General features: G+C 37.1%; 54 protein-coding genes (2 of these 54 running past the window's edge). 23 read left to right on the top strand and 31 right to left on the bottom strand.

The genetic code is table 11. The features are described 5' to 3' along the window. The 7 genes from OQ267_RS08210 to OQ267_RS08180 form a co-directional block, all read right to left on the bottom strand. Positions 1 to 461 carry the 5' portion of a hypothetical protein gene (locus OQ267_RS08210; RefSeq protein ID WP_265835512.1) on the bottom strand. 76 nt of this gene lie to the left of the window's left edge, so the window shows 461 of its 537 coding nt (coding positions 1-461); it begins with the start codon at positions 459 to 461; its stop codon lies beyond the left edge, outside the window. A 768-nt stretch (positions 462 to 1229) separates the two neighbouring features. Then, entirely contained in the window at positions 1230 to 1778 is a 549-nt protein-coding gene (locus OQ267_RS08205; protein ID WP_265835511.1) for a 3'-5' exonuclease, read from the bottom strand. A gap of 3 nt (positions 1779 to 1781) precedes the next feature. After that, positions 1782 to 2465, bottom strand: a complete 684-nt coding sequence (locus OQ267_RS08200) for a hypothetical protein (protein WP_265835510.1) — start codon at positions 2463 to 2465, stop codon at positions 1782 to 1784. 298 nt (positions 2466 to 2763) lie between these two features. Then, positions 2764 to 3867 (bottom strand): hypothetical protein, encoded by a 1104-nt coding sequence (locus OQ267_RS08195; RefSeq protein WP_265835509.1) that lies wholly within the window; start codon positions 3865 to 3867, stop codon positions 2764 to 2766. 452 nt (positions 3868 to 4319) lie between these two features. Continuing rightward, entirely contained in the window at positions 4320 to 4634 is a 315-nt protein-coding gene (locus OQ267_RS08190; protein WP_265835508.1) for a hypothetical protein, read from the bottom strand. 445 nt (positions 4635 to 5079) lie between these two features. Further along, positions 5080 to 5745: a hypothetical protein gene (locus OQ267_RS08185; protein ID WP_265835507.1), complete on the bottom strand. Its 666-nt coding sequence runs from the start codon at positions 5743 to 5745 to the stop codon at positions 5080 to 5082. Between the two features lie 3 nt (positions 5746 to 5748). Further along, complete coding sequence (locus OQ267_RS08180) at positions 5749 to 6195, bottom strand: deaminase domain-containing protein (RefSeq protein ID WP_265835506.1); 447 nt, start codon at positions 6193 to 6195, stop codon at positions 5749 to 5751. Positions 6196 to 6616: 421 nt separating this feature from the next. Here OQ267_RS08180 and OQ267_RS08175 point away from each other — a divergent pair, with 421 nt between their 5' ends. Both OQ267_RS08175 and OQ267_RS08170 read left to right on the top strand, forming a co-directional pair. After that, positions 6617 to 8917 (top strand): ATP-dependent helicase, encoded by a 2301-nt coding sequence (locus tag OQ267_RS08175; protein ID WP_265835757.1) that lies wholly within the window; start codon positions 6617 to 6619, stop codon positions 8915 to 8917. A 103-nt stretch (positions 8918 to 9020) separates the two neighbouring features. Further along, complete coding sequence (locus OQ267_RS08170; protein WP_265835505.1) at positions 9021 to 9851, top strand: hypothetical protein; 831 nt, start codon at positions 9021 to 9023, stop codon at positions 9849 to 9851. 91 nt (positions 9852 to 9942) lie between these two features. On the opposite strand, the gene OQ267_RS08165 is transcribed toward OQ267_RS08170, so the two are convergent. Then, positions 9943 to 10926 carry an aldo/keto reductase gene (locus OQ267_RS08165; RefSeq protein ID WP_265835504.1) on the bottom strand — a complete coding sequence of 328 codons (984 nt, stop codon included), beginning with the start codon at positions 10924 to 10926 and terminating at the stop codon, positions 9943 to 9945. Between the two features lie 224 nt (positions 10927 to 11150). Between OQ267_RS08165 and smc the strand changes: the two genes are divergently transcribed. From smc to OQ267_RS08145, 4 genes are all read left to right on the top strand, one after another. After that, positions 11151 to 14690 (top strand): chromosome segregation protein SMC, encoded by a 3540-nt coding sequence (gene smc, locus OQ267_RS08160; RefSeq protein ID WP_265835503.1) that lies wholly within the window; start codon positions 11151 to 11153, stop codon positions 14688 to 14690. Between the two features lie 130 nt (positions 14691 to 14820). Further along, positions 14821 to 15030, top strand: coding sequence for a DUF2281 domain-containing protein (locus tag OQ267_RS08155; protein ID WP_088300783.1), 210 nt, complete (start codon positions 14821 to 14823; stop codon positions 15028 to 15030). Further along, complete coding sequence (locus OQ267_RS08150) at positions 15030 to 15440, top strand: type II toxin-antitoxin system VapC family toxin (protein WP_088300784.1); 411 nt, start codon at positions 15030 to 15032, stop codon at positions 15438 to 15440. Before OQ267_RS08155 ends, OQ267_RS08150 begins: the two co-directional genes overlap by 1 nt. A 16-nt stretch (positions 15441 to 15456) precedes the next feature. Then, on the top strand, positions 15457 to 16431 hold the full coding sequence (locus tag OQ267_RS08145; RefSeq protein ID WP_265835502.1) for a M28 family peptidase: 975 nt from the start codon (positions 15457 to 15459) through the stop codon (positions 16429 to 16431). Positions 16432 to 16434: 3 nt separating this feature from the next. Here the strand turns inward: OQ267_RS08145 and rsmG are convergent, their stop codons facing one another. Together rsmG and OQ267_RS08135 are read right to left on the bottom strand one after the other, a co-directional pair. After that, a complete protein-coding gene (gene rsmG, locus OQ267_RS08140; protein ID WP_265817163.1) occupies positions 16435 to 17070 on the bottom strand; it encodes a 16S rRNA (guanine(527)-N(7))-methyltransferase RsmG in 636 nt (211 codons plus the stop codon). A 23-nt stretch (positions 17071 to 17093) separates the two neighbouring features. Beyond that, a complete protein-coding gene (locus OQ267_RS08135; protein WP_265835501.1) occupies positions 17094 to 18221 on the bottom strand; it encodes a glycosyltransferase in 1128 nt (375 codons plus the stop codon). A 226-nt stretch (positions 18222 to 18447) separates the two neighbouring features. Between OQ267_RS08135 and tgt the strand changes: the two genes are divergently transcribed. The 5 genes from tgt (at position 18448) to OQ267_RS08110 (ending at position 26028) form a co-directional block, all read left to right on the top strand. Then, positions 18448 to 19578, top strand: coding sequence for a tRNA guanosine(34) transglycosylase Tgt (tgt, locus tag OQ267_RS08130; RefSeq protein ID WP_088300786.1), 1131 nt, complete (start codon positions 18448 to 18450; stop codon positions 19576 to 19578). A gap of 2 nt (positions 19579 to 19580) precedes the next feature. After that, positions 19581 to 20684: an LptF/LptG family permease gene (locus tag OQ267_RS08125; RefSeq protein WP_265835500.1), complete on the top strand. Its 1104-nt coding sequence runs from the start codon at positions 19581 to 19583 to the stop codon at positions 20682 to 20684. Positions 20685 to 20686: 2 nt separating this feature from the next. Then, a complete protein-coding gene (locus OQ267_RS08120; protein WP_265835499.1) occupies positions 20687 to 21565 on the top strand; it encodes a DMT family transporter in 879 nt (292 codons plus the stop codon). 1373 nt (positions 21566 to 22938) lie between these two features. After that, positions 22939 to 25743, top strand: a complete 2805-nt coding sequence (locus OQ267_RS08115; RefSeq protein WP_265835498.1) for a TolB family protein — start codon at positions 22939 to 22941, stop codon at positions 25741 to 25743. Positions 25744 to 25746: 3 nt separating this feature from the next. Then, entirely contained in the window at positions 25747 to 26028 is a 282-nt protein-coding gene (locus OQ267_RS08110; protein WP_088300790.1) for a hypothetical protein, read from the top strand. A 134-nt stretch (positions 26029 to 26162) separates the two neighbouring features. Here the strand turns inward: OQ267_RS08110 and OQ267_RS08105 are convergent, their stop codons facing one another. The 5 genes from OQ267_RS08105 to ispE all read right to left on the bottom strand — a co-directional run bounded on the left by OQ267_RS08105 (position 26163) and on the right by ispE (position 30060). Continuing rightward, on the bottom strand, positions 26163 to 26456 hold the full coding sequence (locus tag OQ267_RS08105; RefSeq protein ID WP_265835497.1) for a hypothetical protein: 294 nt from the start codon (positions 26454 to 26456) through the stop codon (positions 26163 to 26165). A 78-nt stretch (positions 26457 to 26534) separates the two neighbouring features. Next, complete coding sequence (locus OQ267_RS08100; RefSeq protein WP_265835496.1) at positions 26535 to 27254, bottom strand: pirin family protein; 720 nt, start codon at positions 27252 to 27254, stop codon at positions 26535 to 26537. Between the two features lie 169 nt (positions 27255 to 27423). After that, a complete protein-coding gene (locus tag OQ267_RS08095; RefSeq protein ID WP_088300793.1) occupies positions 27424 to 28593 on the bottom strand; it encodes an O-succinylhomoserine sulfhydrylase in 1170 nt (389 codons plus the stop codon). 89 nt (positions 28594 to 28682) lie between these two features. Then, positions 28683 to 29102 (bottom strand): OsmC family protein, encoded by a 420-nt coding sequence (locus tag OQ267_RS08090; RefSeq protein WP_088300794.1) that lies wholly within the window; start codon positions 29100 to 29102, stop codon positions 28683 to 28685. 154 nt (positions 29103 to 29256) lie between these two features. Further along, entirely contained in the window at positions 29257 to 30060 is an 804-nt protein-coding gene (gene ispE / locus OQ267_RS08085) for a 4-(cytidine 5'-diphospho)-2-C-methyl-D-erythritol kinase (protein ID WP_265817154.1), read from the bottom strand. 194 nt (positions 30061 to 30254) lie between these two features. Between ispE and OQ267_RS08080 the strand changes: the two genes are divergently transcribed. The 6 genes from OQ267_RS08080 to OQ267_RS08055 all read left to right on the top strand — a co-directional run bounded on the left by OQ267_RS08080 (position 30255) and on the right by OQ267_RS08055 (position 38013). Further along, positions 30255 to 31049, top strand: coding sequence for a thymidylate synthase (locus tag OQ267_RS08080; RefSeq protein WP_265835495.1), 795 nt, complete (start codon positions 30255 to 30257; stop codon positions 31047 to 31049). 99 nt (positions 31050 to 31148) lie between these two features. Further along, positions 31149 to 31514, top strand: coding sequence for a four helix bundle protein (locus OQ267_RS08075; protein WP_265835494.1), 366 nt, complete (start codon positions 31149 to 31151; stop codon positions 31512 to 31514). A gap of 86 nt (positions 31515 to 31600) precedes the next feature. Further along, positions 31601 to 32110, top strand: a complete 510-nt coding sequence (locus tag OQ267_RS08070) for a dihydrofolate reductase (protein ID WP_265835493.1) — start codon at positions 31601 to 31603, stop codon at positions 32108 to 32110. 429 nt (positions 32111 to 32539) lie between these two features. Continuing rightward, on the top strand, positions 32540 to 35521 hold the full coding sequence (gene secDF / locus OQ267_RS08065) for a protein translocase subunit SecDF (protein WP_265835492.1): 2982 nt from the start codon (positions 32540 to 32542) through the stop codon (positions 35519 to 35521). Between the two features lie 160 nt (positions 35522 to 35681). Further along, complete coding sequence (locus OQ267_RS08060; RefSeq protein ID WP_265817150.1) at positions 35682 to 37013, top strand: NAD(P)/FAD-dependent oxidoreductase; 1332 nt, start codon at positions 35682 to 35684, stop codon at positions 37011 to 37013. A gap of 139 nt (positions 37014 to 37152) precedes the next feature. Next, positions 37153 to 38013: a hydroxymethylglutaryl-CoA lyase gene (locus tag OQ267_RS08055; RefSeq protein ID WP_265835491.1), complete on the top strand. Its 861-nt coding sequence runs from the start codon at positions 37153 to 37155 to the stop codon at positions 38011 to 38013. Between the two features lie 127 nt (positions 38014 to 38140). Here the strand turns inward: OQ267_RS08055 and OQ267_RS08050 are convergent, their stop codons facing one another. From OQ267_RS08050 to fbaA, 3 genes are all read right to left on the bottom strand, one after another. Further along, a complete protein-coding gene (locus OQ267_RS08050) occupies positions 38141 to 38563 on the bottom strand; it encodes a GNAT family N-acetyltransferase (protein WP_088300804.1) in 423 nt (140 codons plus the stop codon). Continuing rightward, the gene (locus OQ267_RS08045) at positions 38563 to 39045 is read right to left on the bottom strand and encodes a low affinity iron permease family protein (protein ID WP_265835490.1); all 483 of its coding nucleotides are present in this window, start codon (positions 39043 to 39045) and stop codon (positions 38563 to 38565) included. Before OQ267_RS08045 ends, OQ267_RS08050 begins: the two co-directional genes overlap by 1 nt. Before the next feature lie 141 nt (positions 39046 to 39186). Then, positions 39187 to 40266: a class II fructose-bisphosphate aldolase gene (gene fbaA, locus OQ267_RS08040; RefSeq protein WP_088300806.1), complete on the bottom strand. Its 1080-nt coding sequence runs from the start codon at positions 40264 to 40266 to the stop codon at positions 39187 to 39189. Positions 40267 to 40472: 206 nt separating this feature from the next. Here fbaA and accD point away from each other — a divergent pair, with 206 nt between their 5' ends. Together accD and OQ267_RS08030 are read left to right on the top strand one after the other, a co-directional pair. Continuing rightward, positions 40473 to 41318, top strand: coding sequence for an acetyl-CoA carboxylase, carboxyltransferase subunit beta (gene accD / locus OQ267_RS08035; RefSeq protein ID WP_088300807.1), 846 nt, complete (start codon positions 40473 to 40475; stop codon positions 41316 to 41318). 364 nt (positions 41319 to 41682) lie between these two features. After that, complete coding sequence (locus OQ267_RS08030) at positions 41683 to 43230, top strand: M20/M25/M40 family metallo-hydrolase (RefSeq protein WP_265835489.1); 1548 nt, start codon at positions 41683 to 41685, stop codon at positions 43228 to 43230. Positions 43231 to 43520: 290 nt separating this feature from the next. Here the strand turns inward: OQ267_RS08030 and OQ267_RS08025 are convergent, their stop codons facing one another. The 6 genes from OQ267_RS08025 to glmM form a co-directional block, all read right to left on the bottom strand. After that, the gene (locus OQ267_RS08025) at positions 43521 to 44525 is read right to left on the bottom strand and encodes a cytochrome d ubiquinol oxidase subunit II (protein ID WP_088300809.1); all 1005 of its coding nucleotides are present in this window, start codon (positions 44523 to 44525) and stop codon (positions 43521 to 43523) included. A 3-nt stretch (positions 44526 to 44528) separates the two neighbouring features. Next, positions 44529 to 45860 carry a cytochrome ubiquinol oxidase subunit I gene (locus OQ267_RS08020; RefSeq protein WP_265835488.1) on the bottom strand — a complete coding sequence of 444 codons (1332 nt, stop codon included), beginning with the start codon at positions 45858 to 45860 and terminating at the stop codon, positions 44529 to 44531. Between the two features lie 163 nt (positions 45861 to 46023). Then, positions 46024 to 46920, bottom strand: coding sequence for an MBL fold metallo-hydrolase (locus OQ267_RS08015; protein WP_265835487.1), 897 nt, complete (start codon positions 46918 to 46920; stop codon positions 46024 to 46026). A gap of 73 nt (positions 46921 to 46993) precedes the next feature. Next, positions 46994 to 47197: a hypothetical protein gene (locus OQ267_RS08010; protein WP_088300812.1), complete on the bottom strand. Its 204-nt coding sequence runs from the start codon at positions 47195 to 47197 to the stop codon at positions 46994 to 46996. Positions 47198 to 47391: 194 nt separating this feature from the next. Then, positions 47392 to 48540, bottom strand: coding sequence for a cysteine desulfurase family protein (locus OQ267_RS08005; protein WP_088300813.1), 1149 nt, complete (start codon positions 48538 to 48540; stop codon positions 47392 to 47394). Between the two features lie 89 nt (positions 48541 to 48629). Continuing rightward, complete coding sequence (gene glmM, locus OQ267_RS08000; RefSeq protein ID WP_265835486.1) at positions 48630 to 50015, bottom strand: phosphoglucosamine mutase; 1386 nt, start codon at positions 50013 to 50015, stop codon at positions 48630 to 48632. Between the two features lie 391 nt (positions 50016 to 50406). On the opposite strand from glmM, the gene OQ267_RS07995 reads away from it, so the two are divergent. From OQ267_RS07995 to OQ267_RS07980, 4 genes are all read left to right on the top strand, one after another. After that, entirely contained in the window at positions 50407 to 51138 is a 732-nt protein-coding gene (locus OQ267_RS07995) for a class I SAM-dependent methyltransferase (protein ID WP_265835485.1), read from the top strand. Then, positions 51135 to 51698: a phosphatase PAP2 family protein gene (locus OQ267_RS07990; RefSeq protein WP_265835484.1), complete on the top strand. Its 564-nt coding sequence runs from the start codon at positions 51135 to 51137 to the stop codon at positions 51696 to 51698. The genes OQ267_RS07995 and OQ267_RS07990 overlap by 4 nt, the downstream gene beginning before the upstream one ends. 3 nt (positions 51699 to 51701) lie before the next feature. Further along, complete coding sequence (locus OQ267_RS07985) at positions 51702 to 52421, top strand: ZIP family metal transporter (RefSeq protein ID WP_265835483.1); 720 nt, start codon at positions 51702 to 51704, stop codon at positions 52419 to 52421. 392 nt (positions 52422 to 52813) lie between these two features. Further along, a complete protein-coding gene (locus tag OQ267_RS07980) occupies positions 52814 to 53113 on the top strand; it encodes a Uma2 family endonuclease (RefSeq protein ID WP_265835756.1) in 300 nt (99 codons plus the stop codon). Between the two features lie 35 nt (positions 53114 to 53148). Here OQ267_RS07980 and OQ267_RS07975 read toward each other — a convergent pair whose 3' ends face one another. The 7 genes from OQ267_RS07975 to nusB all read right to left on the bottom strand — a co-directional run. Further along, complete coding sequence (locus tag OQ267_RS07975; RefSeq protein WP_265835482.1) at positions 53149 to 53292, bottom strand: DUF5522 domain-containing protein; 144 nt, start codon at positions 53290 to 53292, stop codon at positions 53149 to 53151. A 116-nt stretch (positions 53293 to 53408) separates the two neighbouring features. Then, positions 53409 to 54362: an exonuclease gene (locus OQ267_RS07970; protein ID WP_265835481.1), complete on the bottom strand. Its 954-nt coding sequence runs from the start codon at positions 54360 to 54362 to the stop codon at positions 53409 to 53411. 79 nt (positions 54363 to 54441) lie between these two features. Beyond that, the gene (coaE, locus tag OQ267_RS07965) at positions 54442 to 55056 is read right to left on the bottom strand and encodes a dephospho-CoA kinase (protein WP_265835480.1); all 615 of its coding nucleotides are present in this window, start codon (positions 55054 to 55056) and stop codon (positions 54442 to 54444) included. Then, positions 55056 to 56003, bottom strand: a complete 948-nt coding sequence (locus OQ267_RS07960; RefSeq protein ID WP_265817137.1) for a CdaR family protein — start codon at positions 56001 to 56003, stop codon at positions 55056 to 55058. Before OQ267_RS07960 ends, coaE begins: the two co-directional genes overlap by 1 nt. Before the next feature lie 192 nt (positions 56004 to 56195). Then, positions 56196 to 56516, bottom strand: coding sequence for a preprotein translocase subunit YajC (yajC, locus tag OQ267_RS07955; protein ID WP_088300820.1), 321 nt, complete (start codon positions 56514 to 56516; stop codon positions 56196 to 56198). A 57-nt stretch (positions 56517 to 56573) separates the two neighbouring features. Continuing rightward, on the bottom strand, positions 56574 to 57020 hold the full coding sequence (locus OQ267_RS07950) for a DUF1573 domain-containing protein (protein ID WP_265835479.1): 447 nt from the start codon (positions 57018 to 57020) through the stop codon (positions 56574 to 56576). A 2-nt stretch (positions 57021 to 57022) separates the two neighbouring features. After that, positions 57023 to 57671 carry the 3' portion of a transcription antitermination factor NusB gene (gene nusB / locus OQ267_RS07945; RefSeq protein WP_088300822.1) on the bottom strand. The gene runs 302 nt beyond the window's last position, so only the last 649 of its 951 coding nucleotides appear in the window; its start codon lies beyond the right edge, outside the window — the gene reads right to left on this strand; it ends in the stop codon at positions 57023 to 57025.

Genomic DNA, 57671 nt, shown 5'->3' with positions numbered 1-57671 from the left:
GACAACCAATCATAAATCATTTTATATGCGGCAGTAATTTCGGCAGAAAATTTTAAGGTTGCGCCTTCAAAATCATCTTCCTGAAAGATGTAGGCATTTAATCCAACATATAATAGTTCTGAAAGATGCGCTACATCAAATTGGCCAACAGCCTGTAGGTGATAATCCAGGTTTATGGCATAACGCCGAAAGCTTTCTTCATTGGCCAAAAGTTTTGTTTTGGTAAGCAGGCTGATGATATTGTTTACATCATAAAGGGCATTGCCAATGGTAATGGGTTTGTGTTTGCCAGAGCGCGGATCGGGCCCGATAGCTGCGCTAAGCATTTCAGTAAGGAACTGATTCACATCCGATAAACTAATCATATCGAAATAGGCTTCCATCAGTTTCCGGAATTCTGTTACAGCTGCTACCTGATTTGGGAGCTGTGTGTTTGGGTTTTTACAATTGTCGGTTTGCATAACATTGTTAAAAAAGTATACTTAGGGGCTGCAAACCGACAATCAACTCCATACAGAGATCAATTGAAAATGCGTTTCTAAAACGCTCCCCTAAGTAATATTGTTAAAAAAATGATTTGCTTATACCGTCTCTGTTATGTTAGAACTTTGTTGATTATCGATTTGCATAAGCAAGATAAATAGAATAAATCAATCTACAAAATGTTTTTGCTTAGATAACGCCTAAATGAAGTTGGTTGCATATTGCAGTCGATAGTTCAGAAATTCCAGTAGTTAGTTCAGACGTTGCGGTCGGTAATTCAGACGTTGCGGTCGATAGTTCAGACGTTGCAATCGACAGTTCAGACGTTGCGGTCCATAGTTCGGACGTTGCAATCGACAGTTCAGACGTTGCGGTCGGCAGTTCAGACGTTGCGGTCGATAGTTCAAACGTTGCGGTCGATAGTTCAAACGTTGCAGTCGACAGTTCAAACGTTGTAGTCGATAGTTCAGACTGACCCTTCCTAAAATAGCTTTGCAATTGATAGTTTATAGTTTGGCTTAAACGTATTGTTAATTATTTTTGGATTGATAAAGTAGAGACAATTGAAGATTGCACAAGAATCTCTTAATTCTCCTAATATCCATTGATTTAAGTATTGTTCTTACCTGCGCTTTGGCAGTATATTTAAGATCAATAATGAAAGCACAAGTCATCCAGCCCCGTTAACCTAGGCACTAAGACTTGCGCTAGTAGTGGCCGAAGTTGAACCTAATGAAAATGAAAAATTAATTATTCAAAATTCGATGGAGGATTTTTGCAATATTATATGCATCATCCACTCCACGGTGGTGGGTACCTTTTAATGGGATATCCAACATTTTAAGTGCACCTGCCATTCCTTCCTCATGACCCAATTTATTTTTTAAGGCAAATAAAGTTTTAACATTAATATGCGATGGACCAAAAGGAAAGCCAACACCCATAGCAGCACATTGACGTTGGAATTGCTTTAAATCGTAAGCACCAAAACTTGCCCAAACTCTTTTTTGAGATACATATTCTTTTCTTAATATAGAACAGGCCTCTTTAAATGATATTCCATCCTGAGCGACCATTTCTGGGGTAATGGTGGTGAGTTCAGTACAGAAAGGGCTTACAACGGACCGATCTGGTTTGACCAGAATTCCTCTGTTGTCTGTTATTTCTCCAGTTTGTATATCCAGTAAACAGATACCAATTTCGATGATATCGCTTTCCATACAGGCAGGGGGTGCTCCTTCCCAACAGGTGGCTTCTACATCAATGATGATTATTTTATCTAATAGGTTTGGCATGGTTTAAACAATTGTAATATTCGGTATTAATGGTGATGCGCTATGATAATAAGGATGATCTTCCCAAGTAAATACTGAAGCTAATTCTGGGCTTTCAAAAAAAATATTCTCTTCAGCTCCTATGTTGAAACCTCCGCCACCAACATCCATATATAACATTAAATTAATGACCACAAATATTTCTCCTGGCTCCAAATCTGGTTCATCATAACTAAAATCGAATCTACCATTATCTGGAATTGGGGGAGCTTCTGAGAAAAAAGAACCAAGCCCATCCAAATAAAAATATTTTTTGGTGTTGATGATCTCGTTTGTATGGATATCTATTTTCTGGTATGCAATGGTTCTTCCTGTAGCATCACAAATTTTTTTCGCTTTGTCAACCTTTGTCATATTTTCATATGATTCAATATCCCAAGATGTATAACCATTTATTATTTGTTTATTAAAATAAAAGCCTCCCCCACCATATTGATTTGACGAGTAAATAATAGCATTGTTAAGATCTTCATCATTTTTCAAATAATGGATCACATGGAAGATTTCTCCCTGATCATAACTTATCCTTTTTCTTAGATCTAAATTTCCATCATACTCTTCCTTAAAATAATAATCTTTAATATTCTGCGCCTGCTGGCGCGTTATCTGCTCGCCAGATAGATTTTTATATTTTATAATTATACTCATAAAAATTTAATTATTTAATCTACTATAAGTTAAACTTTCCAATGATAGGTCTTTGTAAACTGTACGCGTAAACACATCAATCCAGCCCACAACTGCAAAAGAAACAAAGTATATTACTGTTGAATCATGAAACTTATATTTTATGCTCATGATTAAAGATAAATGATTACAAGAGATAAATAAAGCATTTAAAAGCACAAGTCATACAGCGCACCTCCCTTGCCCCCTAAGACTTGCGCTAGTGAGGATACATTTGAAACTAAAGGATAAAATTGATTTGCCATTTGGTACTTGAAACTTATTTATACAAATTTGAACCGTTGAACATAATGTAATCGCCTAAAAACTGTATTCCGTAATTATCCTGAACTTTCCTTAGAATTTTATTCTTTACCTTTCCTGTAACCTTATCAATGATGAGAATGTTTTTGTCACTTTTGTCAATAGCAATAACATAATTTTTATGTGATCGCATTATTTTAGCATACTTTAAAACCCACTTTATGTTAAAATTCTTATCCAAATAAACTGCACTACTATCTATCATCCCCATGTATCCCTCATCACCATCGGTTTCAAGATGATTGATTTTACTATCGCTAAATAAAACTTTTCCTGTTTTTGAATCTATTATTCGTTTAGTATTGTCGATAAACCGATCTCTGCTTTTTGAAACTGGTGTTCCATAATATGTATCATGGTAATCTTCTTTCACTTTTGTATTAGAAGTAATCGTATTGTCTTTAGATGCAACTTCCATATTAGTTTTTCTCTTATCAATTTCCCAAACTAATGATAGTTTTTCTAAATCAACACAACCCAGATACACACCACCATAAAAGACAAAAGTATCATCACGTATAAATCCTACAGCACCACGATAATGCCGAAGTATTTTTTGCGTTTTAATATCTAATATATAGATCCCTCTTATGCTGCTAACAATAACCTTATTTTTATAAAGTACTAATGAACTAACATATATTATATTCAATGCCTTGAAGTATTCTTTAGTAGTACCATCCATACAAACACTGGTCATAACGTGTGGTCCACCAAAGTATAAGCAGCCATCTTTAAGTTCACTAATGTACCATGGGGTTATACTCAAATTTGGCTTAAACAACTTCCTGTATTTAAGATCCTTAAGACTTTGTAAAAAATAGTAATCTTTTTCATTTTCTCCATAACTATGCCATTTATAGCCCACGATTGTATCATTAATAACACTAGTAAAAGGAGTTCTGTAAAGAGTGTCAGAATTGACAAACTTTAGGTTTAATGCTTTTACCATTTCCTTTTCAAAATTTGGATTTAGTACCTTAGGACTCTCAGAACAAGCGGTAACTAACATAACATAAAAAAAGAAATATAAATTGATTACATTTTTCTTGTGTTTCATTTAATAGATTTTAATTAGTCATTGAAACTTTCAATTAATTTAAATAAAAACACTCACAAAAGTATTATTATCACCCATTCTGACGCAAGTCTAAGCGCTCAGGGCTTAAGCAGTAGCCCGACTTGTGCCCTTGTCAAACCAATAGATCAATGCCGATCAATCCTTTCCCTTCTTCGTAATATATAGCACTACTATATAAATGATCTGAGGTATTTTCTTTTCTGCAATAAGTTAAACTTTCCATTAGGAAGTCTCTGTAAACCGTACGTGTAAGAACATCAATCCAGCTTATAACTGAAAAAGAAACAAAGTATATTGCTGTTGAATCATGAAACTTATATTTTATGCTCATGACTAAAGATAAATGGATTATAACAGATAATAAAGCTTTAAAAGCACAAGTCATACGGCGCACCGCCTTGCCCGCTAAGACTTGCGCTAGTGAGGAAAAATCAATTTCCTTCTAAAAATTCTTTCCAAGAGCTTAATAATTCTCTCAGATCATAGAGTGGTAACATCTCATCATCATCAAAGTACAACCCATCAGGATACAATTTAGCATAAATAAAATCTGTACTTTTAGTTGTATCCTCTACTAAGTCAAATTGGCCAGATAGACACAGATCAACATCATCGATATACTCTTGAATAAGTTCAGGCGCACTATATTCTGATATATAACTTGTGGATGTATTTGATATTAGCTTTGTTCCATCGGTCTTTTTAATGAAATTAAATCCGTATTCGTTCAAAACTTGTGTATTCATTTTTTTATTTTAGAAGTTAGCTGGATAAATTGATTTTAATGTTCCTGATCTTATATTCCCATCATAATATTGAAAATGGATTACATGTCCATCACTTGCTTTACCAGAATATAAATTAGATATTATACCCTTGCTAGCGCACGCGTGCCGCGTGTGCACTTTATATCATCTTTGCAATATTCATCTAAATCTTTCACTCATTTGTCTCCGCTGTAATTTATTGCGCTATCGTATTGTTAAAACCAAACTTTATTTCAAAGCTTACAACAATAAAATTATGACTCAAACAACATGAAAAAAGCATTGGTCTTTTAACTAAAAAAGGTCGTAATTAAAGGCTACGACCTAATAATAAATGGCTGGCTTTATATTTCACACGCGGCACGCGTGCGCCAGCGAGGGGGGATTGAGCACGCTGTATGCCAGTGAATCGAGAGCTTATTATTTATATAATTATTTGTCTAATAGTTTTATTTATAATTTCATCTGCTAGACAAAGCTCAAATCCTAAATTGAATATATCAATTAAATTTCCTTCTGTAAAGCCAATTGTAGCAAAATATAACTGATCATCTTCTTCTATATTTAAAACATTAAAATTTTTATTAAATTTTTCATTAAAAGAATTGACAACCCCACCTATATTATTAAAATTTAGATCTGTACGAAATGTCTTAACCCCAAGTAGATCTTGCATATCAAACATTTGTTTATTTTTTTTCAAGAAATCAGAACTGAAATTTTCGAAATATCCTTTCTTAAAGTCAATCAATCTCGCCTTATCCTTGTTGTTCAATTCATGTTTCTCCTCGTCAGAACCAGTAAATATTTTTCTCCCTAAAAAATCGAGTTCATCACGCTTCCTAATTCTCTCACTAATATCTCTATTCCAATTGTAGCTAGTATAACATATACCATAGCCTAATGAGAATATTAGTTTAAAACTCAGTTGATTCTTTGGTATTTTAATTTCTATTTGATTATCAACTGTGGGATATTCAACCTCAATATTTGTTCTATATAAGTTATTTTTTAATTCGATTCTAAATCTAACCGGCTCGTGAATTGATTTCTCTAAAAAAAACTTAACTATATCTGTATTTGCGTTCATATATTACATTTTTATTGCATCAATCAAAATTAATTTTATATTTGGAAACACGCTATTAAATTGCTTTATAGCTCCCTGACAAGACGTACAATAGGCTCTTTCTGACACTACTTTAATAGTTCCAATATAATTATTAAAAACAGCTCCTAATTGGGCATTCGGCTCTAAATTTAAAGCAAGTTTATTTAGCATTCTATATTCTGAGTCTGTAATTCTTGACCAAGATACTTCCAAAGCGGTAAAAATTTTTGGTTCTTGTTCTGCGACCTCTGTAGCAACCGATCTAAAAATTTTAACTCCAGTTTGCGAATCTACAATATTAGACACATCAAACGAATTCACATTACCTTCCAAGTATCCAAAATTTCTCTGAGTAGAAACTCCTATATTAACTCGATAGTTTTCAATAGTCCCCTCGCTGGCGCACGCGTGCCACGTGTGCATTTTCATTTCATCTCTACAGTTTATTAATCTATTAGTCCTTTGTTCCAGTAATAATATATTGCACTATGACGTTGCTAAAACCAATCTTTATTTACAAAGCATGCATCATCAAATTTATGACTTAAACAATATAGGAAAAGTAATGATCTTAAATAAAAAAAGTAGTAACTAAAGCCAATGACTAAAATTTTAATGACTTGACAACATTTTTAACTATATGAGCTTGAATCTCCATATGGTTGGAATTTCTTGATAGTAGCAGGCTAAATAATTAAGAAAATCATTAGTAAAATTTATTTAACGGTTTAGATTTCATATTCAATATGAGCTTACATTACTGATGTGGAAACTTTTTAATAATTACCAACACCTATCCAAAAAAGAAATGAAATTGTTATTTTTGAACCTTAAAAATACAGGAGCCGATTTGGATTATTTAGAAGGATTAAACCAACAGCAAAGAGCAGCAGTAGAGAACACTAAAGGACCGGTAATGATTGTTGCTGGTGCCGGATCGGGCAAAACCAGGGTAATTACCTTTAGGGTTGCTCACCTCATTCAAACCGGAACTGATCCTTTTAACATCCTGGTGCTAACCTTTACCAATAAAGCCAGTAAGGATATGCGTGAGCGTATTTCGAAAGTGGTTGGCGCAGAGGCGAAAAACATTTGGATGGGAACCTTTCACTCTGTTTTCGCCAAGATTTTACGTGTGGAGGCTGAAAAAATAGGCTATCCCAATAACTTCACCATTTACGATACCGACGATAGTAAAAGCGTTATCCGTGCCATTTTGAAAGAAATGCAGCTGGATGATAAATTATATGCTGCCAACTTTGTTTTCGGCAGAATTTCCTCTGCAAAAAACAACCTCATCTCCTGGGGCGAATACCAGGCCAATGATCAGATTCAGGCAGAAGACATTCAAAATAAACGTCCGCTGATTGGTCAGATTTATGAGCAGTATGCCAAACGTTGCTTCCGTGCCGGTGCCATGGATTTTGACGATTTACTCTTCAAGACCAATATTCTATTGAAAGAACATCCTGAAGTTTTGAACAAATACCAGCAAAAATTCAGGTATTTGATGGTAGATGAGTACCAGGATACAAACTTTTCGCAATATACCATTGTAAAAAAACTGGCTGCAGCTTATCAGAATATCTGTGTGGTTGGTGACGATGCACAGAGTATTTATGCTTTCCGTGGCGCAAACATTCAGAATATTCTAAATTTTGAACGTGATTATCCGGATTTAAAAGTTTATAAATTAGAGCAAAACTACCGCTCTACTCAAAATATTGTAGATGCCGCGAGTAGCATCATCGCCAATAATAAAAATCAGCTGGAAAAAAATGTTTTCTCTGAAAATGCTGAGGGCGACAGAATTAAAGTTTCGCGTGCTTTTACGGATAATGAAGAAGGTAAACTGGTGGCAGAATCCATCATCCAGGAACGTGGTTTAAAAGGCTATAAACATAGTGATTTTGCCATTTTATACCGTACAAATGCGCAAAGCAGGGCGATGGAGGAAGGTTTACGCAAGCTCAACATCCCTTATAAAATTTATGGCGGGCAATCTTTCTATCAACGCAAGGAGGTTAAAGATTTAATTGCCTATTTCCGCTTAACCTTTAATCCGAAGGACGAAGAAGCCATTAAAAGGGTGATCAACTATCCAAAACGTGGAATTGGAGATACCTCTATTGATAAAATTATCGTAGCTGCTGCTCAACATAATATCACCATGTGGGATGTCATTTCCAATGCACATCAATATGTAGACGGACGTTTAGCCAACCAGCTGAATGATTTCTCTATGATGATTCAAAGCTTTCAGGCTGAAGCCAAAAAATTAGACGCTTATGATTCTGCCTTGTTTATTGCACAACATGCCGGAATTTTAAAGGAATTGTATACGGATGATAGTGTAGAAGGCCGTTCGAGATATGAAAATATCCAGGAGCTATTAAATGGTATAAAAGAGTTTGCAGAACGGGAAGATATTGAGGAAAAAGGCCTGGATATTTTTATGCAGGATGTGGCCCTCTTAACCAATGATGATAAGGATGGCGATAAAAACAAGGACACCGTTTCATTAATGACGATTCACTCAGCAAAGGGGCTGGAGTTCAAAAATGTATTTATTGTGGGTTTGGAGGAAAACCTTTTTCCATCTCAAATGTCGGTAAACTCCCGCTCTGACCTGGAAGAAGAGCGACGCTTATTTTATGTAGCCATCACACGTGCAGAGGTAAAACTGACCATCACTTACGCAACATCCAGGTACCGATGGGGAACCCTCACCAATTGCGAGCCAAGTCGTTTTATCAATGAAATTAATCCAAGATTTTTAGAATTGGATGTTAAACCTGCCAAAAGCAATGTTCTGGAAGGTAATTTTGATGATGAGCGTAAAACCTGGACTTCGCAACCGCGTGATTTCTTTAGTAAACCAAAGCCAGCAAGTACCACCTCTGCCCCACCACCACGCCCGAAAACAACCTCGCTGTTGGCTAAGGCTCACGTACCTACGCCTGGATTTGCACCTTCTCAGCCACATGAATTTCAAGGTGGCATGGAAGTGGAGCATGAAAAATTTGGCTTCGGAAAAATCATCAGTCTGGAAGGTACTTTACCCGATGTGAAGGCTACGGTATTTTTTCAGGGATTGGGAAACAAACAATTATTGTTGAAGTTCGCTAAGCTGATGATTGTGAGAAATTAATAATAAAGTTCTTAAATGTAAAGATGTATAGTTTAAAATTTAGCCCCTTTTTCCTGATACTTCTTAAACCCTAACAACTAACTGTTAGTATGAAATAAAAGACGTGAAACGCATAATAAAATTTTTATTTATTGGAATTTTTCTAGTTTCTTGCGCTAAAACTGAGAATTCGATCCAAAAAGATCCCTTTAATGAGCCATTGATAAAGAAAATGAGGACGAATGTATTTTATCCGGGTTCATCACTATACAATAATAATCCAGACTTCACATTTAACTTTGAATATGATACATATTCAAGACTTATTAAAAAAATTGGAGGTGATTTAACAATCCCTATTTCATCGGGTAACGTTAAAGTGTTTACGGATAAAATATACACTACATTAGTTTATTCAGGCCAAAATGTTACTGTAGAAGACTTTTCTTCATCAGCTGATTTTAGTGCAGTATTAAATACAAAATATTTTACGTTAAACGATCTGAATCAAATTGAAAAGAAAGAGATCCCTAATGAAAATAATTATTTGCTCAAAAAACAGACATTTAATTATTCGGATAAACATATTACTGAAATAAAAACTTTTTTTCCTAATCTACCTTACGTCCCAACTGATCCGGACAGCTATATAATAACATACTTAGAAAAATTTTATTACGATATAAATGGAAATTTAATTAGGTCAGAATATTTCAGACAACAAAATGGGATAAATAAAGGAGAAAGAATTGTTAGAACTTTTGAAGACTATGATAATTCTATTAATCCTTGTAAGAGATTACAGTTATTGGATGAGTTTTTTTACCGTTCGCTTTCAAAAAATAATTATAGAAAATATACTGAAATTCATTATTACAATGAAATTTTGGGTTCAGCAAGTACAACAACTTGGTCTTTTAACTATGATGGAAAAGGACAAATAATAATCTTCTAAGGCATACTTGGCAATATGGGTTATACAATTTACCAACAATCGCCAAAGTGGGAGTAGTAGTTTTACTAAAAAATCACTACTCCCATTTTTTTTAAAACTGACTCAACACTGGCTTCGTGCCCATAATTTCTTCTACTTTTTCCATTACCTTATCGGTTAACAATGGAACCACTTCTTGTGCGGTTAAATTTTCTTTAAGCTGTGCGCTTTTTGATGCACCCAAAATGACAGAACTAACATTTGGATTTTTTAAGCACCAGGCCAAAGCGAATTTAGCTAACGATACATTAAGATTATCGGCAACTTCTTGCAATTTCTCCACTTTATGAAGTCTATCGGCTTGCATCACATTCTCTTTAAGCCAACCTAATTTTACATCAGCCAAACGAGTATCTTTTACATCTCCTTTGGTATATTTACCGGATAGTAAACCGGATGCTAGGGGAGACCAAATCGTTGTTCCTAGTCCATGATCGCGAAAAAGAAGCAAAAAGTCATCTTCCATTTTCTTTCTTTCGAACAAATTATATTGTGGCTGTTCCATTGTAGGGCCAATTATTCTATAGTCTTTTGCAACAGCTATAGCTTCAGTAATTTCAGCACTGCTCCACTCAGATGTTCCCCAATACAAAATCTTACCTTGTTCTATTAAGGTATTCATGGTTAAAACTGTTTCTTCAATTGGGGTATTTTTATCCGGTCTATGGCAAAAATATAAGTCCAAATAATCAACCTGCAAACGCTTTAGTGCGCCATGACAAGCCTCTGTTACATGCTTACGAGATAAGCCCATTTGATTTGGTCCCTTATTTTCAGCCCCAAAGAAAACTTTACTCGATACTACAAAAGAATCTCTTTCCCAACCCTGGCTTTTAAAAATTTTACCCATCACCATTTCAGATTTTCCTTCTGCATAACCTTCAGCATTATCGAAAAAGTTTACACCAGCATCGTAAGCAATCCCCATCAGTTCATCAGCCACCTTATCGCTAATTTGAGCACCAAAAGTTAGCCAACTTCCTAAACCTAATGAACTTACCTGTAGGCCAGACTTACCTAATCTTCTATATTCCATATCAGTATATTATTAAAATTTATACAAAACTGTAATTTAACTATCAATAGTACTCAGAATTGGATTGGAATGTTTTAACTGTAGGACTTTTTACATTTTATTGAGGATGTTGAGTTGTACAATTACCTTTGAAATAATCAAAACACATTGTAAACTTTATACTTCCATCCTAAATTTTCAAAATTTATCCTTATTATTGAGTTGAGTTCTCCCGAATACAAACCATGCAACTTACCAGATTAGAAATTAAGGGTTTCAAGAGCTTTGGCGACAAAGTGACCATCAATTTTAATGAGGGTGTTACCGCTATTGTTGGTCCGAATGGTTGCGGAAAATCCAACGTAATTGATGCTATGCGCTGGGTTTTGGGCGAGCAAAGCACTAAAGCTTTACGTTCTGAAAAGATGGAAAACATCATCTTTAATGGCACAAAAAACCGTAAACAGGCACAACTGGCAGAGGTTTCATTAAGTTTTGACAATACAAAAAATATCCTTCCTACAGCTTATTCTCAAGTGACTGTTACCCGAAAATTGTACCGAAACGGTGATAGTGAGTATCGCTTGAATGATGTACAATGCCGTTTAAAAGATATTACCGATTTATTTCTGGATACGGGAATCGGATCAGACAGCTATTCGATTATTGAGCTGAAAATGGTAGATGAGATCATTACCAATAAGGAGCATAGCCGCCGTTCTTTATTCGAAGAGGCATCTGGCATTTCCAAATACAAGTTACGTAAGAAGCAAACGTTCAATAAATTAAAAGATACTGAAGCAGATTTAGAACGCGTGGAAGATTTGCTTTTCGAAATTGAAAAGAACTTAAAAACACTAGAAAGTCAGGCCAGAAAAGCAGAGCGTTATTATAAGTTAAAAGAACAGTATCGTGAACTAAGCATTCAATTGGCCACCCATAGAATTGCTTTTTTCCGCACAGACCTTGATGCATTAGAAACTCAGGAACAAAATCAGCAGGTAAACAGATCAGAACTGAGCACCAGAATCGATCAGCAGGAAGCCGAATTGCAAAAACTTAAATTAGGCAGTATTAATCAGGAGAGAAATCTTTCAGTACAACAAAAGGCCATCAATGAACTGGTCTCTAAAATCCGTACTTATGAAAGTGAAAAGAAGATAAAGAATGAGCAAATGCGGTTTTTGCAGGAAAAAGAAACCCGTTTAGCAGGTGAGCTTGAAAAAGACAAAAATCAACTTAGCCATATCAAATACAATATTAAGCGTTTAAATGAAGAGGTTTTAACAGAAACAGAGGTTTTCAATCGTTTAGAAGCTGATTTAAAATCATTAAAATCAACACTTGACACGCTAAGGGAGCAGCAACAAACCGAAAAAAACAGGACTGATCGTCTGATCAAATCGCTAAATGATTTGCAAAATCAGGTTTACCAGTTGCAAAAAGAAATCGACATCCTTAATATTCAAAAAGATGCTTTGGTGCAGGAAACCAACAGAAATGAGGGGGATGCAGAAACTAAAACACTGGAGTTGAAAGCCTTTGACCACGCCCTGGCAGAACTTGACATCCAGGTTTCTGAAAAGCAGCGCAACATCAAACAGCTTAAAGAAGCTGAAGAAATCCTTAAAGAAAAATTAGCGGCATCAGAAATTACCTTAGCGTCAAACAAAGAAAAACTCAATGCCGAGAACCGTAAAAAAGACGCTAAACAAAATGAATATAACCTAACCAAATCTCTTGTAGAGAGTTTAGAAGGTTATCCTGAATCGATTCGTTTTCTTAAAAAAAACAACAGCTTTTCAAAAAGTGCCCTACTCCTCTCTGATATCTTGTTTTGTCATGAAGATTATCGGATCGCCATAGAAAATTATCTGGAACCGGTAATGAACCATTATGTGGTTGATGAATATGCGGATGCGGTTCAGGCTATTAATTTGCTGACTGATTCCAGCCGCGGCCGTGCAAACTTTTTCATATTGGAAAATGTCCCCGACAAAAACCCGGTTTTAATACCACAGGAAGGATTAGTTCCGGCACTTTCAGTTATCGATGTTGATAAAAAGTACCAAAACCTGTGCAACCTGCTGTTACAAAATGTATATCTGGCCGTTGCAGCGCAGGAACAAATTTTCAGAGAAAGTCCTGTTGAAAGCCTGACTATTCTCGCAAAAAACGGAAAATATGCACAAAGCAGGTTTACGTTATCTGGTGGGTCTGTCGGTTTATTTGAAGGAAAGCGTATCGGACGTGTTAAAAACCTGGAGAATTTAGCCAAAGAAATTAAGGTCTCCGAATCTTTAATTAATCAGTACACTGCGGTCATTAAGGCAGAAAATGATCAGATTTTCAGTCTGAAAGAAGCTTCAAAAGTTAATGTAATTAATACTTTACAGCAGGAATTGAATCGTTTAAGCAATGAGCAGATTTCAGTTCAAACCCGGCGCGACCAATACCAGGAATTTATTACTACCAGCGAAAACCGGAAAACAGATATTGCCCAAAAAATTGCGTCTATTGAAAAATCGCTTCAGGAAAAGTTACCTGCGCTAGTTGAATTGCAGCAAAAACAACAACAGGAACACCTTAACTTGCAGGAACAGCAATTAAATTATCAGGAACTTGCCGATCAGGTCAATGATTGTGCCGGCAAATATAACCAGGATAATATCCGCTTTCACCAACAGCAAAACAAGCTGGCTGGCCTGGAAAAAGATTTAGATTACCGCTTTGTGCAGGAAGAAGCGCTGGATAAAAGAATAGCGCAAAACGACAAAGAACTGCAGGAAACCTTAACGCAAATTACCGCTACTTTACAGCATACGGATTTAAGTGACGATACGCTTTTAGAGATGTATCAACAACGTGAAGATCTGGAAAAAGGCCTTGCTGACATTGAGAAAGAGTATTTTGAAAGCAAAGGAACCATCAATGATTTAGAAGGAAACATTTCGGTTATTCGTAAAAACCGTGAAGAAACAGATTTTTTATTAACGGAAATCAAGGATAAAAAAAATAGCCTGAAAATAGATCTAAATTCATTAAAGGAGCGATTGGCAGTAGAATTCAATATCGACATTAATGATCTCCTGGAAACGGAAATTGCCATAGAAACATTGGAAAGTGAGTTTGAAATCAGGCAGAAGGTAGAAAAAATGAAACGCCAGCTGGATGAATTTGGAGCCATAAATTCAATGGCAATGGAGGCATTTAAAGAAATGGAAGAACGTTATGTCTTTATCCAAAATCAGAAAAAAGACTTAAATACGGCTAAAGCAGATCTGCTACAAACCATTAAAGAAATTGACGATACGGCCAAAGAAAAATTTATGCAGGCCTTTACCCAGGCCCGGGAGCATTTTATAGTTGTTTTTCGTTCGCTCTTTAATGAAGAAGACAGTTGTGATTTGATTATATCTGATATCAATAATCCATTAGAGGCCGATATTGATATTATTGCCCGTCCTAAAGGCAAAAGACCGCTATCCATTAACCAGTTATCAGGCGGAGAAAAAACACTTACTGCAACGGCACTTTTATTTTCATTATATCTTTTAAAACCTGCCCCCTTCTGTATTTTCGATGAGGTTGATGCGCCTTTAGATGATACGAACATTGATAAATTCAACAATATAATCCGAAAATTCTCAGATCAGTCGCAGTTCATTATTGTTTCACATAATAAGCGTACCATTGCCAGCACAGATATCATTTATGGGGTAACCATGGTTGAACAAGGGGTTTCCAGGGTTGTAGCAGTAGATTTGAGGGAAGTTGCAGCTTAAGGTTAAAGACTAAAGCAAAACCTGATATTTCTGTCTGTGCAAGATAGCTTTCTAGCTGATGAAGCAATATGCCAATCCATTTTTGAATAGCAATAACGAAAATGTATATTTGTTTAATAACAACAAGGACATGTTAGCTACAATTAAAGGATATTACGAAAAAGGGAAAATCATTTTGGAAGAAACCGCACCAGTACAGTCTAAAACTGATGTTATAGTAACTTTTCTAACGGATGAAAAACCTCAGCTTTTGAAAAGAGTTCCTGGTGCACTTAAAGGTAAAATATCAATACCGGATAATTTCAATGATCCTTTAGAAGATTTAAAAGAGTATATGTAATGGCATCTAATCACTATCTTTTAGATACACATTGTTTATTATGGTTTCAGGAAAACAATCCGAAAATCCCTAAAAAGATTCTAGATATTATTCAAAACATAGAAAACCTTATTTACTTTAGTCAAATTAGTCTATTTGAAATTTCTATCAAACAATCACTAGGTAAACTTCCTCATTTCATTGTAACCGCAGAAGATATCTACTATCAGGCATTATTAGATGGCTTTACCTATTTACCCATAGATAACCCATCAATTTTCAACTATAACAACATTCCATTATTAAATGAGCATAGAGATCCATTCGATAGATTAATTATTTCATCATCAATACAGCAAAATGCTACCTTGTTATCCGCTGATGAAAAATTCAAGTTGTATCCATCCATTTTAAAGTTGCTTTGGCAATAATTCATGATTATAAACTATGAAAATCCTTTATATTATTCCTTTAGCCATGATGCTCAGCTGCTGTTCATCGGTTAAAAATCAAACGACAACCGGCTCAGGAAAATTAGATGTGCAACTGCTTAAAGATGTAGAAATCCTGTCATCTGATGCCTATCAGGGTAGAAAAACCGGCACCAAAGGTGCGGAAATGGCAAGAGCCTATATCATTGAGCGTTTTCAGAAACTGGGATTAAAATCATATCCCCAAAATGTGAACTACGCACAGGAATTTACCTTTAATTCCAGAAATGGGGCGAAGATCAACGGTACCAATGTAATTGGCTATATTCCTGGAAAAGGCAAAAACATAATCGTGGTTTCTGCTCATTATGATCATTTGGGTGTGCTTAAGGATGAAGTCTTTAATGGTGCTGATGATAATGCTTCGGGAACTGCAGGATTGCTTAAGATTGCAGCATATTTTTCAAAAAACAAACCCAATAGTACCATTATTTTTGCCTCATTTGATGCTGAGGAAATGGGCTTGCAAGGCGCCAAAGCCTTCGTGGCCAATCCACCTGTACCACTCGCATCAATTGCTGTAAATTTAAATATGGATATGATTGGGCATAGTGAAAAAGCTGAACTTTATGTTTGCGGTACATTTAGGTATCCCGCACTAAAAAAATATGTTGATACAACCAGAAAAGACATTAAAGTTATTTTAGGTCATGATGACCCCAAACTTGGCCACGATGACTGGACAAATCAAAGTGATCAGGGAGCATTCAATGCCAAAAACATCCCATTTCTTTATTTCGGTGTAGAAGATCATAAAGACTATCACAAGGCTACGGATGAGTATTCAACCCTTACAAAGCAGTTCTTTAGCGATGCCGCAAACACGGTATTAGAAGTCGTCAAAAATATAGATGCACAGTCAGGCCTTCAACAATCATTAAAAGATAAAATGATGATGATGGATAACCCTAAAAAGAAAGAAAGGCTTTAATCCTTATTGCGGTACGTAAACCACATATTTGGTTTCAAAAAAATCTTCTTCAAAATAAGCTGAAAGCGGGTACAATTCTGCTTTCAGTTTTGACTCCTTGATCTCTTCATCCAAATCACCACCTTTTAAGTACAAAATTCCATTTGGAATGGCGTTTACAGCGTCCTTTTTAAATTTTCCCTGAATCCATGGATAAAATTCACCTAAACGGGTAACCGCCCTAGAAACCACGAAGTTGAACTTTTCCTTGATTTGCTCTGCCCTTAGATGGTCTGCCCTTAAGTTTTCCAGCCCCAAAGCAGAAGCCACTTCTTTCACCACTTTAATCTTCTTGCCAATAGAATCGACCAGATAAAACTGCGTATCAGGAAACAGAATGGCTAGTGGAATGCCTGGAAAGCCTCCCCCGGTGCCTACATCTAAAACAGATTCGCCGGCTCTAAAAGTGCAAACCTTTGCTATTCCCAGAGAATGCAAAACGTGACGTTCATAAAGTGCTTCAATATCCTTTCTGGAGATCACATTAATTTGAGCGTTCCAATAAACATAAAGATCAAATAATTGCGAAAACTGATCAATTTGTTTCGCTGTCAAATCAGGAAAATATTTTAAAACGAGATCTGGTTTTACGTCAGCCATATGATAATTTTTATAAGTTAAATCTATTTCCAATTCACTTTTTTCCGGCCAAACATGGCTAAAAATCCGTTTAATGTTAAAAACAGGAACAAAAGTATATCTAATATCGGGAACCACCAACGCAAATCGCTATAGTTTAACCGCTTCAACAACTTTGGATAAATTAAACTCCTGATGATAATGCTCAGTAAAAGTATACCCCCTGCTATATATTGTGCTTCCCGGCTTAAAAACATACCCGCTACAAAAAAGCCATAAAATAGAAACTGAAAAATAATTTGCAGGCTTAAAATAAACTTATGCTTTGACTTGTACATTTTACCTGCTCCAAAGTGGCGCTTTTTCTGTTTAAGGTATCCGACCCAGGTACGATTGGGTTCACTCCATACATGGCTATCTGGATGGATGCGAATCTCTGTATTATGTCGCTTAGCATTGGCATTTACAAACAAGTCATCATCACCAGACGGGATATGCATGTGTGACGCAAATCCTTTGCTTTTAAAAAACAACGACTTTTTGTAAGCCATATTCCGGCCAACCCCCATATAAGGCATACCTTTTAAAGCGAATGAAAGATAATTTACAGCAGTAAAGAATGTCTCGAAACGAATCAGGGCATTTAATAAACCACGCTTTTTTATGTATGGTGAATAGCCTAGAACAATTTCAGTGTTATCATCTTCCGGTTGTTGCATATCCATCAACCATTGATCTGATCCAGGGGTGCAATCTGCATCTGTAAAAACAAGCCATTCATATTTTGCTCCCTTTATTCCCATGGTCACTGCGAACTTTTTACCGGCTAAAAACTTATCGTTATCCAAAACTTTAACCACTTTCATGTTGGGATATACTTTTTCCATTTCCTCCAGAAACTCTTCTGTTCCATCCCAGGAGCGATCGTTCACCACTACCACTTCATATTCAGGATAGTTTTGAGTCATTAAGGTGGGGAGGTACTCGCGTAGATTTTTAATTTCATTTCTGGCACACACAATTACGCTGAGCGGCTTTCTGGCTGTAGACGGTATTGCTTCTACCGTAGCATTAGCCAGCTTTAAGTGCACAAATAAAACAAAATAAAGCTGAACTAAAAGGCAAAAAGCCAATATGGAAAGCAGAATAATTTCAGGTAAAGTTAAGATCACGATGATAAAATAAATAGGCGCAAATTTCCTATTTTAAATCTGCAATATCCCTGATGTTGAAAAAAACATCCTAAATATTATTTCTGCTAAAAAGAAGCTGTATTTAACAATGCATCCTTTTAGCTTGCTGAAGCTGAAAACCTGGTCATTTTTATTATTGATTTAAGCCATTAAACTAACCAACAGTATATGTAGCTGTGGTAAATTTGTTACTTTTGCATTCTATATGAAATTTACTTTACAGGCAAACGATCCTTTATCAAAAGCCAGAGCCGGGACCGTTACTACTGCCCATGGCGAAATACAAACGCCTATCTTTATGCCGGTTGGCACGGCCGGAACAGTAAAAGCTGTTCATCAGCGTGAGCTTAAGGATGATATAGATGCCAAAATTATTTTAGGGAACACCTATCATTTATACCTGAGACCAGGTTTGGATATATTGGAAGCAGCCGGTGGTTTGCATAAATTTATCGGATGGGATCGGCCGATTTTAACTGATAGTGGTGGTTATCAGGTGTATTCTTTAAGTAAAGTGCGTAAAATTAAAGAAGAGGGGGTGACTTTTCATTCGCATATCGACGGATCGAAACATCTTTTTACGCCTGAATACGCAATGGACATCCAGCGTACCATCGGAGCAGATATTATTATGGCTTTTGATGAGTGTACGCCTTATCCATGCGATTATACCTATGCGGCACAGTCTATTAAAATGACACACCGTTGGTTGAAACGTTGCTGTACTCATTTCGACAATACTGAACCTAAATATGGTTTTGACCAAACCTTGTTCCCTATTGTGCAAGGTTCGGTATACAAGGACCTGAGGATCAAATCTGCAGAGTTTATAGCCAGTATGAACCGTGAAGGAAATGCCATTGGAGGCTTATCTGTAGGTGAGCCCGCTGAAGAAATGTATGCCATGACGGAAGTGGTTTGCGATATCCTTCCATATGAAAAACCACGTTATTTAATGGGAGTTGGAACACCAATTAATATCCTCGAAAACATTGCCCTGGGTGTGGATATGTTTGATTGTGTAATGCCTACCAGAAATGCAAGAAATGGGATGCTTTTCACCAGAAATGGTATTATCAACATCAGAAATAAGAAGTGGGAAAATGATTTTTCTCCGCTGGATGATGAAAGTGATCTACATGCTGATCTGGTCACCAGTAAAGCTTATTTAAGGCACCTGGTACATAGTAAAGAAATGCTTGGCGCACAAATTGCAACGTTACACAACCTACATTTCTATTTATGGCTGGTAAAACAAGCCAGAGAAAAAATTATTTCAGGTGAATTTTACGAATGGAAGAACAAAATGGTTAAAGTTTTAGGAAATAAGCTATAAGAATGAGTTTGTTAAAAGGGAGGATAAAAATTATTGACCAATATATTATCGGTAAATACCTGGGTACATTTATATATACCCTGGCCATTTTCGTAATCATCATTGTCGTATTTGATCTGTCCGAAAAAATGGATGATTTTATGAAAAGCGGTCTCAGTTTTTGGGGCATTCTTTCTAAATATTATGCCGGTTCCATTCCCTTTTATGTAAACATGCTATCACCATTGATTAACTTTATTGCCGTTATTTTCTTTACGGCTAAAATGGCTGATCAAACAGAGATTGTACCCATCCTAAGTGGGGGTGTTAGCTTTAACAGGTTTTTATTGCCTTATTTCGTTTCTGCAACGGTTATATTTGCAGCCAATTTAGGGTCTAATCTTTATATTTTACCTTATACCAATACGCTCAAAAACAGCTTCGAGAATACCTACGTAAAGCGTAACGACCCTTCTACGAAAACGAATATCCACATGAAGCTGGATGATAAAACTTATATTTATATAGAAAGTTTTGATAACAAAACCAATTACGGATATCGGTTTTCGTTAGATAATTTTAACGGGGATGTGTTGGTTAAAAAGATTGTTGCAGACAATATCAAATGGGATTCTACCAAGAGAAAATGGCAACTTAGCAACTACTCTATTCGAAAAATTGATGGTTTAAAAGAATCCATGATTTATGGAAACGGAAAGCTTAAAGATACCATTTTAGATATGCGTCCTGACGACTTTTCGGCCTACGCCAATGTGGTTCAAAACCTCTCAACAAGCGAGCTGGCAGATAAAATCAGAAAAGAAAAAGTCAGGGGAACAGGCATTATGAACGACCTGGAGTTTGAACAATTTAAACGTTACCTGCATCCGCTATCTGCATACATTTTAACGCTAATTGGTGTGGCCCTTTCCTCTCGTAAAGTGCGGGGCGGAGTAGGAGTTTCATTGGGCATTGGTATTTTAATCAGCTTCACGTATATCGTGTTTAATCAGTTTACACAGATGTTTTCTACCAAAGGCGGATTACCACCAGTGGTTGCCGTTATTTCACCTACTATTGCATTCGGTTTACTCGGGATCTATTTGCTAAAACGGGCGCCAAAGTAGGAATGGACAGCACAAAAAAGAACTTACTGATTCTCCATTTCACCGTACTCATCTGGGGCTTTACCGGCGTGCTTGGTAAGGTAATTTCTATCGATGCAGTACCATTGGTTTGGTATCGGGTTTTGATTGCAACATCAACTCTTTTTGCGTGGTTTCTCATCACGAAAAAGAACATCAAAATTTCAAAAAAACAATTTATTCAGTTCTTTTTAACCGGAGCCATTGTGGCCATTCACTGGATATTTTTCTTTCATGCGATTAAAGTTTCTACCGTTTCAGTGACTTTAGTTTGCCTTTCTTCTTTTACATTATTCACGGCCATTCTGGAGCCCCTGATCAAAAAACAACCCATTCAGATTGGAGATATTTTGGTTGGATTGATCATTATTCTGGGCATCTACATGATCTTTAAATTTGAAGGTCAATATACATCAGGCATTATATTCGGGCTTCTTGCTGCAGTAGCTTCAAGTCTTTTTTCAACGATAAATTCTACTCTTGTTCAAAAAAGCGAACCTTCTATCATTGGTTTTTATGAATTAGTAGGCGGGCTTTTTTGGATTACATTGTACCGTCTATATGACGGATCTTTAATTCATTCCTCGTTCAACCTGAGCCTGAATGACTGGTTTTACATTAGCCTTTTAGGTACGCTTTGTACTTCAGTCGCCTACGTTGCAGGGGTATCTGTGATGCGAACTTTATCAGCATTCCGGGTGGCTTTGATCACAAATCTGGAGCCTGTTTACGGGATCTTGTTAGCCTTTATTTTCTTCAAAGATAAGGAGCAAATGACAGCTGGATTTTATATCGGGGCAGCCATTATTTTAAGTACTATTTTCTTCTATCCCATCTATAAAAAAAGAAGAAACAAGCACTAATAAACTACACCTTTTAAAATACATTTTAACGCCCAATTTTCAACATTAAACCCTATACAATCGAATAATTTCCAAGGCCATTAATGCCTGAAATAGCTGCTATTAAACATCCTAATTTAACACATCAACACCGATCAAAAAAGGATATAATTTCCCCTAAAATCTTTATGTTTCTAGCTTGAATTAGTCTATATGCTAAATGATTTTTATACCTTTTTAGAACCTCTAAAATACCATCAAAATATCACCTGTTAACACATCCAGTATTCCATAAATATTAATAAATCAGGCTATTAATTTTAGACTCATTTAATGCAAAAAGTGCAGCAATTGTACGCATTTCAAGTACGTAAAAGATTCAAAAATTTCGCATGTTAAATCAAAATTTCAAACATTGTGTAGCTAATTTTGATTGTGTCAGCTAACTTTTAGCATACAGCCTTACCATTTTTAATAAATCTAAAAAACAGCTAAAACAACCATATAAAGAACTCATTTAAAGGCTTTTAAATAAATAAAAACACCATTATTTAGAATTAAGGTTAAAAATGAAAAAAACGGCAGTTGCTACCAAATATTCCAAAGAATTGCCATTAGGAAGGCTAAATTATACATATTTATCATGCTGACACATCTGAAATTCATACATAATTTCTGAAAATACTACCCGAATTTGATAGAAAACGAATCTATAGAATGCAGTTAAATAGTATGGAATAACCGGAAAAAAAAGTCTTATAGCATGACTTTAACCTTCGCTAAAAATTTGATAAACAAATTCCTTTTCCTATTGACCCCTGTATGCTGACATTCAATTTCACGATACAGATTTCAGTTAAATGACATAAAGTCATATTATTATTTCTCTACAAGACCAGAAAATTCTCAAAACATAGCAATCACAGGTTGATCTTTTTTAAAAAATTTTCGACTTAAGAAGAAGTTGCCAGGTAATTATTATCTGTTCCAACTATTCAGATATCCTTATGCCAGGTTATAAATTTCCAATTGTCATCACCATTGTTTCGATGTTGAGCTGTTGCAATTTAAACTAAATCTGTGCATAAATGTGAGAACATTTAACATGGCTATTGCCATCATTATTTTAGAAACAGCGAAAAATTTTTGCTTGAAATCGATTAATAAGTGTAATTTAAAGCGCTGATTTTAATTCCTTAAAAAAACGTAAACCGAAGCATTCTAACATACAAAATAGATTTCAATATTAGTTATCAAGACATTAAAAACTAATTTAAATAAAAAACATAAACAATTGATTATCAAATTTTAAAACATCAATTATTAAATCAAAAAAACATACTTTAACCACAATTTAAATTTTAAAAAACTAACAATTTTAGCATATCCAGTAAATGAAGTTAAATAAACGAAACATAAAACTAATTATCAGTTACTTAACATCAATTTCATTAAGTATTATTTCACATCCTGTTTTCGGACAGATATTCAGCACTGCACAGAACCCACTTAGTGTACATTGGAACTACATTGAGTCTGGCGGTTTTAAAATCATCTACCCAAAGGAACTTGAAAATGATGCCCAGCGAATGGCAAGGACGTTACCTTTCATTTACCCAAAAGTTGGACTCGGGTTAAGGCAGCAGCAGACCTCTATCCCACTCCTGCTTCAAAACCAGGGAACCATTGCCAATGGCTTTGTTCAGCTCGGTCCAAAGAAATCGGAATTCTATGCTACACCACCTCAATATTTTGATAGCCAGGATTGGCTGAATAACCTGGCGGTTCATGAACTTCGTCACGTTGCACAGTTTGACAAATTGACAGGAAATAAAAATCATCCTTTTCCTGAACTGGTTTACTTTGCTTACTTCGGGGCTGGCATACCTATCTGGTTTTTTGAAGGTGATGCGGTGGTAAATGAAACCGCATTAACGGAATCAGGCCGGGGCAGACAGCCCAACTGGATCATGCCTTACCGGGCATCAATTTTAGAAGGAAAAAAATTCTCTTACAGCAAAGCCTATTTTGGTTCCAATAAAGACCTCACTCCCGGATATTATCAAACCGGGTATCTGATGGTAGCAGACATGAAGGAAAAATTTGGTCAGTTCATTTCTGACAGCTTACTTTCAGATATCAGAAGGCGCCCAATAAGGCTCTATCCTTTCTCAAAAAGTTTAAAAAAATATACCGGTAAAAACACGAAAAAATACTTTGAGGATACTCAGGAAAAACTAGAGAAAAAATGGACCAATCAGCAAGAGTTTTTATCAACAGAAAATTATGTATCACTTAATCAAAAAACATCACTGGCTACCCATTATTTTCTTCCTGCAAGATTAAATAAAAAACAGATTTTAGCACTTAAAGAAAGTAAGCAGGAAGCAAGACATTTTGTGCTCATTAATCAAGATCAGTCTGAACAAAAATTATTTGGAATAGGCTATCAGGAACAACCCTGGTTTAGCTTAAAAAACAACATTCTGGTATGGGATGAAATCCGATACGACCCAAGATATAAACAGAGAAGTTATAGTGTGATTTGCACCTACAATTTGATGACCGGAGAGTTTAAAAAACTGAGCAGTCAAAGTCGCCTCTTCTCTCCCACCCTTTCTGATGACGGAAAGAAAATCATAGCCGTAAAAGTGGAACTGAATAATCAATTCAATCTGGTTGAAATTGATGCCCGTTCAGGAAAGATTTTAAAATCAATTCCGAACCCGGATAACGAAATTCTGCAGACACCTTGCTTTGACCAAACCGGAAATCAGATTGCTTACATCAGTGTTACTGAAAAAGGGAAAAGCCTTTGGGTAGTAGATGGCGAAAAAAAGAGATCACTCATTTTAAACAGCAGACAGCAGTTGAGCAGACCAGTTTTTATTGATCATAAAATTGCCTTCAATGCACACTTTAATGGCATTGATAATATTTACACAATAGACACTTCTACTAAAAAAATTAATGCGTTAAGCGCATCTAAATATGGTGCTTTTAATCCAACAGAAAGTGGAGACGGAAAAATTATTTTCAATGATTATAAAGTAAATGGATATGAAATTGCAGAACAAATGCTTACTGAAAAACCCGTTGGGGAAAATACATTTGTAGATTTCTCCGGTGAAGCCGAAAAACAGGAAAACGTTGGCAATGTATTTACCCATATTCCCGATACCACCTTCCAATCCAAACACTACCGGCAAGGCTTAAATCTTTTCAGTTTCCACAGTGTGATTCCGGTTATTGATAACGAATATATTTTTGGCTTAGAATTACAATCAAATAATTTATTAAACACGATGGACTTCTATACAGGTGCAAAATACCACCGGGATTTAAAGCGTTTTGAATATACAGCAGATATTAGCTATAAGGCACTTTATCCTGTATTTAGTATTCTCTACCGCAATCGGCCAAAAAGAACGTTCTATCGATCTAAAAACACTATTCAGCAAGGCGATTGGAGAGAGAATTATATTAAGCTTAATGCCTCGGTTCCTTTATCATTTAATGCACGAAATCAAAACTATTCTTTCACGCTCAATGCAGCCACCAGCTTTACGCAACGTTATCTACCGGAAAATATGCCTTCCAATTTTATAACAGCATTAAAATTTCCAATGGAATATAACTTTACCTTCAATCATAGTGTGCGAACTACCGAAAGAGACATCGCCCCAAAGTGGGCACAAATTTTAAGGGCAACATACAATCATCAACCTTTTGATAAAAATCTTGGCGGAGAAATTGTGGCACTTGAAAGTTTCTTCTATTTTCCTGGCTTTGCAAAAAACCATTCCTTCCTCGCTAGTTTTAATTACCAGAAAGCAACTGGCGTAAATCAGTATGCAACAGAAATTGCAACAGTTTACGGCTACAATAACATCCTGGCAAAAAGTAAACTGCAGAACAGTATGCTTTTTAACTACCGTTTTCCTTTTGCCTTTCCAGATTGGGAATTGGGTCCACTGGCATACATCAGAAATTTCAGGGCAGGTATATTTTCCCATTATGAAAATATAGGGAAAGACACAAATATTGGCGAACCAAAAACTTATGGCATAGAATTGAATAGTAGTTTAAACATTTTGAGGTATCAACCTGTTGTTGATGTTGGAGCGAGATTGGTTTTTGTTAATAAGATTTACCATCAAAATCCGATATTAGAGTTTTCATTTAATTATAGCTTTTAACCCATGAGCGGAAAAACCATATTCATTATCATCCTGACAGCACTACTTACTGCATTTTTATTTTTAAACAGCGATGAAGTAGCATTTAATTTTATTGTGGTGGATGGTATCTTCGTCTCCAAATTACTGGTGATAGGCGTTTGTGTCATCATCGGTTTTATCATTGGCTTTATTGTTGGCCGACCTAAAAAAACCGTGAGCAGTTACGACAATGAAATTGAAAGGAATCAACCGGTTTCAACTAAAAAGGAATTGAGTGATGAAGATAGAGATTATATCTCTTAATATATTTGGATTATATTGGTTTTTCGAAAAGTTCAGTCTGGATTGCAGTTAATCTTCGGCCGGGCTTTTCGCTGAATCTTTGTGCTGAACAGAATTTCTAACATCTGAAGTTTACTATTGATCCATGGCCTCAGTTAAAGGGCCGACATGATTTCACCATACAACAGCCCACTGCCGCCACCATAATGCTGAATGATTTTGACATCAGGTTTAATCGCCTCTAATTCTGATCTTAAAGCCTGTTCACATTCCTGATTGATGCCATTACCAAGTAATACCAGATCAATAGCTTCCTTTTTAAAAACTAAAATGGCTTCTTCATCCGTACAAACACAAATCCCTTTCCATTCTGGTCGAGCGTTCAAAAGGCGGTTCATTACAATGGTAATTTCAGGATCTCTGCCGATATAAAGTATGGTCGTTTGCATATTTTTCAAGTTAAAAGCTATATGTTAAAAGTTGCAGGCTTAGCCTATCGACCTGCAACTCTCAACTGATCACTTAAATTATAATTCCATCGGAACATCCATTAACAATACTTCTGCATCCGCAGAAATTGCTTTGAAGTTGATTCCGTCAGTATCCCAAATACCAATAGCATCTCTTCTGCTTAATGTTTGCCCGTTAATGGTTACTTCCCCACTAATGACGAAAGCATAAACACCATTCCCCCCTTTTTTGATTTTATATTCTGTTTCAAAGCCTTCATCAAATTTACCTAATGAAAACCAGGCATCCTGATGAATCCAGACATTATCATCTTCACTATTCGGAGATAAAATCTGCTGGAAGTTGTTTTGACGTGCAGTAACATCTAAAGCCCTTTGATCATAACGTGGTGTTACATTTTTCTTATTCGGAAATAACCAGATCTGTAATAAATTCAACTGCACATCAGGCAAAGCATTAAATTCACTATGACTCACCCCTGTACCGGCACTCATCACCTGAATTTCACCTGCTTTGATTTCTGCGGTATTACCCATACTATCCTGATGTGCAATAGCGCCTGCTAATGGAATGGTAATGATCTCCATGTTATCATGTGGATGTGCGCCGAAACCCATTCCACCGTCAATTAAGTCATCATTTAAAACTCTTAAAACGCCAAAGTGCATTCTTTCAGGATTGTAATAGTTCGCAAAGCTAAATGAGTGGTGAGCGTCTAACCATCCATGATTGGCATGGCCCCTGGTGTTTTCTTTGTACAAAATAAACTGTGACATAAATTTCCTTTCTTGTTTATGATACAAATTTACTTTAGGTTTAGCCGCTGTACATTGATGTAGGGTAAGAAAGTCTTCAGTCTGAAGCCTGGAGTCTTTTTAAAATTCAATAACAAAAAAAGCGGCATAAAAATGAATTTCATACCGCTTTGATTATTTTAATTCACTATTAGGCTTTCAATGCCTGTTCAATATCAGCTAAAATATCATTGATGTGCTCCAAACCTATTGACAAGCGAATAGATCCCTGCTCAATACCAACGATATTCCGTTCTTCTTCAGTCAATTTGCTATGCGTACTGGTTGCAGGATGCGTGGCAATAGACCGTGTATCTGCAAGGTTTGCAGAGATGGAAAACATTTTCAGGCCATCCATAAACTTACGGGCACCTTCTACACCGCCTTCAACAACAATCGTTACGATACCTCCACCCTGTTTCATTTGCTTTTTAGCAATTTCATATTGTGGGTGAGAGGGTAAAAAGGGGTATTTAACCAGTTTGATTTTGGGATGCTTTTCTAAATATTCAGCAACTTTTAAAGCACTTTCACAATGGCGATCCATCCGCACAGCCAGGGTTTCTAAACTTTTAGACAAAATCCAGGCATTAAATGGAGATAAAGCCGGACCACTGTGGCGGGCGAACCCTATAACCTCTGCAATCAGTTCCTTATTACCTAAGATGATACCACCCAATACGCGTCCTTGTCCATCAATGTACTTTGTAGCCGAATGGATAGAAATGTGTGCACCTAACGCAATTGGCTGTTGCAAATAAGGCGTAGCAAAACAATTATCGACTACTAAAAGTTGATGGTGTTTTTTGGCTAAATTGCCCAGGAAAGCCAGATCAATAATATCAATACCTGGATTAGACGGTGTTTCAACGAAAATCATTTTGGTGTTCGGCTTAATCAAAGCCTCCCAGTCTTCTGGCTTATCTAAATCGGCGTAATCAAAGGTTACCCCCCATTTAGAAAAAACATTGGTTAACAACTGGTGGGTAGATCCAAAAACAGAACGACTGGAGACAATATGATCGCCGGCTTTTAAGAAAGCACCAAATGTGGTGAAAATAGCCGCCATGCCCGTTGCCGTAGCAAAACCATCTTCTGCACCTTCCAGCAGACACATTTTTTCTATAAATTCTGAGGTATTAGGATTGGAATAACGACTGTAAACATTCCCTTCTTTTTCATTGGCGAATAACGCCCGCATTTCTTCAGCATCGTCAAACTTATAACTGGAGGTAAGATAAATTGGCGCAGAATGCTCCTTATGTAAACTTCGTTCGGTTTGCGTGCGGATAGCTATGGTTTCAAAATTTTCGGATTTCATTTTATGCTGAGATATGAGTATTGAGATGTGGGCTGCTAGATTTGAGATAGGACATTTACTCCGTAAACCCTATACCTTAAACCTCCATCCTACACCTTATTTATTTTATAAGTAAAATTAATTTTTGCTGAGCGGCCTAAAATATTTGATACGGAACAATATTTATCGAAAGTCATGGCCAGGGCGCGTTCTACTTTTGTTGTACTTAAATCGCCATATAAGTCGAAGTGAATATCGATCTGATCAAAAATCGGTGGCATCTCTTCATCTTTTCTGGTGGCGTTGATGGCAATTTTAATATCATCCAGAGGCTCTTTTTGTTTCGTTAACACATTTACCATATCAATGCCGCTGCATCCTCCAAGCCCCACTAAAAGCATTTCCATTGGCCTGAAACCTTTACCCTCACCACCAATGGCAGTCTTTGCGTCCAATTCTACAGTGAAACCGCTTTCATTTTCTGCCTCAAAATTAAATTTACCGCTTTTGCGGATGAGATTTATGTTCATATTAATAGTATCGAGATGTCAGATTTGAGATATTAGATATGAGACATTTCAAACGCCTTATACCATCTATCTTCCAACCTTCTACCTTAATTTAAATTTATTATTTAATACCCTAATGTTTTGCTATTCGAACACCATGCGCCATGCGCTCAGCTTAAATACCATAAAATACTAAGTTGTTTTTTTCCAGTTCCTGCAGTTTAACAGGTTTGTTAAAAATGGCAAAAACCGACGAGCCGCTGCCACTCATTAAAGCGAATGTTGCGCCTGCATCGTATAAACTGGTTTTTATTTGATGAATTTGGGGATACCTCGCGAATACCGATGGTTCGAAATCGTTGATAACCTTATCTTTCCATGTTGTTGGCGACAAATGTATGATTTCTTTTAAAGATTGCAAAGGCTTTTGAGGTTTTACCAGAGCATAAGCATCAGCGGTGCTAACATGTATAGGCGGCTTTACCAGAACTTTAAACCAGCCTGATAAGTCAACTTCGCATTTTTCAAATTCATCTCCCTTGTTAAAAGCGTAGACAGGTTTATTTTCTATAAAAAAAGCGCAATCAGCACCTAACCTGCGGGCATAATCTTCCATTTGATTCACAGATAAACCCAAATTAAACTTTTCGTTGATCAGTTTAATGACGAAGGCGCAATCTGCTGATCCACCGCCTAAACCAGCACCCACCGGGATGTTTTTCAGGAGGTTAATCTGCTGCGCAGGAATATTATAGTCATTCTTAATCAATTGGTACGCGCTAGAACACAGGTTATCATTCGCCTCTCCGGGAATATCTATACCATAAATTTTGCATGATGTTTCTGCAGCATCTACAATTTCTACAGCGTCTTTAATATCAACCGGATAAAAAACAGTTTCGAGATTATGATAACCATCGGCCCGTTTCTCGGTGATATTTAAACCTAAGTTAATTTTTGCGTTTGGAAAGGATAACATTCGGATTTGAGATTTGAGATTTGGGATTTGAGATTTTCCCTCAAAGCCAAATAAGTTCTGATGCAAACATACAAAAGTCAGGCATGTTTAAAAACCTGTTATTGTAGAAAACTAAAAGATTTCGGGATTAAGATTTTTCACATATTTGTACCTGATAATTTATTCACGATTAAAATCCCCTCAGGGTTTGGAATATGAAACAATATTTAGATTTAATGCAGCATGTGCTGGATAACGGTGCTCAAAAGCATGATCGTACAGGAACTGGAACCATCAGTGTTTTTGGTTATCAGATGCGTTTTAACCTGCAGGAGGGTTTTCCGATGGTTACCACAAAAAAGCTGCACTTAAAATCGATTATCCATGAATTGATCTGGTTTTTAACGGGAGATACCAATATTAAATATTTAAAAGATAATGGTGTTCGCATCTGGGATGAATGGGCAGATGCAGATGGAAACCTGGGGCCGGTTTACGGTTCGCAATGGAGAAGCTGGCCAACGCCTGATGGACAACACATTGATCAGATCACCAATATCATCAATACCATTAAAAACAATCCTGATTCACGCAGGATTATTGTGTCGGCCTGGAATGTAGCGGAGATTGAAAATATGGCCCTTCCGCCTTGCCATGCCTTCTTTCAATTTTACGTAGCTGACGGGAAGTTAAGTTGTCAGTTATACCAACGCAGTGCTGATATCTTTCTTGGCGTTCCTTTTAATATTGCATCGTATGCTTTATTAACCATGATGGTGGCACAGGTTTGCGGCTTACAGGCGGGCGATTTCGTGCATACCCTAGGTGATGCACATTTATACAATAATCATATTGAACAAGCTAATCTTCAATTGAGCAGAGCACCAAAGCCGTTACCTAGGATGAAAATTAATCCTGACGTAAAAAGTATCTTCGACTTTAAATTTGAGGATTTTACATTGGAAAATTACGAAGCACATCCGCATATTAAAGGAATTGTGGCGGTGTAACATTTGTTCACTGGTCATTAGCCATTGGTTCATTTGTTTGGATGCAGATTGAATGCTATTAAAAAATCATCCCTTTAATTTACTTAATCAAGAGAAATCATGAATTATAAATTAGAGGATTTAGAAGTATATAATTTGTCTGAGGTAATTTCAGATAAAATCTGGGATATTGTGATGAATTGGGAATACTTTGCTAAAGATACCATAGGGAAGCAATTATGCAAGGCAGCCGATTCTATAAGCGCTAATATAGCAGAAGGATATGGCCGATACCATTTTAAAGAAAATAAAAACTTTTGTTACTATAGCCGGGGGTCAATTTTAGAAGTAAAATCATTCCTTCGGAAATCAAAAAGCAGAAATTTGATATCTGAAGATTGTTATTCGGAACTATATACAGAACTACAAACCATTCATTTAAAGCTTAATGCTTACATTAAATACATTGGCAAAAATCTGACCTAATTCTTAATAATTCATAAATGTATTTCTAATGTGGCCTATTAAACTGTGCTTAAAGCACTATACAGCTACTAATAAACAAATGACTAATGACTAATGAACAGAAAAGCCCTTCGCTTTCCATCGCTGTTGCCATAGGCGAAAACCTCGCAATTGGCAAAAACAACCAACTCTTATGGCACATGCCGGCAGATTTAAAGTTTTTTAAACAAACAACATCCGGACATACCATAGTAATGGGCCGCAAAACATTCGATTCTGTTGGTAAACCGTTACCTAACCGCAGAAACATTGTGATTACCAGAGATGCGTTGCTAAAAATTGATGGTGCCGAAGTAGTTAACAGCTTAGACGAAGCCCTAAAAATTACCCAAAATGAAGAAAAGCCGGTTTTCATCGTAGGTGGTGCTGAAATTTATCGCCAGGCTTTACCGAAAACAGATACGCTTTATTTAACCACGATTCATCATACTTTCGATGCAGACACTTTTTTCCCTGAAATTAACCGAAGCGAATGGGAAGTGGTAAGCAGAGAGCCCCATCAGGCGGATGAAAAAAACAAATACGATTATACTTTCGAGGTTTTAAAAAGGAAATAGTTTTATCAGCTACAGAGATTTTCACAGAAGATGCTGAGCATTTAATGAGGTAAGAAAAATTTCTCTCCTGAAAAGTTGGAAATAGTTGTGCCTGGCAATGATGATGTTGTTTTCCACTTAGCCGGAAACAGAAATACTTTCCCAGCCAAGCTAAACCCGACATCAGCGGCAGCCCCGGTTTTTTCTACCGGGCTACAGCGTTTGGCGGGGCCGAACCCAAAACAAATGCTGCTGTTCTTGCTTTCCAAACGATTCAGCGGGAATAATTGAACATTAAAATGGATTCAACGTAACGATTGCATCCGTATTACTCCCTCTTAAAAATTAATCTTAATAAATTATCAATTAAGGGGTTCTATAAATTAAAAATTTAATTAGATTTGCCGACTTGTTAAAAAACAGCGAAAGACAAATTATTTTAAACAAACAATGCAAGGAAAAGGTTTTATTAAGTTTATAGCGATAGTTTTAGCTATCGTTTGTGCGTATGCGCTCTCTTTTACTTTGGTAGCATCCAATGTAGAAAAAGCCGCCAAAGACTATGCGAAGGGTGATCTGGCTAAAGAAAAAGCTTATTTAGATTCAATGAGCACCGAAAAAGTTTATCCCGTTGTTGGATTTACTTATGGTGAAGTTAAAGCTAAAGAGATTAATTTAGGTTTAGATTTAAAAGGTGGTATGAACGTAACGATGGAGATATCGTTAGCTGAATTGGTTAAATCATTAGCGGGCAACCCTACTGATGCTAACTTTAACAAAGCCGTTCAAAATGCACAAATTCAATTAAACGCCGGTGGTAAAGATTACATCAAAATTTTTGTTGATGAATTCGAAAAATTAAGCCCGGGTGTTAAACTTGCAGATTATTTTTCTAACCAAGATAATGCCTCTCAGTTAAAACCTAGCGCAAGCAATAACGAAGTTGAATCTTTCCTTGAAAAGGAAGCAACCAGCGCTATTGACCGCTCATTTACCGTTTTACGTTCACGTATTGATGGTTTTGGTGTGGTGAGTCCGAACATGCAAAAACAAGAAGGCAGCAATCGTATCTTAATCGAGATGCCAGGTGTTCAGGATAAAGAACGTATCGCTAAGCTTTTACAAGGATCTGCTGAATTGCAATTCTGGCAGGTATATCAGGTACAGGAAGTTGTTCCTTTGCTTGAAAACATTAACAAAACATTGGCTGTAACATTAAAGGCTGATGCTCCGGCAAAAGCTAAAGATACTACAGCTGCTCCTGCAGGGGGTAAATTAGCTGGTTTAGAAAAAGCTGCTGCTAAAGATACCACAGCCAAAGGTGGAAAACTTGCCGGTTTAGGTAAAAAAGATTCAACTGCTGCAAAAGCAGAACTGGCCAAATCAAACCCATTATATGCAGTGCTTAGCCTTCCTGTTTATCAGGGAGAAAACGGACAACAACAATTAATGCCTGGTGCTGTTGTTGGGATGTCTCTTCAAAAAGATACGGCTAAAGTTAATTCATATTTAAGAATACCTGAGGTTGCTGCTGCTATTCCTTCTACCATGAAGTTTATGTGGAGCGTTAAACCTAGAGAAGGCTCAAAAGTTTTCGAACTTTATGCTATCAAAGCGGTTAGCGCGGATGGTAAACCTGATTTAGGTGGTGAAGCCATCAGTGATTCGAAAGATGATTTCGATCAAAAAGGTAAACCAGAAGTAACCATGTACATGACCAGCGAAGGTGCTGCGAAATGGAAAAAAATTACGGCTGAAGCTGCTGCTGATCCAAATAATAAAAAATCTATTGCCATTGTATTAGATAACCAGGTTTATTCTGCCCCTACCGTTCAAAATGAAATTGCAGGTGGTGTTTCTTCCATTACAGGTAACTTTACACAAGCAGATACTAAAGATTTATCAAATATCTTAAAAGCAGGTAAATTACCAGCTCCGGCACGTATTGCAGGTAGCTACGTAGTAGGTCCTACTTTGGGTGCACAAGCTATTCACGATGGTTTAATCTCTTTCGTGATTGCCTTTATTGTGATCTTAATCTTCATGGCGTTATATTATCACCGTGCAGGTTGGGTAGCTAACTTTGCGTTGTTAATCAACTTATTCTTTATCATCGGTATCCTGGTATCACTTGGTGCAGTGTTAACCTTACCTGGTATCGCCGGTATCGTACTCACCATTGGTTTGTCAGTAGATGCAAACATCCTGATTTTCGAACGGGTACGTGAAGAACTAGCTTTAGGCAAAAATATTCCTACTGCAATTAAAGAAGGTTTCAAACATGCTATGCCGTCTATCTTGGATGCGAACATTACCGTATTCATTTTGGGTGCCATTCTTTATGCATTCGGTAGCGGACCTGTTCAGGGTTTCGCCACAACATTGTGTATTGGTATTCTTTCTTCGTTATTTGCCGCTGTTGCGATTTCAAGAGTGGTATTTGAGTCGATGTTGGATCGTAAAATTGAAATCAGCTTCGATAATAACTTCACCCGTAATGCATTCAAAAATCTGGCTTTTAATTTCGTAGGTCGCCGTAAAATATATTATGTAATCTCTACCATCATCATTGTGGCTGGTATTGGCATGTATTTCAAAAATGGTGGTTTAAACCTTGGTGTAGACTTTAAAGGTGGCAGAACTTATTTAGTTCACTTTGATAATGCAGTAAATACAGAAGACTTAAAATCAAAATTAACGCCTGTTTTTGGAAATGAAACACCAGAGGTTAAAACTGCTGGTGAAGATAACCAAGTAAAAATCACTACTACTTTCCACATTGAAGATCAGGATATCAAAACTGATAAAGTGGTTGAAGATGCTTTAAATAAAGGTTTAGCTGGATCTAAGTATGAGGTGGTAAGCTCACAAAAGGTAACACCTATTATTGCCAGTGATATTGTAAATGGCGCATTTTATGCCGTATTGATCTCTTGTATCTTCATGTTTATCTACATCGTAGTGCGATTCAAAAAATGGCAGTATGGTTTAGGTGCTGTACTTGCATTGGCGCATGATGTTTTAATGGTATTATCTTTCTACACGATTCTAGATGGTGTGATGCCATTCTCATTAGAAATCGGCCAGGATTTTATTGCAGCCATTTTAACCGTAATGGGTTATACCATGACAGAAACTGTTGTTGTATTTGATCGTATCCGCGAGAAACTAAAAGAATCTGGTAAAGAGGATTTACATGGTGAAGAACGTAATCAATTAATTAATTTCGCATTAAACAGTACATTAAGTCGTACCATTTTGACTTCATTAACGGTATTCTTTGTGTTATTGGTGATCTTTATTTTTGGCGGTGATAGCATCCGTGGATTTATCTTCGCCTTATTGATTGGCCGTATCATTGGTACTTATTCATCATTATGTATCTCTACTCCTATCGTAATTGACTTGGGTAGTTCTGCAGAAAAAAAATAAGATTTTAAGATCTTGAATATACGAGCGCTCCGATAATCGGAGCGCTTTTTTTTTGTATCATCTTCTCAATATCATATTCATTGATATCCCTGTCAAAACTTCAATACTTAAACCTTTTGGGTCTCTTTTTGTTAGATTAGCAAACAAAAAAGCATAGAGAATGGATTTACAACTTCCTAAAAGTGAATACCCGAGAGTAGTAATTATTGGTGGTGGATTTGGCGGAATTGAGCTGGCTAAACGACTGAAAAACAAACCTTTTCAAGTGGTGATGTTGGATAAACATAATTACCACACCTTTCAGCCATTGCTTTATCAGGTAGCTACCGGCGGACTTGAAGCTGAGTCTATTGCTTTTCCACTCCGAAAAATATTTAAAGGACAGAAAAACCTGATTTTCAGGGTAGCAAAAGTTACCGAAATAAATGCCGTAAAAAATTGCCTTAAAACCGATATCGGTGAAATCAGTTACGATTATCTGGTTTTGGCTACCGGATCTACCAGTAATTTTTTTGGCAACACCGAAATTGAACAAAATTCGATGCCAATGAAATCCATTCCAGAGGCACTGGATTTAAGAAGTTTAATTTTGCAGAATTTTGAAAAGTCGTTGATAGAAACTGATTTTGATAAGAAAAGTGCACTACTTAACTTTGTTGTAGTAGGTGGTGGACCAACAGGCGTGGAGACTTCCGGTGCAATTGCAGAGCTTAAAAAACATGTTATCCCAAATGATTATCCTGAAATGGATTTGAATCAGGTAAACATTTATCTGATTGAAAATTCACCCGAACTATTAGGGCCTATGTCGCCTCAGGCCCAGGCTAAATCAAAAGAGTTTTTAACTGAAATGGGTGTGCGGGTGATGAATGAAACCAGGGTATTGGGCTATGATGGATTTACGCTTACTTTACAGGATAAAGCCCCAGTTTTAAGCTCTACCGTAATCTGGAGCGCAGGCGTTAAAGGTCAGCTGATTCCAGGCCTTGATCTGGCAGAAGTTGTTAGAGGAGGCAGATTAAAAACGGATGCGCAAAACCTGATTGTAGGCTATCAAAATATCTATGCTATCGGCGATGTAGCCTCCATTATTGATGAGGAAACGCCAAACGGACATCCGGGCGTTGCACCGGTTGCCATTCAACAAGGTCATCATTTAGCAAAAAACCTGGTTAATATCATTGAAAACAAACCCCTAGAAAAATTTAAGTATTTTGATAAGGGTTCAATGGCTACTGTAGGTAGAAACAAAGCTGTTGTAGACATAGGAAAAATTCGTTTTCAGGGCGTTTTTGCATGGTTCACCTGGATGTTTGTCCACCTGATGACCCTTGTAGGCTTTAGAAATAAAATTATTGTTTTTGTGAATTGGTTATGGAGTTATTTTAGTTACGATAGAGGAACCCGGTTAATCATCAGAACTTTTGCTAAAGACAGAAGTGTGGATTATAGAACAGAAAATACTCAGGTGAAAGATGAAGTTAGTCATTAGTCATTAGTCATTAGTCATTAGTCATTAGTCATTAGTCATTAGTCATTAGTGAAAACTTTTATTACCAGAAACGGTTTGATTTACTTCTTTCCTTTGCGATAAACTTTATGCACTTTGCGGTTAAATAATCTGTAAAACCATGAGCCTAAAAAATATTAAATTAGTGGAATGTCCGCGTGATGCGATGCAGGGTTTGCATCATTTCGTTCCAACCGAACTGAAATCAGCATATTTAAACCTACTGCTTCAGGTTGGGTTTGACACATTAGATTTTGGTAGTTTTGTTTCGCCCAAAGCCATTCCGCAAATGGCAGATACGCAGCAGGTATTAGAAAACTTAGACTTATCGCTTACTTCAACCAAACTCCTGGCTATTGTGGCCAATTTAAGGGGGGTAGAAAGTGCTGTACAACATCAAGCAATTGATTATCTGGGTTTTCCTTTTTCTATCTCGGAAACCTTTCAACAGCGAAATACCAATTCAAGTATTGAGCAATCACTAAGCACCGTTGAAGATATGCTGGCTTTATGTGCCAAAAATAATAAAAAAGCAGTTGTATATCTATCAATGGGTTTTGGAAACCCTTATGGTGATGAATGGAACGATGAAATTGTAGAAAAATGGGCAGATGTTTTAGTGGATAAAGGTGTAGGAATTATTTCCTTAGCGGATACAGTTGGCATTTCAACTCCCGAAAAGATAAATCATATCTTACCGAAGTTAATTTCCAGGTTTAGCAATATAGAAATTGGTATTCACCTACATTCCACTCCTGCTGAAAGGTTTGAAAAAATTGAAGCAGCCTATCATTCGGGCGTGAAAAGAATTGATTCAGCATTGAAAGGCTTCGGTGGCTGCCCAATGGCTGCTGATGACCTTACAGGTAACATAGCTACAGAAGATGTAATTGCCTATTTAAATGACAAAGGAGAAAATTTGAATCTAAATATGGATAAGTGGAATGAGGCGATGGTTTTATCCGGAAAAATATTTGGGTAGTTTTCAGCTTCACGTCATTGCGAGGCACGAAGCAATCCTACAACTGTGGATGGGGAAATAAATTTATATGATAGCGATCGCATTAAGATTGCTTCGTGCCTCGCAAAGACGATTTATCTTTCTAATCTTAAACCTTCTTCACCATTTTAAAATGCTGGATTCCAGCCTCCTCAAATTGCTCTCCCTCGGCCACGAAACCAAATTTCGCATATAAACTCATGGCATCTAACTGTGAGTTCAGGTAAATATAATGGGCATCTTCCGGTAAATCAGATAAGGCTTCGGCAATTAATGCACGTCCTACCCCCTGTCCTCTAAAATCTTTCAGTACTGCAAAACGCTCTAATTTATATCCCGCATCAGTTTTTCTCCAGCGACAGGCACCACAAGGCTGACCATTATGTGTGGCTAGAAAATGTATTGATTCCTCTTCATATTCCCATTCCAATTCCGGCGGGCAATTCTGCTCATCTACGAATACAATTTTACGTATCGCAAATACTTTATCCAATTCCTCAGGATGGATAACTTTCTGAACCTGCAAACTCATTATTTCTGGTGTTTAAAATGTTTATTCTTTTCTAACTTCAACTCATTTAATGCTTCAGCCACATCAATAGAGTGCGAACAGTGAATATCGGCCTCTTTTTTGGCAAGTGCAGCAATTGTAACGTAAAATTTATGCAGTTGATCAAGCTCTTTTTCACTTAAATCTTCAATATCTACCATCCGGTTGCTGGCACCCTGTTGGGCAGCTATCAGTTCATTTAATTTTAACTGGATCGCCTTCCCATCTTTGTTCTGCGCTTTCTGAATCAGAAATACCATTAAAAAAGTGATGATGGTTGTTCCGGTATTAATCACCAGCTGCCAGGTTTCAGAATAATGAAAAACCGGACCTGTCACCGCCCATAAAATTACAATGGCTGTTGCTGCGATAAAAGCAACCGAGCTGCCTGTAAATTTCGTTGCGGCATTGGCAAACTGCTCAAAAAAGTTATTCTCCTTTTTATCGTTTTTAGATTTTTTCATCAGATAATGTTTGCTTAAAAGTAACTATAAAAACAAACAAAAGCGCCATCAGTTTTTAAACCAATGGCGCTTTTGTTTAATTATTGAATGAATGATTCTTAAATGACTGAATAGGTATTTAATATTAAAAATCCAATTTGTTTACAACTTATCATTTGCATTAATGCAATTCAAATCTTCAAATGCAGCAGTTAAACGCTTAACGAATGTTTCCTCACCTTTACGTAACCAAACACGTGGATCGTAATATTTTTTATTTGGTTTATCATCACCATCAGGATTACCAATCTGACCTTGAAGAAAAGCTTCATTCTTTTTGTAATATTCTAAAATACCCTCCCAGAAAGCCCATTGCATATCGGTATCGATATTCATTTTAATGGCACCATAAGAAATGGCTTCTCTGATTTCTTCCTGAGAAGAACCAGAGCCACCGTGAAACACAAAGTTAATTGGTTTCTCAGCAGATAAACTGAATTTCTCTTTAACGAAATCCTGAGAGTTTTTCAAAATAACCGGCTGTAATTTTACGTTACCTGGTTTGTACACACCATGAACGTTACCAAAAGCTGCAGCTACTGTAAAACGTGGTGATACTTTGCTTAATTCTTCATAAGCATAAGCCACTTCACTTGGCTGAGTATATAATTTTGAACTATCTACATCACTGTTATCCACACCGTCTTCTTCACCACCGGTAACTCCTAATTCAATTTCAATCGTCATGTTCATTTTAGACATGCGCGCTAAATATTTTGCAGAAATTTCCATGTTTTCTTCGATAGATTCTTCAGAAAGATCCAACATATGTGAAGAAAATAAAGGTTTACCTGTTTCAGCGAAGAATTTTTCACCGTGATCTAAAAGGCCGTCAATCCAAGGCAACAATTTTTTAGCGGCATGGTCAGTATGTAAAACCACGGCAACACCATAATGTTCTGCCAATAAATGTACATGCTTAGCTGCAGATACTGCACCTAAAATACATGCCTGTAATTTCTCATTATCTAAAGATTTACCTGCGTAAAATTGCGCACCACCATTAGACAGTTGAATCATAACAGGCGAATTTACTGCCTTAGCAGTTTCCAATACCGCGTTAACCGTATTTGTACCGGTTACATTTACCGCTGGTAAAGCAAACTGATGTTTTTTAGCCTGCTCAAACAATTCTTGAACGGCATCTCCGTAAATTACGCCTTTGTAGCCTTTTAAACTCATCTCTTGTTAATTTTATTAAGTCCGAAGTTATAAAAAAAAATAACATTACAAGCTTTTGTAACAACAGAATTATTTGCCTTACAATAGAATAAGGGCTATTTAGTGTATAAAACACATTATCCTTAGTGTAGAAAACACACTAAATAGAAATACTTGAGTTAAAATAATTTTTCGTTTCTTTGCAGTCCAATTCTTTAAAAAATTATATGGCCTGGTTTAAGAGAGAAAATAAAGGTATTATTACCACAACAGAAGAGAAGAAAGAGGCACCGGATGGTGTGTGGAATAAGTGTCCGAACTGTAAAAAACCGCTACATCAAACAGAATTGCAGGAAAACAAATATGTTTGCCACTACTGCAATTACCATTTGAGGGTAGGTTCAAAAGAATATTTCGAAGTATTGTTCGACAATAATGAGTTTAAAGAACTTTTTGCCAACTTAACTTCTGGCGATCCTTTGAATTTCAATGATAATAAACCTTATACGGATAGAATCGTAGAAAGCCAGGCAAAAACCGGACTTAAAGATGCCATTCGTGCAGGTGTGGGCAAAATTGAAGGTCAGGAATTAGTAATTGCCTGCATGGACTTTGCTTTCATTGGCGGATCGATGGGCTCGGTAGTGGGCGAAAAAATTGCTCGTTCAATTGATTATTCGATCAAACATAAGGTTCCCTTCCTGATGATTTCAAAGTCTGGTGGTGCCCGAATGATGGAAGCTGCATTTTCATTGATGCAGATGGCCAAAACATCCGCAAAACTGGCCTTGTTAAGCCAGGCAAAAATTCCATACATTTCTTTATTGACAGACCCAACTACTGGTGGCGTAACAGCCTCATATGCCATGCTTGGCGATATCAATATTGCAGAACCAGGTGCTTTAATCGGCTTTGCCGGCCCAAGGGTAATCAAAGAAACTATTAAAAAGGATTTACCAAAAGGCTTTCAAACTTCAGAATTTGTGCTCGAACATGGTTTCCTTGATTTTATTGTAGACAGAAGGGCGATGAAGGCTAAATTAGGCGCTTTTATCAAGATGATGAATAATTAAATTGGTTCAATAGTCATTGGTTTATTAGTGTAAATCGCCTGATAAATAAATGCCAAAATGACCATAACTATAATAAGAAAAGCAGGGCTTGAATAAATCGGTGAATTCAGTCCTGCTTTTTGTTTCAAGTCCTCGCTGCGCTGCGGGCTTTCCACTTCAATCAGGTTTATCTTGCAGTGGTTCAGTAATACTTAGGATCGGCAGTTTCCTTTCCATAGCCTAAAAAACATCCTGCCGTTTAGGCAATTCCAATTAAAAAGGAATTACTTCCGGGCGGCGAAAGCTACAATCTGCAACATTTCCATTAACATCTGTTTCCACAGCCCTTATTCATTAAATTAGCGGATCATTAACTAATCCTATTATGAATAAAAAACTACTCTTACCTACTTTACTCCTGTTTACCTCTTCTTTTGCTTTTGCGCAAGACAAAAAAGTGATCGATAAGATTGTAAAAGAGGTAAATGAAAACTCACAATTAGAAAAACTCGCTCATGAACTTTTAGATGTTGTTGGACCACGTTTAGTCGGGTCTCCACAAATGAAGCAAGCCAACGACTGGGCAGTAAAAAAATATAGCGACTGGGGCATCTCTGCGAAGAACGAAAAATGGGGTGAATGGGCTGGCTGGGAACGCGGCATTACGCATATTGATATGGTAAGCCCAAGGTTGAGAACACTGGAAGGAACGCAATTGGCCTGGAGTCCTTCAACAAATGGACAAGCGATTAATGCTGAAGCAATTATTCTTCCTGCGATTACCGATTCGGTGGCCTTCCAGAAATGGCTGCCAAGCGTTAAAGGTAAAATTGTGTTAATTTCGATGAACCAACTTTCAGGCAGGCCTGAAAAAAATTGGGAAGAATTTGCCACTAAAGACTTGTTTGATAAGTTTAAAAAAGAAAAAACCGATGCATTGAAATCCTGGACGGCCAGTATGGCAAAAACAGGTTACAATGCCAAAACACTTCCTGTAGCTTTGGAAAATGCTGGTGCAGTGGCTGTGATCATCAATAACTGGTCGCAGGGTTTTGGTGTAGATAAGATCTTTGGTGCCAATACTACAAAAGTGCCTACTTTAGATTTATCTGTGGAAGATTACGGATTGGTTTATCGTTTGGCTTTAAACGGTAATAAACCAATGCTTAAAATAGAATCCGAATCGAAAAAATTAGGTACTGTACCAACCTTTAATACGATTGCTGAAATCAAAGGAAAGCAGAAACCAAAAGAATATGTGATGTTATCTGCACATTTTGATTCCTGGGATGGGGCAAGCGGCGCAACAGATAATGGCTCTGGAACCATCATGATGATGGAAGCTATGCGTATTCTGAAAAAGTTTTATCCTAACCCAAAACGCACGATTTTAGTTGGACATTGGGGAAGTGAAGAACAAGGATTAAATGGTTCCAGGGCTTTTGTTGAAGATCATCCGGAAATTGTTAACAATCTCCAGGCTTTATTTAACCAGGATAACGGAACAGGCAGGGTAGTCAATATTGGCGGCCAGGGATTTGCCAAATCCAAAGATTACATCACCCGTTGGCTAAATGCAGTACCGGATACCATTAAAAATCAGATCAAAACCAGTTTCCCTGGCATGCCTGGTGCGGGCGGATCAGACTTTGCCTCTTTCGTGGCGGCAGGTGCTTTGGGTTATTCATTAAGTTCTACCAGTTGGGATTACGGAACCTATACCTGGCACACCAATCGTGATAGCTACGATAAGTTAGTTTTCGATGAAATTCGAAGCAATGTCATTTTAGCAGCAATTATGGTTTACATGGCTTGTGAAGATGCTGAAAAGACATCAACAGAAAAAGCGACAGATTTACCGGTGAATGAACGTACCGGAAAACCTGCCACTTGGCCGGAACAAAGAAAAGCAACCAGAAAAGGTGGATTGTAGATCATGACTAAACCTAAATAAGAAATGAGCATCTGTTTCCAGATGCTCATTTCTTTATGCATCAGATTTTAGATTTAATGTATTATTTATCATAAACAAACATCTTGAACCTATTTTTTTAATTTGTCTTGTTAGAAGACTATTTCTTGTTTCCCAACGAGGTTAAGAGGTGTCGTCATTGCGAACTGTAGGGTTGGGTCAAGCGATGGCGTGAAGCAATCTATCTAAAAAGAATATATACTTAAAAGATTGCTTTGTCGTACCTCCTCGCAATGACGAATTTCGGATGGTTATTCCTCTTTCTTTTTAAATTTATAGAACAAATACCCTAAAAAAGGCAAGATCAAAATACTACCCAATAGCAAAGCCAAACCTAAACTATAAATGGTTTTCTGCGGACCTATCGTCTCAAAGAGCGAAATCGCATCTCCGTTCTTTAATCGGATAAAATTAGGAAAGTGCGCATAACTGATGGCTACCAGAATCATGGTTACCTGAAAACCTGCCAGAACACGTAAAATCTGTGTTTTACCTTTAATTAAAAGGTACCACAATAAAACCAAAGATAAACTGGCCAGAATAATTGCCGTTAAACCAACCGGATTTTTAAAAACCCAATCCATTAGCGGAATTTTATCCAGCTGTGCTGCTATAAAAACCATTGCTCCAAATATAACTGCAGCAATGTTCATGTATTCGGCCTTCTGAATAAAACGACGCTGATCGTGTACGTCTTCCGTTTCACCAATGAGGTAGATGGCGGCCAGAAATCCACACAAAGCCACTGTAAAAAGACCAACAGAAACCGAAAACCAGTTTAGCCAGCTCCAGATATAGGCTGAAAGAAAATCATTTGCTTCGGTATCAATATGTCCGGATATGACACTGCCCGCAATGATGCCCAAAAACAAGGGAGTTATAAAACTGGAATACCTGAAAATTCGATTGTAAAGCCATTGCATATCATCTTTTATGGCATCATAATGCCTGAAAACGAAAGCTGTTCCACGGGCAATAATGCCAATAAGCATAATGAGTAAAGGAATATGCAGGTAAACCGACATCGTGGTGTAGATGTGCGGAAAGCCAACAAACAAAATCACAATGGCTATAATCAGCCACATGTGATTGGCTTCCCAAACCGGACCAATGGCTTGATACATGGTTTTTCGGGTTCTGCTTCTGTTTTTTGTAGAAGTAAACAACTCAATAATTCCCGCGCCAAAATCCGCTCCTCCAAGTAAAAAGTATAACAGTATGCCCAAACATAAAAAGGTAATTACAACATATTCCATAATTTAATGATTAGGGGTTTCGGATACAGGATTGTTGTATAACACCGGAACCATTTTAATCTGCCGGTAAAGCAGAAAGGTTACAATAACACTCAGAGATAAATAAATCGCTGAAAAGATGTAAAATGAATAAGCAATTCCCGGCATTGGTGTTACGGCATCTTTGGTACGCATAATGCCATAAATAATCCAGGGTTGACGCCCCACTTCTGTCACTACCCAGCCGGCTTCCAGCGCTACATAACCTAAAGGAATAGCAAGCACAAACAATTTAAGCAACCAGCGCTTCTCTAAAAGTGCTTTCTTTCTAATGAGATGAATAAAATATACAAGTGAAATTAAGGCCAGCAAGGTTCCTATTCCAACCATGATTTGAAAAGCATAATGCGTAATAGCGACTGGTGGTTGCTGATCTTTAGGTATTTGATCAAGGCCCTTTACTTCGGCCTTAAAATCACCGTGAGCCAGGAAACTCAAAGCACCTGGGATTTTAATCGCACCCTTTACAGTTTGGTCTTTTTCATTTACAATCCCCCCTATTAATAATGGAGCAGGCTTTTCGGTTTTATATAGCGCTTCCATGGCAGCAAGCTTTGCCGGTTGCCGTTTAGCTACATCTTTAGCAGAAATATCACCACTTAAGGGCTGTAACAATGCACCGATGCACGCAAACACTGCAGCAATCTTAAACGCCTGCAAATGAAAGTGCTTATTTTGATTTCTTAAAATCATCAAAGCATGAACACCTGCTACAGCAAAACCAGTAGCCGTAAATGCAGCCAGACACATATGCAAAGCCTGTGAAAACCAGGCCTTATTAAACATGGCCTGAATAGGATCAACATGGAGGTATTGACCATTTACAAAATCAAAGCCCGCCGGACTATTCATCCAGGAATTGGCCGCCACGACCAGAATTCCGGATGCCAATCCACTCACGCCTACCACCATCCCGGTAAACCAGTGAAACCATTTATTTAATTTGTCCCACCCATACAGAAAAAACCCTAAGGCTATGGCTTCGATAAAAAAAGCGGTTCCTTCCAGTGAAAAGGGCATCCCAAAAATCGGACCTGCATGTTCCATAAATTTTGGCCATAATAAGCCCAGTTCAAAAGATAACATCGTGCCAGACACTGCACCGGTAGCAAAAAAAATGGCAACACCTTTACTCCAGGCCTTCGTAAGATTTTTATAAACCTCATCATTTGTTTTTAACCATTTATAGTGCGATACAGCCATAAAAAATGGCATGACCATACCAATGCAGGAAAAAATAATGTGGAAGCCTAATGATAAGGCCATTTGGGAGCGGGCAGCTAAGAAATCATCCATATCTGATATCCGATTGGTGTATCGCAAATATAAAAGATATGGATTGAGTTGGTGTTAATTTAGATATGCTGTTCAGATTTATTTTAAATATAGAACGTTTATAAATTGAAAATAGATTTGGACAGGTATTGTAAATTCATGAAAGGATAATCAGCGGTCAAAGTTAAGCTCCTTTTAATTCTTCATATGCAGCTGTCAAACTTCTTTGAATTCCCTCTCCCTGCCATTCCGGTGCATTTGGAATTGCCGTGGCTTTTAAAATTTCTTCTTTTGATTTGCCTGCCCTGATTTCTGCACTTACAAAGGTGAGCAGCTGTTGAAGGTAATTCTGAAAAGATTTCACATCCGCTTTGTTGCCAGTTACCTTTTCAGGATCTCGGCTATGTCCGAATATAAATAATGTATCCTGGTCAAACTGTTGGTAAATTTTATCTAAAGCGGTCATCCAATTTCCGATATGCGCACCATTTTCACGATCGATGTACGGATATTTCCTATTAGAAACCAAATCTCCAACGTGAACGATATTGGCATTTTCAAAATGATAGATGGCATCGCCATTGGTATGCCCTGAGCCATAATAATAAGCACTGATTTTTTCAGCACCAACTGGTGCTTTCCATCCTGTACCAAAGGTGGTATCCGGCAACAATTGCTGATCTAAATTATTCGCCTTCTCCGCTGCGCTCTTTTGATTAACCAGGGAATTCTGGTGCGCCACAACTTTTTCTGCCAGGCCTTTAAAAGCAATGTTCCCTGCGGTGTGATCGCCATGATGGTGCGTATTAAGAAGGTATTTAAATGGTCTTTCGCCTATTTTTTTTAATTCTGCAATCACATGCGGCGCCGAAGCTGGAAACTGCGCATCAACGACTACAAATCCGCTTGAAGAATTTAACCAGCCGATTGTTCCACCCTGTTCCGTAAAAATCCCTACATTATTTCTAATTGTTTTAAAGTTGTAGCCTAATACCGGAGATTGTGCAAACACATCTGTTTTGTAAACTGAAAGCAAAGCCATGGCCAATGCAGAATTTTTGATAAAATTTCTTCTTTCCATTTTAAGTCATATTTAAAAAGCCACAACATTTTTGCTGTGGCTTAAATTTAATAATTCTTTCAGAAATTAGAGCTTAAATCCCTGAACCTGGAGTGGTTCCCGGCTCGTGGCCCGGACCAAATGAATTGTTTTTGCGCCCTTTATCTTTATCAAATAAGTTTGTTGCTACTTTAGATGATTTGTTATCATCCAGATTTCTATTTTCTTTAACATCTTCGGCTGTCTTATCCAGCAATTCATTCTCAATAACTTTGCCTTTTTCTTTATTCGTTTCCATAGTGATTTTAAATTGATGTATTATAGGAACACATGAGAAATAATATTGTTTTAACAGCAATCTTTGCAATCTGTGACTTACAGGGACAGGGATTAATTTATTAAAGCTGGTGAGTTAACAACTAATGGCAAGAAATGATTAAACAAAAAAGTCCCGGATTACTCCGGGACAGTTCCTATTTGGTTAATGATATTTTAGGCTAAAGCATTCTGCTTTACTACCATTTTTACTTTCTCTATCACATAGTCCAGTTCTTCTTTTGTAGTATATTTACTGAAAGAAAAACGTACAGACGGACGATTGGGATCGGCTTTAATAGCGTTTAGTACATGTGAACCAATGTTAGAACCTGATGAACAGGCACTGCCACCGGAAGCGCAAATGCCGTTAATATCTAAATTAAACAGCAGCATATCTCCCATATCCATTTCAGGAAAAGAAACATTCAGTACTGTATACAGACTTTTATCCGCATCAGTTTCTCCATTAAAACCAATACCTGGAATTTCTGCAATTAATTGCGATTTCAGATAATCTTTTAAACCTTGAATATGACTTTGGTGCGCTTCCATTTCAGCATAGGCCATTTCCAAAGCCTTTGCCAAACCTACTATACCATACACATTTTCAGTTCCTCCACGCATGTTACGTTCTTGTGCGCCACCATAAATCATTGGTGGAATTTTAATGCTGCTATTCACATACAAGAAACCCACACCTTTTGGTCCGTGGAGTTTATGTGCGGCACATACAATAAAATGTGCTTTCAGTTCACGCACATTATGAACGTAATGCCCCATGGTTTGAACGGTATCGGCATGGTAAATGGCATTATATTTTTCGCAGATATCACCCACTTTGACCATATCTGTAAGGGTACCCAATTCATTATTGGCATGCATGAGGGAAACAAAAGTGCGTCCGTTATTTTCCAATAATTCTTCTAAATGCGCGTAATCAATATTGCCTTTTTCATCTATATTTACAAAACTCAGCTTATCAATCTCGCCATTTTTCAGCATGATATTTAAAGTATGTTCTACCGCATGGTGTTCAATTTTAGAGGTAATGGCATGCTTAATTCCATACGCAAAAATACCGCAACGAATGGCTGTATTATCTGCTTCTGTTCCACCTGAAGTAAAAAATATTTCAGAAGGTGATGCACCCAAAAGGTTAGCGACAGTTTTCCGGGCCTTTTCCACCAAAGTTCTTACCTCACGTCCCAGCGCATGAATGGCTGATGGATTACCATAGTAGTTTTCCATCACATTACTCATTTCGGCAATTACTTGTTTATCTAATGGTGTGGTAGCCGCGTTATCTAAATAAATCCTTTTCATATTGTGATTGTCACCTTTTAAATGATTTCATCTATAGAGATGAAATCACGAATTAATGTTGTTCTTCTAATTATTGCCTTTAATTCCAGTTACAAATGCAATATTTCCTTGATATCAGAAATAATTTTATTTGCCAGACTTTCTGCAATGGTTTCATTTTCTGCTTCGCTATAAATGCGGATAATCGGTTCGGTATTAGAACGGCGCAAGTGCACCCACGTCTTATCGAACTCTATTTTTAAACCATCAATAGTGCTGTAAGGCTGCTTTTTATATTTCTCTTCCACTTGCTTCAACAAATTGTCGATATCCATTTCTGCAGTGAGTGTTATTTTATTTTTAGAGATGTAATATTGCGGGTAGCTACCTCTTAATACGGAAATAGATTTACCAAATTTTGCCAAATGAGTTAAAAATAAAGCGATCCCCACCAAAGCATCTCTGCCATAATGAGAAGCTGGATAAATGATTCCACCATTGCCTTCACCACCAATGATGGCGTTGCTTGCTTTCATTTTATTCACCACGTTCACTTCACCAACCGCTGAAGCATGATATTCAGCGCCTGCTTTTTCCGTTACATCACGAAGTGCCCTGGTTGATGAAAGATTGGAAACCGTATTTCCGGGGGTGTTTCTCAACACGTAATCGGCTACGGCAACCAAAGTATATTCTTCACCAAACATACTTCCATCTTCATTAACAAAACACAAACGGTCAACATCCGGATCTACCACAATACCTAAATCTGCATTTTGTTTTTGAACTTCTTTTGAAATCTCCGTCAGGTTTTCCGGAAGTGGTTCTGGGTTATGCGGAAAATGTCCGTTGGGTTCGCAATATAATTCTGTAACCCTGGCCACGCCCAAAGCCTTTAATAAAGCCGGTACAAAAATACCACCCGTAGAGTTTACAGCATCAATGACAACCTTAAAATCAGCCTTTTTTATTGCTTCTACATCAACAAGCGGCAAAGCCAAAACCTTATCGATATGTTTTTGAAGATAAGTGTCATTTTGAATAACCTTGCCTAATTTATCCACCTCTGCAAATTCAAATGCCGCGCTTTCAGCCAGTTCTAAAACTTCAATACCATCGGCATCGCTGATAAACTCACCATCCGCATTTAATAACTTCAGTGCATTCCATTGTTTGGGGTTATGACTTGCGGTTAAAATGATACCACCACCCGCATGCTCATCAGGTACGGCAATTTCAACCGTTGGTGTGGTTGATAAACCTAAATCGATCACCTCAATCCCCAGTCCCTGCAAGGTACCGATCACCAGATGATTAACCATTTCGCCCGAAATCCGGGCATCACGACCTAAAACAATTCTTTTAACTCCTGTTTTTTGGACTACCCAGCTTCCAAAAGCAGCGGTAAATTTCACTATGTCAATCGGTGTTAAGCCATTTCCAGCCTGTCCGCCTATCGTTCCTCTTATTCCCGAAATCGATTTTATTAAAGTCACTTATTCTATCTAATGTTGAGCATCAAAAATAAGAAAAAAAACAAGATAGCAGATATCCTAACTGCGTTACAGAAGTTAATTTACATTTAGTTTATATCTATTTATACGATGTATTTAGTAGGGATACAACCACTTTCCAGACAAAAAAGACAAAGCATTTGCGCCTCAAGAAATGCGCTAAGGCCTTACTTAAAAAATAATTATGCAATATTGTTGCAAAAAAATCCACATTAGCCATCTGGCAATAGTAAAATCTTATATTTGCAGAAAATTTAGTAATTTAATGATTACACAGGGAATGATATAGATGCTTCGGCTTAAAATTAATCTGCTGCGTTTAATCGAATTTTATCTAAGTTTGCATCCTTTTAAAAAATACAAACAGCTTTTTATGCAGCGCAAATGGTTTCAATATTGGTTTAATTCGCCATATTATCATATTCTTTACCAACAAAGAAATAACGCTGAAGCTGAATTCTTCATTGACAGGTTAACGCTTTTTCTTCAGCCAAAACCCGATTCCAGAACACTTGATATTGCATGTGGCAAAGGCAGGCATGCCATTTACCTCAATAAAAAGGGATTTGATGTTACCGGAATTGATTTATCTGAACAAAGCATTAAGTATGCCCGGCGGTTCGAAAACAACAAACTGCATTTTCTGGTGCATGATATGCGAAAGCTTTTCTACATCAATTATTTTGATATTGCGCTAAACCTGTTTACCAGTTTCGGTTATTTTGATACAGAAAAGGAACATGTTAATGCCCTGAAAACATTCAGAAAATGCCTTAAAGCGGATGGGGTATTGATTCTTGATTACTTTAACACCGAAAAAATTATCCGGAACCTGAACACCTGCGAAGTAAAATCACTGGACGGGATTGCTTTCAATATTTCAAAACACGTAACAGACGGAAAGATCATCAAGAAAATCAATTTTGAAGATAAAGGGAAGACGTATAATTTTGAAGAGCGTGTTCAGGCATTTAGTTTTGAAGATTTTGAGCTGATGATATCATCAGCAGGGATGGTAATCCATCAAACCTTCGGTAACTATGAACTGGATGATTTTGATCAAAACACATCAGACCGGTTAATTTTAATCTGTAAAAAAGCATGATAGAAAGCATACAGCAGTTTGATCTGGCCTTATTTATCAAAATCCACCGGGGGCTTTCCAATGGCTTTTTCGACTGGCTCATGCCACTCATGCGGAACCGGTTTTTCTGGTCGCCACTTTATGTTTTCATCATTGTTTTCTGCATTAAACAATATAAAAAACAGGGCTACTATATTATTGGCATGATCCTGTTTACCTTTGCTTCGGCTGATTTAATTTCTTCGCGTGTGATCAAACCCTGGGTTTCGAGGGTTCGTCCATGCAATGATTTAACGATAGCCAATGACATTATCCACCGTGTTCCCTGCGGAAGCGGTTTAAGCTTTCCTTCGGCACATGCCACCAACCATTTTGCCATTGCTGTATTTTTAATTTGTGTTTTTTATAACCGGTGGAAGCCCATTTTACCCATCGGATTGTTTTGGGCCTTTATCATTAGTTTTGCACAAGTGTATGTTGGCGTTCATTATCCTATTGATGTTACAGCAGGCGCACTGCTTGGAGCATTAATCGGCTTCATCTGTTCAAAAATGTTTAAAAAATTACAACCTGATTTTTAAGCGATGGAAATCTGGAAACTCTGCGTACTTTTCTTCTGCGCCTTTTTAGGCGGAACAGCTATATTTTTGGTTAAAAGCGATAAATCTAAGTTGCTGAAACTGATCTTATCTTTTAGTGGTGCCTATTTATTTGCCATTACCGTATTACACCTCATACCAGATGCTTTTGGCGGGCCGGATAAAAGCGAAATCGGGATTTTCATCCTGGTAGGCTTTCTTTTACAGGTATTTCTGGAACAATTCTCTGAAGGTGTTGAACATGGTCATATCCACAAACACCATGATGGGCATGTATTTCCATTCGGCATTATGATTAGTTTGTGTTTACATGCATTTTTAGAAGGTATGCCTTTGGCAAAAGAACAGCATAATGAACTAATTTTTGGCATTTCCTTACACCATATCCCTGCTGCATTTGCTTTAGGGAGCATTTTAATGCAAAACCATTTCAAAAAAGGAAGTATAATTCTCTATCTGATCATTTTTGCAATTATGGCTCCATTGGGCTTTTATGTCAGTATGGGCTTAAGTAACGGCAGCATTGGCGGTGTGGAGGCTTATTTTAATAAAATTATGGGGGTGGTGATCGGAATATTCCTTCATATATCGACCACTATCTTATTTGAATCCAGTGCCGACCATAAAATCAACCTCCGCAAAATGATCGCTGTTTTATTAGGAATCGGTGTCGCTTTAATAGGCTTCTTTGCAGGGAATCATTAAAATCATACCATCAGCTGGAAAAAGTAACAATAAAAAATCTACAATTTTGATTATCTTGCTTTATGGATGAAATTGTAAATGAACCAGCAGTAGTCTATCACAAAAGACGCTATACTGTTAAGGAATACCTTACGATGGAATAGGTATCACCAATAAAACACGAATATTTTGAGGGTGAAATCTTCCCGCTTCATCAGGAAGATAGTGCGTTAGGTGTAACCTCCATACCTGGTGCGACGCTTAATCATAACTTTATATTCTCGAATACTTTCGGTTTTCTTAGCCAAAAATTATACGGATCAAAGTGTATTCCTTTTGGAAGTAATATGAGAATAAACATTCCCGAAAACACTTTATTCACCTATCCTGATATATCAATCTACTGAAATAAAATCAAGCACCCGGAGGAAGATGAAAATACAACTCTCCTTCCGACTGTTATCATTGAAATTCTTTCTCCTTCTACAGAAGATTATGACAGGGACAATAAATTTAAACTGTATAGAGATATTCCGTCTTTAAAAGAATATATCATGATCGATCCCACAGCGATTTCAGTTGAAGCTTTTTACATTAATGCGCATCAGAACTGGGAGTTAAAGGAATATAAAAATATAGATGAAAATCTGGCTTTCCATAGCCTTGGTTTTAATATACAGCTGAAGGACATTTATCAACATGTTAAATTTTAGGTCAGCAGAAAAAGATAACTGAAATCATAAATCAGCTATTTCTTCACCTTCTTTTTCCCGTAGCCCCAGGGGCAATGCTTACATTTGTTTTTACAGCAATAACCCCGCTTTAAATGATAAGCTTTGGTAAAAACCATCAAACCATCTTCATTAAAATAAAAGTCTTCGCCTTCTTTCATATTTTAAATTTCGAATGAGAGAATGAATGAATGAATGAATGAGAGAATGGGAGAATGAGGGAATGAGATTTTTCAAGTCACAATGCCTTCATTCAATTATTATCTGATTCCTTCAATCAATCATTTTTACTGTTCAGTATTTTAACTTCTAAGTTTCCCTTAAAATAGTCTTTCAGCTGCTTACCGTCACCATGTAATGTCCATATCTGTTTCGGTTTTACTTTTTCGATGGTTTCCAATATGGCTTCCCAATCGGCGTGATCAGATATATATAGTGAAATTCCGTTTTGCTGCTGCAGATTTTTCCACCCTGAAGCAAAAGCCCTGACCACATTAATCGCTTTATGATAACTATGAAAGACCATTGGTGGCACAATATAAACCTGATGCTGCTGGTTATTCTTCATTACTTTACGATCATACATTTTATATTTACCCAGGTTAATGCCATAATCTTCGTAAATGTTCACAAAAGGCATGATGCTATAATGCACCATTATATTTTTAGTTGGGCAGTGATGATTGAGCAATTGAATAATCCTTTGGCTTTTACCTAAAGCATAAGCACCCAGCATAATGTTTGCATTTGTATCATTCAACTTTTCTATTTCCGTAACTGGAGACGGATGTTTGGTATCCGGATTGGCAAAGGTACTTTCTGTAATCAACACATCAGCCTGTACAAATTCGAAGGGTTCGCAGGTTGCATCAGGTTCTATCTTATAATCTCCCGTATAAAGATATTTAATTCCCTGATATTCCATTAAAACCTGTGCAGAGCCCAGGATATGTCCGGCTGAATAAAAGGTGATGGTAACCTCCTTTATCTTAAAGGATTGATGATAAGCTTTGATATAAAAATCTACAGCAGCAAACTTACGGTAACGGTGTTTCATGAACGATTCTGTAGCAGCCGTACAATATACATGCTCACTGCCACCAATGGCATGATCGCCATGGGCATGAGAAACTACTGCCTCTTTTACAGGTTGCTGCGGATCTAAATAAAAGTCTCCGTAAACACAATACAATCCTGTTGGCGTAATGGTAATAAAATCATCTAAAATCATAATCGGGATTAATACTTGTAGAATATGCCACAGATTTGCAGATCGTATTTTTAAATTTCATGATGGGATGGATAAATGATCAGGCTAAACTTGATGCATCAGCTGCTTTTTTCAGAAAATGTTTATGCAAAGCCAGCACCTGTTCAATAATGGAATGTTCCTCATCATTAACCATAAAATGACTGGATAATTTAGCCTTTTGCTCATCAGTAAACTGTTTATCCATTCTGGCCTTCACCTGTTCAGCAGAAACCTGATCACGCTGCATCACGCGCGCTAGTTTCAACGACAGAGGAGCAGTTACCAGAACAGATGTATCGCACATTTTATATGAACCGCTCTCAAAAAGCAGCGCAGCCTCCTTCATAGTATAAGGTACACGCTCATCAATCTGCTTCTCCCAATCGTCAAAAGCCCTGAATACCGCAGGATGAACCAGAGCGTTCAGTCTGGCCAGTTCAGTTTCATGACTGAAAACTATTGCCGCCAGGTGTTTATTGTTGAGTTTGCCCTCTGCAGTATAACTTTCCTCACCGAAGGCAGATTTAATGCCAGCAATCAGTAATTGATCCGTTACCATGATTTCTTTTGCCACCGTATCTGCATAAAACACCGGGATGCCTAAAACTTCAAAAACCTTACAAATGGTTGTTTTACCACTGCCAATTCCACCTGTAATTCCTACTTTATACATTATTTTTCTACTACAAAATCTACTTTTGAAGGATTGATATTGATCAGTTTACAATAATCCGGGAACTCCGTAATCTTCACTGTAAACTGCTTATGCGCTAAATCCTGCCATTCATTCACATCAACGGTTGCAGTAATGAAGTTATCATTTACCTGACTATAATTACCCAAAGCAACTAAAAAAGTTACCTTAATTTTCTTTGGATAAAGCTTGATGCTGTTGTAATTTTTATTATTAATGATTTTTAATGGCACCTCAACAGTCTTTTCTGTAAACTCATCCACCGGAAGTTTCACTTCTACGGATGACGGATAAATGCTGACATTTTTTTGAGGACTATGCTGCAGCCCGATCCTCACGGTTGTACTCCCCTGAATTTTACTCAGCTTTAAGGTATCTGTCGGCCAGATCGAAATTTTGCTTAATTCTTCTGCCGGACCGGCCACTTTTACGTATTGAGGGTTTAAAATGATGTCGCTGGAAATCCCATACTGGCTGATGAAATCGAGCTTGCTGACCAGTTTAATGGAAACCTTCTTTACCGTTCGCTTGGTGAAATCAAAATATAAAGTATCAGGTTTTACAGAAATCACTTTTTGGGTGCTTTCCAGTTGCCTGTTTACATTGTACAACTGATCTGAAAACGTAATAAAATCTTTGGTATTTAACTGGCTTAAGCTCACGGATATGGATGGCGGACTAATCCGTAGCCTGGAGAATATTAATTGCCAGCCTGTTCCTTCTACCTGTAAGTCAACCGTATCTGATTGAAGCGGATAAAATGCCCGGCGGGTAGGTGTATTTTTAAAAACGAGAACTGTTTTAGCCGTATAGATATACTTGTTGTTCAGCGCCATAAAAAGCCATGCCGCAATTGCCAGAAACAAACAGGCCAAGAGTGTAAAAACACGTCTTTTCTCTATTTGGGTTAATCTAATAAAAGGCATATTAATTATCTTAATCTCAATGGATGATGAACCAACTACAACAATACCGCCAAATGTAGCAAAAGTAAACAGGTGCTCAAATAGAAATGGTATAAAGAACCCAAATAGCTGCTGGTTGCATATTTCTAATATTCGCTAAAATAAAAAAACCGTCGATCTGCTGAACGACGGTTTTCTTAAATAATGATGATCTTAAGCCTTAGTTGGTGCGGTTACTGCTTTCGTCGCATCTAATGATACAGCAGATTTATCGAAACGGATTTTTACGCCGCCTTCCACTTCAATTAAAAAAGTAGTGTCGTTCATGTCTGCAATACGCCCGTGGATGCCTGCAGTGGTAATGATTTTATCACCTTTTTTCAGCTCTGCCACTAATTTTTTATGCTCCTTAGCTTTTTTAACCTGCGGGCGGATCATGAAAAAGTAGAAAACTACCATAATTAATACCATAGGTACAATGGTAGTGAGCATGTTACCGCCACCTGCTGCCTGTAAAATTACTGTTGATGTCATTTTTTTATTGATTTGATTTGTATGTTAATATTGGTTCAGCCAAAGTTAGCTGGCTGCTTATTTTTTCTCCCTTACATCACCCACCAGGTGAACGGTTGAGATGGAAGGGTTAGCATTAGAATTAATGGTAATCACTTTATCCTGCATCCCTTGTTTTCCTGTGCTATTAAAAACCACTTTAAGACTACCTTCTTTACCCGGCAAAATGGGGTCCTTTGGTACTTCCGGAACCGTACAACCACAAGTGGCTGTAGCATTTGAGATAATCAGCGGACTTTTACCTGCATTTTTAAATTTAAATTCATGATTAACCTTATCACCTTGTACGATCTTTCCAAAATCAAAAATTTCTCTTTCAAAAACAATTACGGGTGCGTCTGCCGACACTTTAGTGCTGCCTGATGATGGCGCCGTATCTGTGGTGGAATTATTAGCATTGCGGCATGCTGTAAAAGACAATGCGGCAATAGCCAGAATGAATACCTTCTTGAATACCTTCTTCATAATTACTCTTCGATTAATCCGCGACCGATCTTTTTAATGGTATTATTTTTCTTAAGGTCGCCTAAAATTTTGTCTAAAATACCATTTATGAACGAATTACTTTTCGGCGTACTGTAATCTTTTGAAAGCTCTAAATATTCGTTAATGGTCACTTTCACCGGGATAGATGGGAAATTTAACAATTCGCAAATGGCCATTTTCATTAAAATCGTATCCATTAGGGCAATACGTTCAGACTCCCAGTTTTTTGTCCTTTCAGCAATCATTTCCTGGTACTTTGCATCATTTTGCAAGGTATGCACAAAAAGATCCTGTACAAATTTGCTGTCTTCCGTCCAGTCTGCACTGATTTCAGTTAACTTATTTTTGAATGGATCATCGAAGGTAAAATTCTTGAGCGTTTTAGCCACCATGCCTTTCATCACTTCATGATCTACCTGCCAGTTGATAAATTTTTCTTCAAAAACCTGTAAAATAGCCTGATTCTTTAGGATAATTTTTCTAAAAATGTATTTGATGATGTCTTTTGATGATTCTAAACTTTCATTGGGATCAGCCAGATATTCTGCATATTCTTTTGAAGCCTTTAAAGAATTGAATACGGTTTTACGAATTTCCGGATCAAATCCCCAGTCTACCTTGTATTTTTTG

Source organism: Pedobacter sp. MR22-3 (assembly GCF_026240075.1).
Taxonomy (GTDB): domain Bacteria; phylum Bacteroidota; class Bacteroidia; order Sphingobacteriales; family Sphingobacteriaceae; genus Pedobacter.
This window is presented reverse-complemented; position numbering and strand designations above follow the sequence as displayed.

What these genes read in the sequence shown, in the direction of transcription:
- OQ267_RS08205 (WP_265835511.1), bottom strand. Translation starts at nt 1,778, where the DNA reads ATGCCAAACCTATTAGATAAAATAATCATCATTGATGTAGAAGCCACC.
- OQ267_RS08030 (WP_265835489.1), top strand. Translation starts at nt 41,683, where the DNA reads ATGAATAAAAAACTACTCTTACCTACTTTACTCCTGTTTACCTCTTCT.
- OQ267_RS08105 (WP_265835497.1), bottom strand. Translation starts at nt 26,456, where the DNA reads ATGCAAACGACCATACTTTATATCGGCAGAGATCCTGAAATTACCATT.
- OQ267_RS08195 (WP_265835509.1), bottom strand. Translation starts at nt 3,867, where the DNA reads ATGAAACACAAGAAAAATGTAATCAATTTATATTTCTTTTTTTATGTT.
- OQ267_RS08005 (WP_088300813.1), bottom strand. Translation starts at nt 48,540, where the DNA reads ATGAAAAGGATTTATTTAGATAACGCGGCTACCACACCATTAGATAAA.
- OQ267_RS08100 (WP_265835496.1), bottom strand. Translation starts at nt 27,254, where the DNA reads ATGTCACAGTTTATTTTGTACAAAGAAAACACCAGGGGCCATGCCAAT.
- OQ267_RS08165 (WP_265835504.1), bottom strand. Translation starts at nt 10,926, where the DNA reads ATGGAATATAGAAGATTAGGTAAGTCTGGCCTACAGGTAAGTTCATTA.
- yajC (WP_088300820.1), bottom strand. Translation starts at nt 56,516, where the DNA reads ATGACATCAACAGTAATTTTACAGGCAGCAGGTGGCGGTAACATGCTC.
- OQ267_RS07990 (WP_265835484.1), top strand. Translation starts at nt 51,135, where the DNA reads ATGATAGAAAGCATACAGCAGTTTGATCTGGCCTTATTTATCAAAATC.
- tgt (WP_088300786.1), top strand. Translation starts at nt 18,448, where the DNA reads ATGAAATTTACTTTACAGGCAAACGATCCTTTATCAAAAGCCAGAGCC.
- OQ267_RS08095 (WP_088300793.1), bottom strand. Translation starts at nt 28,593, where the DNA reads ATGAAATCCGAAAATTTTGAAACCATAGCTATCCGCACGCAAACCGAA.
- OQ267_RS07950 (WP_265835479.1), bottom strand. Translation starts at nt 57,020, where the DNA reads ATGAAGAAGGTATTCAAGAAGGTATTCATTCTGGCTATTGCCGCATTG.
- OQ267_RS08080 (WP_265835495.1), top strand. Translation starts at nt 30,255, where the DNA reads ATGAAACAATATTTAGATTTAATGCAGCATGTGCTGGATAACGGTGCT.
- OQ267_RS07985 (WP_265835483.1), top strand. Translation starts at nt 51,702, where the DNA reads ATGGAAATCTGGAAACTCTGCGTACTTTTCTTCTGCGCCTTTTTAGGC.
- OQ267_RS08045 (WP_265835490.1), bottom strand. Translation starts at nt 39,045, where the DNA reads ATGAAAAAATCTAAAAACGATAAAAAGGAGAATAACTTTTTTGAGCAG.
- OQ267_RS08185 (WP_265835507.1), bottom strand. Translation starts at nt 5,745, where the DNA reads ATGAACGCAAATACAGATATAGTTAAGTTTTTTTTAGAGAAATCAATT.
- OQ267_RS08010 (WP_088300812.1), bottom strand. Translation starts at nt 47,197, where the DNA reads ATGGAAACGAATAAAGAAAAAGGCAAAGTTATTGAGAATGAATTGCTG.
- OQ267_RS08070 (WP_265835493.1), top strand. Translation starts at nt 31,601, where the DNA reads ATGACTAATGAACAGAAAAGCCCTTCGCTTTCCATCGCTGTTGCCATA.
- OQ267_RS08180 (WP_265835506.1), bottom strand. Translation starts at nt 6,195, where the DNA reads ATGAAAATGCACACGTGGCACGCGTGCGCCAGCGAGGGGACTATTGAA.
- OQ267_RS08150 (WP_088300784.1), top strand. Translation starts at nt 15,030, where the DNA reads ATGGCATCTAATCACTATCTTTTAGATACACATTGTTTATTATGGTTT.
- OQ267_RS08075 (WP_265835494.1), top strand. Translation starts at nt 31,149, where the DNA reads ATGAATTATAAATTAGAGGATTTAGAAGTATATAATTTGTCTGAGGTA.
- secDF (WP_265835492.1), top strand. Translation starts at nt 32,540, where the DNA reads ATGCAAGGAAAAGGTTTTATTAAGTTTATAGCGATAGTTTTAGCTATC.
- accD (WP_088300807.1), top strand. Translation starts at nt 40,473, where the DNA reads ATGGCCTGGTTTAAGAGAGAAAATAAAGGTATTATTACCACAACAGAA.
- OQ267_RS07975 (WP_265835482.1), bottom strand. Translation starts at nt 53,292, where the DNA reads ATGAAAGAAGGCGAAGACTTTTATTTTAATGAAGATGGTTTGATGGTT.
- OQ267_RS07970 (WP_265835481.1), bottom strand. Translation starts at nt 54,362, where the DNA reads ATGATTTTAGATGATTTTATTACCATTACGCCAACAGGATTGTATTGT.
- OQ267_RS08050 (WP_088300804.1), bottom strand. Translation starts at nt 38,563, where the DNA reads ATGAGTTTGCAGGTTCAGAAAGTTATCCATCCTGAGGAATTGGATAAA.
- OQ267_RS08125 (WP_265835500.1), top strand. Translation starts at nt 19,581, where the DNA reads ATGAGTTTGTTAAAAGGGAGGATAAAAATTATTGACCAATATATTATC.
- OQ267_RS08025 (WP_088300809.1), bottom strand. Translation starts at nt 44,525, where the DNA reads ATGGAATATGTTGTAATTACCTTTTTATGTTTGGGCATACTGTTATAC.
- coaE (WP_265835480.1), bottom strand. Translation starts at nt 55,056, where the DNA reads ATGTATAAAGTAGGAATTACAGGTGGAATTGGCAGTGGTAAAACAACC.
- smc (WP_265835503.1), top strand. Translation starts at nt 11,151, where the DNA reads ATGCAACTTACCAGATTAGAAATTAAGGGTTTCAAGAGCTTTGGCGAC.
- OQ267_RS08155 (WP_088300783.1), top strand. Translation starts at nt 14,821, where the DNA reads ATGTTAGCTACAATTAAAGGATATTACGAAAAAGGGAAAATCATTTTG.
- rsmG (WP_265817163.1), bottom strand. Translation starts at nt 17,070, where the DNA reads ATGGCTGACGTAAAACCAGATCTCGTTTTAAAATATTTTCCTGATTTG.
- OQ267_RS08190 (WP_265835508.1), bottom strand. Translation starts at nt 4,634, where the DNA reads ATGAATACACAAGTTTTGAACGAATACGGATTTAATTTCATTAAAAAG.
- OQ267_RS08055 (WP_265835491.1), top strand. Translation starts at nt 37,153, where the DNA reads ATGAGCCTAAAAAATATTAAATTAGTGGAATGTCCGCGTGATGCGATG.
- ispE (WP_265817154.1), bottom strand. Translation starts at nt 30,060, where the DNA reads ATGTTATCCTTTCCAAACGCAAAAATTAACTTAGGTTTAAATATCACC.
- OQ267_RS08115 (WP_265835498.1), top strand. Translation starts at nt 22,939, where the DNA reads ATGAAGTTAAATAAACGAAACATAAAACTAATTATCAGTTACTTAACA.
- OQ267_RS08015 (WP_265835487.1), bottom strand. Translation starts at nt 46,920, where the DNA reads ATGGAAAGAAGAAATTTTATCAAAAATTCTGCATTGGCCATGGCTTTG.
- OQ267_RS08060 (WP_265817150.1), top strand. Translation starts at nt 35,682, where the DNA reads ATGGATTTACAACTTCCTAAAAGTGAATACCCGAGAGTAGTAATTATT.
- OQ267_RS08110 (WP_088300790.1), top strand. Translation starts at nt 25,747, where the DNA reads ATGAGCGGAAAAACCATATTCATTATCATCCTGACAGCACTACTTACT.
- OQ267_RS08020 (WP_265835488.1), bottom strand. Translation starts at nt 45,860, where the DNA reads ATGGATGATTTCTTAGCTGCCCGCTCCCAAATGGCCTTATCATTAGGC.
- OQ267_RS07995 (WP_265835485.1), top strand. Translation starts at nt 50,407, where the DNA reads ATGCAGCGCAAATGGTTTCAATATTGGTTTAATTCGCCATATTATCAT.
- OQ267_RS08145 (WP_265835502.1), top strand. Translation starts at nt 15,457, where the DNA reads ATGAAAATCCTTTATATTATTCCTTTAGCCATGATGCTCAGCTGCTGT.
- OQ267_RS08200 (WP_265835510.1), bottom strand. Translation starts at nt 2,465, where the DNA reads ATGAGTATAATTATAAAATATAAAAATCTATCTGGCGAGCAGATAACG.
- fbaA (WP_088300806.1), bottom strand. Translation starts at nt 40,266, where the DNA reads ATGAGTTTAAAAGGCTACAAAGGCGTAATTTACGGAGATGCCGTTCAA.
- OQ267_RS07960 (WP_265817137.1), bottom strand. Translation starts at nt 56,003, where the DNA reads ATGCCTTTTATTAGATTAACCCAAATAGAGAAAAGACGTGTTTTTACA.
- OQ267_RS08090 (WP_088300794.1), bottom strand. Translation starts at nt 29,102, where the DNA reads ATGAACATAAATCTCATCCGCAAAAGCGGTAAATTTAATTTTGAGGCA.
- OQ267_RS08120 (WP_265835499.1), top strand. Translation starts at nt 20,687, where the DNA reads ATGGACAGCACAAAAAAGAACTTACTGATTCTCCATTTCACCGTACTC.